The organism is Aeromonas sp. s12, from assembly GCF_040907925.1.
GTDB classification, from domain to species: Bacteria; Pseudomonadota; Gammaproteobacteria; order Enterobacterales; family Aeromonadaceae; genus Aeromonas; species Aeromonas veronii.
The window spans coordinates 229,455-271,611 of sequence record NZ_JBFOCT010000028.1 but is presented as its reverse complement, the minus strand read 5'-3'; the positions used below and the strand labels follow the sequence as shown (position 1 = coordinate 271,611).

36 protein-coding genes, 1 tRNA gene and 1 pseudogene (1 of these 38 running past the window's edge) are annotated in these 42,157 nt (G+C 58.6%); 29 read left to right on the top strand and 9 right to left on the bottom strand.

Going from position 1 to position 42,157, the window contains the following annotated elements; genetic code table 11:
- Positions 1-39 precede the first annotated feature (39 nt).
- The gene (cysK, locus tag AB5Y67_RS15020) at positions 40-1,008 is read right to left on the bottom strand and encodes a cysteine synthase A (RefSeq protein WP_047440293.1); all 969 of its coding nucleotides are present in this window, start codon (positions 1,006-1,008) and stop codon (positions 40-42) included.
- Between the two features lie 159 nt (positions 1,009-1,167).
- On the opposite strand from cysK, the gene AB5Y67_RS15015 reads away from it, so the two are divergent.
- The 18 genes and pseudogenes from AB5Y67_RS15015 (at position 1,168) to exeN (ending at position 20,107) form a co-directional block, all read left to right on the top strand.
- Entirely contained in the window at positions 1,168-2,010 is an 843-nt protein-coding gene (locus AB5Y67_RS15015) for a MoxR family ATPase (RefSeq protein ID WP_199416002.1), read from the top strand.
- A 3-nt stretch (positions 2,011-2,013) separates the two neighbouring features.
- A complete protein-coding gene (locus tag AB5Y67_RS15010; protein ID WP_199416003.1) occupies positions 2,014-3,177 on the top strand; it encodes a VWA domain-containing protein in 1,164 nt (387 codons plus the stop codon).
- Between the two features lie 54 nt (positions 3,178-3,231).
- On the top strand, positions 3,232-4,353 hold the full coding sequence (locus AB5Y67_RS15005; RefSeq protein WP_199416004.1) for a beta-ketoacyl-ACP synthase III: 1,122 nt from the start codon (positions 3,232-3,234) through the stop codon (positions 4,351-4,353).
- Positions 4,354-4,402: 49 nt separating this feature from the next.
- The gene (locus tag AB5Y67_RS15000) at positions 4,403-5,848 is read left to right on the top strand and encodes an HD domain-containing phosphohydrolase (protein ID WP_199416005.1); all 1,446 of its coding nucleotides are present in this window, start codon (positions 4,403-4,405) and stop codon (positions 5,846-5,848) included.
- Between the two features lie 327 nt (positions 5,849-6,175).
- Positions 6,176-7,744: an ExeA family protein gene (locus AB5Y67_RS14995; protein ID WP_040065846.1), complete on the top strand. Its 1,569-nt coding sequence runs from the start codon at positions 6,176-6,178 to the stop codon at positions 7,742-7,744.
- The gene (gene exeB, locus AB5Y67_RS14990) at positions 7,744-8,439 is read left to right on the top strand and encodes a GspB family T2SS assembly factor variant ExeB (protein ID WP_199416006.1); all 696 of its coding nucleotides are present in this window, start codon (positions 7,744-7,746) and stop codon (positions 8,437-8,439) included. Before AB5Y67_RS14995 ends, exeB begins: the two co-directional genes overlap by 1 nt.
- Positions 8,440-8,666: 227 nt before the next feature.
- On the top strand, positions 8,667-9,500 hold the full coding sequence (gene exeC, locus AB5Y67_RS14985) for a GspC family type II secretion system variant ExeC (protein WP_100647307.1): 834 nt from the start codon (positions 8,667-8,669) through the stop codon (positions 9,498-9,500).
- Positions 9,501-9,521: 21 nt separating this feature from the next.
- Positions 9,522-11,561, top strand: a complete 2,040-nt coding sequence (exeD, locus tag AB5Y67_RS14980; protein ID WP_005338294.1) for a GspD family T2SS secretin variant ExeD — start codon at positions 9,522-9,524, stop codon at positions 11,559-11,561.
- Positions 11,561-13,066, top strand: a complete 1,506-nt coding sequence (gene exeE / locus AB5Y67_RS14975; RefSeq protein WP_005338295.1) for a GspE family T2SS ATPase variant ExeE — start codon at positions 11,561-11,563, stop codon at positions 13,064-13,066. The genes exeD and exeE overlap by 1 nt, the downstream gene beginning before the upstream one ends.
- A gap of 1 nt (position 13,067) precedes the next feature.
- The gene (gene exeF / locus AB5Y67_RS14970; RefSeq protein WP_005338296.1) at positions 13,068-14,288 is read left to right on the top strand and encodes a GspF family T2SS innner membrane protein variant ExeF; all 1,221 of its coding nucleotides are present in this window, start codon (positions 13,068-13,070) and stop codon (positions 14,286-14,288) included.
- A 97-nt stretch (positions 14,289-14,385) separates the two neighbouring features.
- Positions 14,386-14,817 carry a GspG family T2SS major pseudopilin variant ExeG gene (gene exeG, locus AB5Y67_RS14965; RefSeq protein ID WP_005338297.1) on the top strand — a complete coding sequence of 144 codons (432 nt, stop codon included), beginning with the start codon at positions 14,386-14,388 and terminating at the stop codon, positions 14,815-14,817.
- A gap of 38 nt (positions 14,818-14,855) precedes the next feature.
- Positions 14,856-15,428: a GspH family T2SS minor pseudopilin variant ExeH gene (exeH, locus tag AB5Y67_RS14960; protein ID WP_199416007.1), complete on the top strand. Its 573-nt coding sequence runs from the start codon at positions 14,856-14,858 to the stop codon at positions 15,426-15,428.
- A complete protein-coding gene (gene exeI, locus AB5Y67_RS14955; protein ID WP_005338301.1) occupies positions 15,425-15,784 on the top strand; it encodes a GspI family T2SS minor pseudopilin variant ExeI in 360 nt (119 codons plus the stop codon). Before exeH ends, exeI begins: the two co-directional genes overlap by 4 nt.
- Positions 15,781-16,428 (top strand): annotated as a pseudogene (gene gspJ, locus AB5Y67_RS14950) (type II secretion system minor pseudopilin GspJ); the annotation flags it as partial. The gene exeI and the pseudogene gspJ, both read left to right, overlap by 4 nt.
- A gap of 118 nt (positions 16,429-16,546) precedes the next feature.
- Positions 16,547-17,548 (top strand): GspK family T2SS minor pseudopilin variant ExeK, encoded by a 1,002-nt coding sequence (gene exeK, locus AB5Y67_RS14945; protein ID WP_199416009.1) that lies wholly within the window; start codon positions 16,547-16,549, stop codon positions 17,546-17,548.
- Positions 17,549-17,670: 122 nt separating this feature from the next.
- A complete protein-coding gene (gene exeL / locus AB5Y67_RS14940) occupies positions 17,671-18,855 on the top strand; it encodes a GspL family type II secretion system protein ExeL (RefSeq protein WP_199416010.1) in 1,185 nt (394 codons plus the stop codon).
- Positions 18,852-19,343: a GspM family type II secretion system protein ExeM gene (gene exeM / locus AB5Y67_RS14935; RefSeq protein ID WP_005338305.1), complete on the top strand. Its 492-nt coding sequence runs from the start codon at positions 18,852-18,854 to the stop codon at positions 19,341-19,343. Before exeL ends, exeM begins: the two co-directional genes overlap by 4 nt.
- Positions 19,340-20,107, top strand: a complete 768-nt coding sequence (exeN, locus tag AB5Y67_RS14930) for a GspN family type II secretion system protein ExeN (RefSeq protein ID WP_199416011.1) — start codon at positions 19,340-19,342, stop codon at positions 20,105-20,107. The genes exeM and exeN overlap by 4 nt, the downstream gene beginning before the upstream one ends.
- Positions 20,108-20,170: 63 nt before the next feature.
- On the opposite strand, the gene AB5Y67_RS14925 is transcribed toward exeN, so the two are convergent.
- From AB5Y67_RS14925 to AB5Y67_RS14910, 4 genes are all read right to left on the bottom strand, one after another.
- The gene (locus AB5Y67_RS14925; protein ID WP_064338471.1) at positions 20,171-20,815 is read right to left on the bottom strand and encodes a 3-keto-L-gulonate-6-phosphate decarboxylase UlaD; all 645 of its coding nucleotides are present in this window, start codon (positions 20,813-20,815) and stop codon (positions 20,171-20,173) included.
- 125 nt (positions 20,816-20,940) lie between these two features.
- Complete coding sequence (locus AB5Y67_RS14920) at positions 20,941-21,633, bottom strand: L-ribulose-5-phosphate 4-epimerase (protein WP_199416012.1); 693 nt, start codon at positions 21,631-21,633, stop codon at positions 20,941-20,943.
- Between the two features lie 40 nt (positions 21,634-21,673).
- Positions 21,674-22,150 (bottom strand): PTS sugar transporter subunit IIA, encoded by a 477-nt coding sequence (locus tag AB5Y67_RS14915; protein ID WP_042083631.1) that lies wholly within the window; start codon positions 22,148-22,150, stop codon positions 21,674-21,676.
- Between the two features lie 44 nt (positions 22,151-22,194).
- Positions 22,195-23,946: a PTS ascorbate-specific subunit IIBC gene (locus tag AB5Y67_RS14910; protein WP_064338473.1), complete on the bottom strand. Its 1,752-nt coding sequence runs from the start codon at positions 23,944-23,946 to the stop codon at positions 22,195-22,197.
- A 512-nt stretch (positions 23,947-24,458) separates the two neighbouring features.
- On the opposite strand from AB5Y67_RS14910, the gene ulaG reads away from it, so the two are divergent.
- From ulaG to ulaR, 4 genes are all read left to right on the top strand, one after another.
- Complete coding sequence (gene ulaG / locus AB5Y67_RS14905) at positions 24,459-25,526, top strand: L-ascorbate 6-phosphate lactonase (RefSeq protein WP_064338474.1); 1,068 nt, start codon at positions 24,459-24,461, stop codon at positions 25,524-25,526.
- Positions 25,527-25,645: 119 nt separating this feature from the next.
- Positions 25,646-26,470: a Cof-type HAD-IIB family hydrolase gene (locus AB5Y67_RS14900; RefSeq protein ID WP_042083624.1), complete on the top strand. Its 825-nt coding sequence runs from the start codon at positions 25,646-25,648 to the stop codon at positions 26,468-26,470.
- Between the two features lie 14 nt (positions 26,471-26,484).
- Positions 26,485-27,357, top strand: a complete 873-nt coding sequence (locus tag AB5Y67_RS14895) for an L-ribulose-5-phosphate 3-epimerase (protein WP_064338475.1) — start codon at positions 26,485-26,487, stop codon at positions 27,355-27,357.
- 97 nt (positions 27,358-27,454) lie between these two features.
- Positions 27,455-28,213 carry an HTH-type transcriptional regulator UlaR gene (gene ulaR / locus AB5Y67_RS14890; protein WP_064340066.1) on the top strand — a complete coding sequence of 253 codons (759 nt, stop codon included), beginning with the start codon at positions 27,455-27,457 and terminating at the stop codon, positions 28,211-28,213.
- Positions 28,214-28,327: 114 nt separating this feature from the next.
- Here ulaR and AB5Y67_RS14885 read toward each other — a convergent pair.
- A tRNA-Ser gene (locus tag AB5Y67_RS14885) sits at positions 28,328-28,415 on the bottom strand.
- Between the two features lie 208 nt (positions 28,416-28,623).
- Here AB5Y67_RS14885 and AB5Y67_RS14880 point away from each other — a divergent pair.
- The 3 genes from AB5Y67_RS14880 to AB5Y67_RS14870 all read left to right on the top strand — a co-directional run bounded on the left by AB5Y67_RS14880 (position 28,624) and on the right by AB5Y67_RS14870 (position 32,070).
- Complete coding sequence (locus tag AB5Y67_RS14880) at positions 28,624-29,280, top strand: Bax inhibitor-1/YccA family protein (protein WP_005338308.1); 657 nt, start codon at positions 28,624-28,626, stop codon at positions 29,278-29,280.
- Between the two features lie 249 nt (positions 29,281-29,529).
- Positions 29,530-31,695 (top strand): YccS family putative transporter, encoded by a 2,166-nt coding sequence (yccS, locus tag AB5Y67_RS14875; protein ID WP_199428245.1) that lies wholly within the window; start codon positions 29,530-29,532, stop codon positions 31,693-31,695.
- Between the two features lie 24 nt (positions 31,696-31,719).
- Entirely contained in the window at positions 31,720-32,070 is a 351-nt protein-coding gene (locus tag AB5Y67_RS14870) for a TusE/DsrC/DsvC family sulfur relay protein (RefSeq protein WP_005347582.1), read from the top strand.
- 112 nt (positions 32,071-32,182) lie between these two features.
- On the opposite strand, the gene AB5Y67_RS14865 is transcribed toward AB5Y67_RS14870, so the two are convergent.
- Entirely contained in the window at positions 32,183-33,097 is a 915-nt protein-coding gene (locus AB5Y67_RS14865; protein WP_199428246.1) for a Gfo/Idh/MocA family protein, read from the bottom strand.
- Positions 33,098-33,225: 128 nt separating this feature from the next.
- Complete coding sequence (locus tag AB5Y67_RS14860) at positions 33,226-34,107, bottom strand: LysR family transcriptional regulator (protein WP_199428247.1); 882 nt, start codon at positions 34,105-34,107, stop codon at positions 33,226-33,228.
- Between the two features lie 105 nt (positions 34,108-34,212).
- On the opposite strand from AB5Y67_RS14860, the gene AB5Y67_RS14855 reads away from it, so the two are divergent.
- From AB5Y67_RS14855 to AB5Y67_RS14840, 4 genes are all read left to right on the top strand, one after another.
- On the top strand, positions 34,213-34,821 hold the full coding sequence (locus AB5Y67_RS14855; protein WP_199428248.1) for a short chain dehydrogenase: 609 nt from the start codon (positions 34,213-34,215) through the stop codon (positions 34,819-34,821).
- 421 nt (positions 34,822-35,242) lie between these two features.
- Positions 35,243-35,821, top strand: coding sequence for a hypothetical protein (locus AB5Y67_RS14850; RefSeq protein ID WP_234915189.1), 579 nt, complete (start codon positions 35,243-35,245; stop codon positions 35,819-35,821).
- Between the two features lie 290 nt (positions 35,822-36,111).
- A complete protein-coding gene (locus tag AB5Y67_RS14845; RefSeq protein ID WP_368207909.1) occupies positions 36,112-37,611 on the top strand; it encodes a histidine-type phosphatase in 1,500 nt (499 codons plus the stop codon).
- Positions 37,612-37,958: 347 nt separating this feature from the next.
- A complete protein-coding gene (locus tag AB5Y67_RS14840; RefSeq protein WP_368207907.1) occupies positions 37,959-39,914 on the top strand; it encodes an AAA family ATPase in 1,956 nt (651 codons plus the stop codon).
- Between the two features lie 118 nt (positions 39,915-40,032).
- Here the strand turns inward: AB5Y67_RS14840 and AB5Y67_RS14835 are convergent, their stop codons facing one another.
- A protein-coding gene (locus AB5Y67_RS14835) for a YgiQ family radical SAM protein (RefSeq protein WP_368207906.1) crosses the window boundary here: on the bottom strand, positions 40,033-42,157 show its 3' portion. The gene runs 224 nt beyond the window's last position; only the last 2,125 of its 2,349 coding nucleotides appear in the window; its start codon lies beyond the right edge, outside the window; it ends in the stop codon at positions 40,033-40,035.

Genomic DNA, 42,157 nt, shown 5'->3' with positions numbered 1-42,157 from the left:
GCTCCTGGGAGCGCCGCTGTTTTGAAAGATTCCGATCAGTTACTGCTGCAGCTCCTGCTCGCTGAACACCCCGGCAAACAGGGCGCTGGAGAGGTAACGCTCCGCCGCGCTCGGCAGGATGACCACTATGGTTTTGCCCGCAAATTCCGGCAGCTCGGCCAGACGGCTGGCAGCCACCACCGCAGCACCGGAGCTGATACCGGCCAGGATCCCCTCCTCCTCCATCAGGCGACGGGCCATCTCGATGGCTTCGTCACTGGTCACCTTCTCCACCCGATCGATGAGGGAGAGGTCCAGGTTACCCGGGATAAAGCCGGCGCCGATCCCCTGGATCTTGTGGGGGCCCGGTTTGATCTCTTCCCCGGCCAGCTTCTGGCTGATGACCGGCGACTCGGCCGGTTCGACCGCGACAGAGACCACCGCCTTGCCCTGGGTCTTCTTCAGGTAGCGGGAGACACCGGTAATGGTGCCGCCGGTACCGACCCCGGCCACGAACACATCCACTTCGCCGTCAGTGGCATCCCAAATCTCGGGGCCGGTGGTCTTTTCGTGGATCTCCGGGTTGGCCGGGTTTTCAAACTGTTGCAGCAACACATACTTACCCGGCTCGGACTCGAGGATCTCGTTGGCCTTGGCAATGGCCCCCTTCATGCCGAGCGGCCCTTCGGTCAGCACCAGATTGGCACCGAGCGCCTTGAGCAACTTGCGGCGCTCCAGGCTCATGGTGGCCGGCATGGTCAGAGTGATGGGATAGCCGCGAGCGGCCGCGACAAAGGCCAGAGCAATACCCGTGTTGCCGCTGGTGGGCTCGATGATCTCCTTACCCTTGGTCAGGATACCGCGCTTCTCGGCATCCCAGATCAGGTTGGCACCGATGCGGCACTTGACGCTGAAGCTGGGGTTGCGGCTCTCGATCTTGGCCAGCACGCGGCCTTTGGTAACACGGTTGAGACGAACCAGCGGGGTGTGACCGATAGTCTGGCTATTGTCCTCAAAAATTTTGCTCATGGTGCTATCCCTGTGTTTGTTACGACGATGAAACAAGATTACCCTGTGGTTTCTGAATGAGAAGTGACTATTCGTTATAACCATATGGTATTACAACATATAGAGCTTATTCTCTCTGGCCCCTGACTCCGGGAGCCAATCGTCAAAGGAACCGACGTTATGGGATTTTCAGGAAGCAGCCAGTATCTCGCCTCCGATGCATTGAAGATGGCGGTCAATGCCGCCATCACCCTCGAGAAACCGCTGCTGATCAAGGGGGAGCCGGGCACCGGCAAGACGGTGCTGGCGGAAGCGGTCGCCGACCATCTCGGCACCGACCTCATTGCTTGGCATATCAAGTCCACCACCAAGGCTCAACAGGGACTCTACGAATATGATGCGGTGGCCCGGCTGCGGGACTCCCAGCTCGGCGACCCCAGAGTGGCCGATATCAGCCACTACATTCGTAAAGGCAAGTTGTGGCAGGCCTTCAGCGCCGAGCAGCGGCCAGTGCTGCTGATCGACGAGATCGACAAAGCCGACATCGAATTCCCCAACGATCTGCTGCTGGAGCTGGATCGGATGGAGTTCGACGTTTATGAGACCGGTGAGCGAGTCAGGGCGCGCCAGCGGCCGGTGGTCATCATCACCTCCAACAACGAAAAAGAGCTGCCGGACGCCTTCCTGCGCCGCTGTTTCTTCCACTACATCCGCTTCCCCGACAAGGCCGAGATGCAGGCCATCGTCAAACTCCACTACCCCGACCTCAAGGAGAGCCTGCTTGGCGAGGCAATGGACCTCTTCTTCGAGCTGCGCGAGGTAGAGGGGCTGCGCAAGAAACCCTCCACCTCGGAGCTGCTGGACTGGATCCGCCTGCTCTTGGCCGACGATATCGCCCCCGAGGCGATGCGCGCCCGCGAGCCAGGCAAGCTGGTGCCCGCGTTATATGGCGCCCTGCTCAAGACCGAGCAGGATCTGCATCTCTTCGAGAAGCTCGCCTTTCTGGCCCGGCGCGGCAACTAATTTATGCTGATCGACTTTTTTACCCACCTGCGCCGCCACAAGCTCCCCTGCAGCCTGCGCGAGTTGCTGGACTTGCACGCCGCACTGGCCGCCCGGCTGGTCGCTGTCGATATGGACGAGTTCTACCAGCTCTCCCGCTGCCTGCTGGTAAAAGACGAGGCCCACTACGATCGCTTCGATCGCGCCTTCGCCGAATACTACGAGGGGCTGGAAGCCATCCCCCTGCTGCCGGAAAGCCTGCCCGAGGAGTGGCTGCGCAAGGAGTTCGAGCGACTGCTGAGCCCAGAGGAGAAGGCGTTGCTCAAATCCCTCGGCGGACTCGACAAGCTGCTGGAGACCCTCAACCAGCGGTTAAGCGAGCAGAAAGAGCGCCACGCCGGTGGCAACAAGTGGGTAGGGACTGGCGGCAGCAGCCCGTTTGGCCATGGCGGTTTTCACCCCGAGGGGGTGCGCATGGGTGGAGAGGGGCTGCACGGTAAGGCGGCCAAGGTGTGGGAGGCCCGTCATTATCGCAACTTCAGCGAGGACTCACCGCTCGGCCAGCGTGCCATTCAGCTCGCGCTGCGCAAGCTCAGACGCTGGGTGCGCAAAGGCAATCCCGACGAGCTGGATCTCGACGACACCATAAAAAGTTCTGCCCGCCAGGGCTGGCTCGATGTGAAGCTGCGGCCCGAGCGCCACAACGGGGTCAAGCTGTTGGTTTTTTTCGATGTGGGGGGCTCCATGGATGCCCACGTGGCCGAGGTGCAGCGCCTCTTCTCCGCCCTGCGCCACGAGTTCAAGCATCTGGAGTACTTCTATTTTCACAACTGTCTCTACGACTTCGTCTGGAAGGATAACGCCCGCCGCTTTGAGGAGCGGTTCGATACCCTGCGGCTGCTGCGCACCTACGGCAGCGACTACCGGGTGATCCTAGTGGGGGATGCCACCATGGGCCCCTACGAGATCACCTGGCCGGGCGGCAGTGTCGAGCAGTGGAACGAGGAGTCGGGTCAGGTGTGGCTTACCCGCTTGCAGCAGCACTTTCCCAAACTGGTGTGGATCAATCCCACCCCGCGGCGGGAGTGGCTCTGGCACCCCTCCATCAAACTGATGAATGACGTGGTTGGCGGACGGATGCATCCGCTGACCCTGGCGGGTCTCGCTGCGGCGATCGACCAGCTGTAACCCTCTCTACCCTATAAACCGACAAGCCGGGAACGCACCCGGCGAGGAGCAAAGATGACCTCTATCGTGATCAGTGGCTCAGGCCTCTATACCCCACCCTTTGCCGTCAGCAATGAAGAGCTGGTGGCCGCCTTCAACCAGTATGTGGATCTCTACAACGAGGAGAACGCCTCCGCCATCGATGCCGGCCAGATCCCCGCCAAGCAGCACTCCAGCTGCGAGTTCATCGAGAAGGCATCCGGCATCAAGAGCCGTTATCTGGTGAGCCGCGAGGGAGTACTCAATCCCGATATCATGCAACCGCTGCTGGCGGAGCGACCCGATGAGATGCCCTCCATCATGGTGGAGATGGCGGTGGCCGCCGCCGAGCAGGCACTGATCGCCGCCGGCCGCGAGCCCGGCGAGATCGATCTGGTGATCGTCGCCGCCTCCAACATGCCGCGCCCCTATCCGGCACTGGCCATCGAGCTGCAGCATTATCTGGGGGCGAGCGGCATGGCCTTTGACATGAACGTGGCCTGCTCGTCTGCCACCTTCGGCATCAAGACAGCCGCCGATATGCTGGCGGCAGGCACCGCCAAACTGGCGCTGGTAGTCAATCCGGAGATCTGCTCGGGACACCTCAATTTCCGGGACAGAGACAGTCACTTTATCTTCGGCGATGCCTGCACCGCGGTGCTGCTGGAGCGGGAGGCCGATTGCAAGGTGGCCAATCCGTGGCAGCTGGTAGCCAGCAAGCTGGTGACCCAGTACTCCAACAACATCCGCAACAACTTCGGCTTTCTGAACCGGCTGAGCCCGCGTACCCGCTACAGTGACGACAAGCTGTTTCGCCAGCAGGGGCGCAAGGTGTTCAAGGAGGTGTTACCGCTGGTGTGCGACCAGATTGCCAACCAGCTCGATGAGCAGGGCTGGCCCGCCGAGAGCCTGAACCGGCTCTGGCTCCATCAGGCCAACCTCACCATGAACCAGTTCATCGGTCGCAAGCTGCTGGGCCACGATGCCAGCCAGCAGGAGGCGCCGGTCATTCTTGATAGCTATGGTAATACCAGCTCGGCGGGTTCCATCATCGCGTTTCATCTGTACAATCGCGACCTTCCTGCGGGGGCTCGCGGCGTACTGTGCTCCTTTGGCGCTGGCTACTCCATCGGTAGCCTGCTGCTGCGGCGCCTGTAATGGCGGGCCTCCCGCCGACATAACAATAACCAGCAACATGGGTGGGAATATGCAGAGGATCACGGGGCGCTGCGCCCTGCACTACGGGGTAACCCTGTCACTATTTTGTCTCTATGGCTGGCAGGTTTGCCCGTTTCTCGAGAGTCTCACCCTGCCCCAGTTGCTGGGGCCGACCCTGGTGACGTTCGCCATCATGTTCGCCGTGCGCAATTGGCTGCTTTCAAGGCGGCCCTTGGCGCGCAACGGGCTGGACGGGTTTGGACTGGAGGTGGGTTTCTACCTGCTGGGAGCACTGCTGCTCTCGGGCTACAACGCCCTGACCCACGACTTCCCGCTGGAGAGTCACCTCAAGGTGCTGCTGGGGATGACCACCCTCGGCTTTCTGGTGGCGGCCGATCTGACCCTGGAGCGGGATTGGAATCGGGCCAGAACACGGCAAGCCGAGCAGAGCCTGGCACTGAGCCACCCGCTGGCCATGCCGATGCCACGCAAGTTCACCCTCTTTACCCTGGCGACCCTCACCCTGCTGGGGGGTGTCTTCTTCTTGCTGTTCAACAAGGATCTGGAGTGGCTGGTGACGGTGGAGCGCAGCCTGCCGAGGGTCGATGCCCAGCACTACATCCTGTGGGAGATCGCCTTCGTAATGACGGTGACCTTCTGTTATCTCGCCCTCATTATTCACGGTTATGGTCGCAATCTCGGCCTATCCCTGCGCCAGCAGACCAGCACAATGGCCAGAGTACAGTGTGGTGACTTCGACGCCCGGGTGCCGGTCACCCGGGATGACGAGTTCGGCCTTATCGCCGCCAGCACCAATCAGATGATCGGTGAGCTGAAATCCCGCAGCGACGAGCTCAACCTGACCCGCGACGTGGCCATCCTCGGCCTCGCCTCGCTGGCAGAGACCCGTGACAACGAGACCGGCGCCCATATCATCCGCACCCAGCACTATGTGAAGGCGCTGGCGCAATACCTCAGTCGCAGCGATTGGGATCGCTATCCGCTCGATGACGCCACCATCGACCTGCTGTTCAAGTCGGCCCCGCTGCACGATGTGGGCAAGGTGGGCATTCCCGATGCCATCCTGCTCAAACCGGGCAAGCTGACCGACGAGGAGTTCGCCATCATGAAGCGCCACCCGCAGATCGGCGCCGATGCGCTGGCGAGTGCCGAGGCGCAGCTGGGCTCCAACTCCTTCTTGCGGCTGGCCCGGGAGATCTCCCTCACCCACCACGAAAAGTGGGATGGCAGCGGCTATCCGGCTGGGCTGGCGGGTGAGGACATTCCCCTCTCCGGGCGTTTGATGGCGGTAGCGGATGTCTACGATGCCCTCATCTCGAAACGGGTCTACAAACCTGCTTTCAGCCATGAGGACGCGAAGGAGATCATCGTGAAGGGGAGCGGCAGCCATTTTGATCCCGGCATTGTCGCGGCGTTTCTCGCCTGTGAAGCGCAGTTCAGAGATATTGCCGCGCAGTTTCAGGATCACCACTGAGCAAGTACATTCCGACCAGCTTGCCCTGATGGCTGACAGAGCAACAGGCGTCATAAATTGTACACAAACAGGTCTGGTTATCGCCGATTCAGCGCCATGCTGACGGCCTTTGCCACGCCGCGCCCATATTGATATTTCCCTTTATTTACAGCTATTTTTTGTCATTTTGTGATCCGGACTTGTGCCAATGACGCAACCGGGATCACAAGATGGCAGGAAAAGACCGCAATTTGCCCTCCGGCGCCAATGATGGCTTCCAATGAAAGCGAGGTTTGCTATCATCCGGAGACATTTTTCATCTGTCGCCGGCTACAAAAGAATACCCTCATGTACACACAGTTCTTCGGCCTCTCGGAACACCCGTTTTCCATCTCGCCCAATCCCAAGTACCTCTATATGAGCGAGCGCCACGGCGAAGCCCTTGCTCATCTCAACTATGGATTGCAGGATGGCGGCGGCTTTGTGCTGCTGACCGGCGAAGTGGGCACCGGCAAAACCACCGTCTCCCGCTGCCTGCTGCAACAGCTGCCCGCCGAGACCGAGATCGCCTATATCCTCAACCCCTCGCTGACCGAACGGGATCTGCTGGCCGCCATCTGCGACGAGTTTCAACTCCCCTATCCCGAGGATGCCGGGATCAAGCGGCTGTTCGACCTTATTCGCGATCACCTGCTGGCCAACCTGGCGGCAGGCAAGCGCAGCGTGGTACTGGTGGATGAGGCGCAGCACCTGCTGCCCGGCGTACTGGAGCAGCTGCGTCTGCTCACCAACCTCGAAACCGACGAACGAAAACTGCTGCAGGTGGTGCTGATCGGTCAGCCCGAGCTGCAACAGATGCTGCGCCAACCCCTGCTGCGTCAGCTGGCCCAGCGCATTACCGCCCGCTATCACCTGCTGCCGCTCTCACATAGCGATGTGGATGCCTACGTCCGCTTCCGGCTACAAGTTGCAGGCTGCGTACAACCCATCTTCACCCCGCGCGCCATCAAGACGCTTCATCGCCTGAGTGGCGGCATCCCCCGTTTCATCAACCTCATCTGCGACCGCGCCCTGATCGCCGCTTTCGCCCGTGGCAGCTACAAGATTGTCCACAGCGATATCAGCCAGGCCGCCTTCGAGGTCAATGGTGTTCGGGACGAAGGAAGCTGGGCCTCCGGTCTGATGGTGACGCTGGCGGGCGCCCTGCTGGTGGCAGCAGGCTGGTGGGGCTGGCAATTTTTCGGCGTGTTCCCCACCCGTCCGGTAGTCAAGGTCGAGGTGCCGGTCACCATCGACGAGACCGCCGAGCAGCAGGAGCAGCTGACCGAGGCAATCAATCAGGCCATCGACCCCGACAGCGCCATGCAGAATCTCTATCGGGTCTGGGGTTATGAACCGGAACCGTTCGAAGCAACCTGCGATAACGCCCCCCGTGCCGGTCTGCGCTGTCAGGAGGGAGAGGCAAGCCTCGACGAGCTGCGCGCCCTGCAGTATCCCGCCATGATCACGCTCACTGACCAGACTGGCGGCCTCTACTACGCGACCCTGGTCAATCTGGGGCCGAACAAGGCCAGCCTGATGATAGGTGACCAGAGCTGGCAGGTGGATCGCCAGTGGCTCAGCGACAACTGGGGCGGCAGCTACACCCTGCTCTGGCGTATGCCGAAAGGGGGCGTCAGCCTGATCGCCAGCAATGCCGGTCAGACCCAGATCCAGTGGCTCGACAATGCCCTCAGCCGTGCGTTGCAACAACCCGAACGCAAGGTGCGCCGCTTCGATGGCGAGCTCAAAAACAAGCTGCAGCAGTTCCAGCGGGATCAGGGGCTCACCCCTGATGGCATCGCGGGCAGCAACACCCTGCTGCGTCTCAACGCCCTCTCCGGTGAACCCATGCCCAGACTGGAGGAGGCCTCCTGATGTCTACCCTGCTCAAGGCGCTGCGCCGTGCGCAGCAACCGCAACTCTCCGCCCATATTCCGGCCATGGGCTTGCCCATGCCCCGGGAAGAGGAGCGCAGCCCACGCCGCATCGGCTGGCTGCTGGCTCCCTTGGCCCTGTTGCTGGGGGCAGGTGCCAACTATGGCTGGCATCTGATCCACCTGCGCCCCATCGAGGAGAAGGTGGAGGTGAAAGAGGTGATCACTCCGCCCTTCGTGCGGGTCGAACCCAAGGCGATGGTGACCCGTCCGCTACCCCCGCCCCTGCCGGAGCCGGTGGTACAACCCAGAGCAGTGGCCAAAAACGAGGGGGTAAGTCAGGGGAATACCCCCACGCTGAGTCTGGCCGAGCAGCTGATGAAAGCCCTCAATGAAACCCCATTGCAGGAGGCGCCACACGCCACCGGCCAGAACAACGTGCAACCGGCCCAGTTGATGGCGCTGGGCTCGGCACCCCAATCGGTGCGCCAGCAGGTGCCGCAGCTGCGCTACGGCTCTCATGTGTTCTCCTCCAACCCCGCCAAGCGGGCCGTGGTGCTCAATGGCCGGGAATACCGGGAAGGGAGCGAAATCGCCCCGGGGGTCGTGCTCGCTACCATCGACCAGCAATACATAGTGCTGCAGGTCGCCGGACAGAGCGTGACCCTCAAGGCGCTGCAGGATTGGCGAGGATGAGTACGCACCGTACCCTGATGTTCGCTGGCAAGCAGGATGCACCTCACCTGAGTGCCACTTTTGTGAGCATTCAAAGGTTTACGATGTGATGAAATATCCATTTTTACGGTTTGGCGCGCCCGGACCCGTTGTGTCACAGCACTCCGCCGTACACAATACGCAGCCGCCCCAGAGCCTGGAATTTGTTGATTAATATGACGCTACGATTCAGGGATGACATCTTGACCATGCTGCTGGCCCAGTGCCGGCGGCTTCCCATGACCAGAGTCACCCAGGTGGCCTTTCTGGCGCTGTTGATCATGCTGGCCCAGCAGAGCGCCGCCCTCACCTGGCGTCTGCTCACCCTGGCAAGTCCGCAAACCAGCCAACCGTGGCAACCCTCCGCCGTGGCGGTCAGCGGCCAGAGCAACCCGCGCCTTGAACTGGGTGAGGTGAGCCGACTGGCGCTGTTTGGCAAGGCGATCCCCAAGGCGCAGGCCAAAGCCGCCGTGGCCGCCAATGCGCCGCGTACCCAGCTCAATGCCCAGCTCAACGGAGTGCTGGCCAGCTCGGATCCCGCCAAATCCATCGCCATCATCGCCATGTCCGGCATCCAGAACTCCTACGGGGTCGGTGACATGATTGACGGCACCCAGGCGCGGATCCGGCAGGTCTATCCGGATCGGGTGATCATCGAGCGGGATGGCCGCGACGAGACCCTGATGCTGGATGGCGAGGAGTATGGCAAGCCGCTGCCGCAGACCAACGCCGCCCCCCTTGGCTCCCTGCGCAGCGAGCTGATGGCCGATCCGGGCAAGATCACCGATTACCTCAATATTTCACCGGTTCAGGTGGATGGCCGCATGACCGGCTATCGCCTCAACCCGGGCAGCAATCCTGAGTTTTTCAACCAGAGCGGGCTGCAGGCCAATGACCTGGCCATCAGCATCAACGGGCTGGATTTACGGGACAACATGCAAGCCATGCAGGCGATGCAGCAGATGGCTGGCGCAACGGAAATGACAGTGACCGTCGAGCGACAGGGCGAACAGTTCGACATCTATGTGCGCTTGTCAGAATAATGATTTGGAGTCGTACCAATAATGACCACTAAAGGGAAAAGCTGGCGTCTGGCCACTATCGCAGCGGCACTGATGATGGCGGGCTCAGCCTGGGCCACCGAATACTCTGCCAGTTTCAAGAACGCCGACATTGAAGAGTTCATCAATACGGTGGGCAAGAACCTCAATAAAACCATCATCATAGAGCCCTCGGTGCGCGGCAAGATCAACGTGCGCAGCTACGACCTGCTCAATGAGGAGCAGTACTACCAGTTCTTCCTGAGCGTGCTCGACGTCTACGGCTTTGCCGTGGTGCCGATGGACAACGGAGTGCTCAAGGTGCTGCGCTCGCGGGATGCCAAGACCTCCGCCATTCCGGTGGTGGATGGCAGCAACCCGGGCATGGGCGACGAGATGGTGACTAGAGTAGTGCCGGTGCGCAACGTCTCGGTCCGTGAACTGGCGCCACTGCTGCGCCAGCTCAACGACAACGCCGGCGGTGGCAACGTGGTGCACTACGAGCCCTCCAATGTGCTGCTGATCACCGGCCGCGCCGCCGTGGTCAACCGTCTGGTGGAGGTGGTGAACCGGGTCGACCGCGCAGGCGATCAGGATGTGGACATCATCAAGCTCAAGTTTGCCTCGGCGGGTGAAATGGTGCGGCTGGTAACCAACCTCAACAAGGATGGCAACCCCCAGGGCGGCACCGCTTCCCTGCTGCTCTCCCCCAAGGTGGTGGCCGACGAGCGCACCAACTCTGTGGTGGTGAGTGGTGAGCCGAAAGCGCGCGCCCGCATCATCCAGATGGTGCGCCAGCTCGACCGCGACCTGCAGAGCCAGGGCAACACCCGGGTCTTCTACCTCAAATATGGCAAGGCCAAAGACATGGTCGAGGTGCTCAAGGGCGTCAGCTCCAGCATCGAGGCCGACAAGAAGGGCGGCGGCGCAACCACAGGTGGCGCCAGCATCGGCGGTGGCAAGCTGGCCATCTCCGCTGACGAGACCACCAATGCGCTGGTCATCACCGCCCAGCCGGACGTGATGTCCGAACTGGAGCAGGTGGTGGCCAAGCTCGATATCCGCCGCGCCCAGGTGCTGGTGGAGGCGATCATCGTCGAGATGCAGGATGGCGATGGCCTCACCCTTGGCGTCCAGTGGGGCAATGCCAACGGCGGTGGCACCCAGTTCACCAACTCAGGTCTGCCTCTCGGCAGCGCCATTGCGGCGGGCAAGGATTACCAGAATGGCAAGACCGACACCGCTGCCGGTCTGCTGAAAGAGTTCAACGGCATGGCCGCCGGTTTCTATCACGGCGACTGGGCCATGCTGGCCACGGCGCTGGCCTCCAATACCAAGAACGATATTCTCTCCACCCCGAGTATCGTCACCATGGACAACAAGGAGGCCTCTTTCAACGTCGGTCAGGAGGTCCCGGTCCAGAGCGGTTCGCAAAGCTCCACCACCAGCGATCAGGTGTTCAACACCATCGAGCGCAAGACGGTGGGCACCAAGCTGGTGGTGACCCCGCAGATCAACGAGGGGGACTCGGTGCTGCTCAATATCGAGCAGGAGGTCTCCAGCGTCGCCCAGACCCAGGCGACCGGTACTGCCAACCTTGGCCCCACTTTCGATACCCGTACCGTCAAGAACGCGGTGCTGGTCAAAAGCGGCGAAACCGTGGTGCTGGGCGGTTTGATGGACGAACAGACCAAGGAGCAGGTCTCCAAGGTGCCCTTGCTGGGCGATATTCCGGTGCTGGGCTATCTGTTCCGCTCCACCTCCAACACCACCTCCAAGCGCAACCTGATGGTCTTTATCCGGCCAACCATCTTGCGTGATGCGGACGTCTATACCGGAGTCTCCAGCAACAAGTACTCCCTGTTCCGCGCCGAGCAGCTCAATGCCGCCTCGCAGGAGGGGTATCTCACCTCCCCCGCCCGTCAGGTATTGCCTGCCTATGGCCAGGATGTGATGGTGTCGCCCGAGCTGCAAAAAGAGATCCAGAAGCAGATCAACGAGATGCGGAGCAGACAGCAGAACACTGTCGAGACCACCACCCCGTTTGTGCAGAGTAAGCCCTGATGAGTGCCTACCATCTGGATGGAAGCGTCGGGCCTGCGCCACTGCCCGAGCTCCCCTTTGTCTTTGCCCGCAATTTCGGGGTGATCCTGATTGAGCGGGACGGCGCCCCCGTGCTGCAGTGCCGCCCTGGCGTCACCCCGCAGGCCCTGCTGGAAGTGCGGCGGGTCGCGGGTTGCAGCTTCGCGGTGGAGCAGCTCGACAACGAGGCCTTCGAAGAGCTGCTGATGGCCCACTACCAGCGCGACTCCTCCGAGGCACGCCAGCTGATGGAAGATCTCGGCAACGAGATGGACTTCTTTGCCCTGGCCGAAGAGCTGCCCCAGAGCGAAGACCTGCTGGATGCCGATGACGACGCCCCCATCATTCGCCTCATCAACGCCATGTTGAGCGAGGCGATCAAGGAGGAGGCCTCCGATATCCATATCGAGACCTTCGAGCGGGCACTGGTGATCCGTTTTCGTATCGATGGGGTACTGCGGGAGATCCTGCGCCCCCATCGCAAGCTGGCATCACTGCTGGTCTCGCGGATCAAGGTGATGTCGCGAATGGATATCGCCGAGAAGCGGGTACCGCAGGATGGCCGTATCTCGTTGCGTATCGGCGGTCGCGCCGTCGACGTGCGGGTCTCCACCATGCCGTCCAGCTACGGCGAGCGGGTGGTATTGCGTCTGCTCGACAAGAACAACGTGCGCCTCGAGCTCAAGCAGTTGGGGATGACCGCGGCCAACCGCACCATCATCAGCGAGCTTATTCGCAAGCCCCACGGCATTATTCTGGTCACCGGCCCGACCGGTTCCGGTAAATCCACCACCCTCTATGCGGCACTGTCAGAAATCAACTCGCGGGATCGCAACATCCTGACGGTGGAAGACCCTATCGAATACGACCTCGAAGGGGTGGGCCAGACCCAGGTCAACACCAAGGTGGACATGACCTTCGCCCGCGGCCTGCGCGCCATTCTGCGCCAGGATCCGGATGTGGTGATGGTGGGGGAAATTCGTGACCTCGAGACCGCCCAGATTGCGGTGCAGGCGTCGCTGACCGGTCACCTGGTGATGTCGACCCTGCACACCAACACCGCCATCGGCGCCATCACCCGGATGCGGGACATGGGTATCGAGCCCTTCCTGCTCTCCTCCTCCTTGCTGGCGGTACTGGCCCAGCGGCTGGTGCGCACCCTCTGCCCCGATTGCCGTGCCCCGCGCCCCATCACCGAGCAGGAGCGCCTCGCCATGGGCATCGAGCTGGCCCCCGATCAGCAGGTGTGGCGTCCGGTCGGGTGCGAGCTGTGCAACCACACCGGCTACCGTGGCCGGACCGGCATTCACGAGCTGGTGGTGATCGACGAAGCAGTGCGTGAAGCCATTCACAGTGCCAGCGGCGAGCTCGCCATCGAGCGACTGATCCGCGGCCACACCCCCAGCATCCGCCGTGATGGCATCGACAAGGTGCTCAAGGGGCAGACCAGCCTCGAAGAGGTGCTGCGCGTGACCCGGGAAGATTGAGATGGCGGCATTCGAATACAAGGCCCTCGACAACAAGGGGCGCAGCAAGAGCGGCGTGATGGAGGGCGACTCGGCCCGTCAGGTACGCCAGCTGCTGCGCGAACAGGGGCTCACCCCCCTCGAGGTGAACGAGACCACCGAGAAGGCGAAACGGGAAGCAACCCGCTTCGCCCTGTTTCGGCGCGGTGCCAGCACTGCCGAGCTGGCTCTGATCACTCGCCAGCTGGCCACCTTGGTGGGGGCCGGTCTCACCATCGAAGAGGCGCTCAAAGCGGTAGCCGAGCAGTGCGAAAAGGCCCACTTGCGCTCTCTGGTGGCCACTGTGCGCAGCAAGGTGGTGGAAGGCTATTCGCTGGCCGACTCGCTGGGGGCTTTTCCCCATGTGTTCGACCAGCTGTTTCGCTCCATGGTGGCGGCCGGTGAAAAATCGGGCCATCTGGAGAAGGTGCTCAACCGCCTCGCCGACTACACCGAGCAGCGCCAGCATATGCGCACCAAGCTGCTGCAGGCGATGATCTACCCCATCGTGCTCACCTGTGTCGCTATCGGGGTTATCTCGATCCTGCTCACCGCCGTGGTGCCCAAGGTGGTGGCCCAGTTTGAACACATGGGTCAGCAACTGCCGGGCACCACCCGTTTTCTCATCGGCACCAGCGAACTGATGCAGGCCTACGGCCTCTGGTTCCTGCTGCTGATCTTCCTTGGCAGCTTTGTCTGGCGCTGGTGGCTCACCGATGAAAAGCGCCGAAGACGCTGGCATCAGGTGCTGCTCGGCCTGCCGGTGATTGGCCGGGTCAGTCGCGGTCTCAACACCGCCCGCTTCGCCCGCACGTTAAGCATCCTCAACGCCAGTGCGGTGCCGCTGCTGGAGGGGATGAAGATCTCCGGCGAAGTGCTCTCCAACGACTTTGCCAGAATGCGCATTCTTGAGGCCGCCGAACGGGTGCGCGAGGGGACCAGTCTGCGCAAGTCGCTGACCGAGACCAAGATTTTCCCGCCCATGATGCTGCACATGATCGCCTCCGGCGAGCAGAGCGGCGAGCTCGACAGCATGCTGGAGCGGGCGGCAGACAACCAGGATCGGGAGTTTGAATCCCAGGTCAATATCGCCCTCGGGGTGTTCGAACCCATGCTGGTGGTCTCCATGGCCGGGGTGGTGCTGTTTATCGTGATGTCGATCCTGCAGCCGATCCTCGAGCTCAACAATATGGTGAATATGTAAGTTTCCGGCGTTCGGTGGCGCCGCTGGCGGCCCGTCGAACCCACCCAGTGATCACTCTCTGATGGGCCATCCCATCTCATTCGTTACGGAGCAACTCATGAACAAACGTCGTCAATCCGGTTTTACCCTGCTGGAAGTCATGGTGGTCATCGTGATCCTCGGCATTCTGGCCAGTCTGGTGGTGCCCAACCTGATGGGCAACAAGGAGAAGGCTGACCAGCAGAAAGCGGTCTCCGATATCGTGGCGCTGGAAAACGCCCTCGACATGTACAAGCTGGACAACAACCGCTACCCGACCACCGAACAGGGTCTGGACGCGCTGGTGACCAAGCCCTCCATCGATCCGGCGCCGCGCAGCTACCGCGATGGCGGCTACATCAAGCGCCTGCCGCAAGATCCCTGGGGCAACCCTTACCAGCTGCTGAGCCCGGGCCAGTTCGGCAAGATCGACATCTTCTCCATGGGTCTGGATGGTGAAGCCGGTACCGATGACGACATCGGCAACTGGAACCTGAAGGATTTCCAATAAGTGATATGTCGCCACCGCACTCCTTGTGAGCTGACTGCATGAAACGATCTCTCTCCTTTCATCGCCAATCCGGCTTTACTCTGCTGGAAGTGTTGCTGGTCGTCATGCTGATGGGGCTGGTAGCCACCGCCGTCACTCTCAGCATGGGAGGCGCCAGAGGAGATCGGGAGCTGGACAAGCAGGCGCGTCGCCTGATGGCGACGCTGCAGCTGGCGCAGGAGTATGCGGTGATGGATGGTCGGCTGGTAGGCATTCGCATCGAGGATAACGGCTGGCAGTTTATGCAGCGTCAGGCCAAAGATCGCAAGTGGCTGGCCCTGACTGGCGACAAGCAGCTGGGGCCGGTGCAACTGGCCGAGAACATGACGCTGGCGCTGGAGCTGGAAGGCTTTGGCTGGCAGCCGGACTCCGACGAGAAAACTGAACAGAAGCGCGACGAGAAGGAGCGCACGCCGCAGCTACTGATCTTCCCGGGCGGCGAGCTGAGCCCGTTCGTGCTCACCTTCACCCAGCAGGATGACGATGCCCGCTACACCCGCATCGTCAAAGGGGACGAGTTCGGCCGCCTCACCCTGCTCACCGGCGATGAAGATGAAGAGGTGAGCGAATGAACGCCCGCGGGATGACACTACTCGAAGTCATGGTGGCGCTGGCAGTCTTTGCCATCGCGGGTCTCGCGGTAATGAAAACCGCCAGCGAACACCTCTCTGCCCTCAACTATCTGGAGCAGAAGACACTCGCCACCTGGGTGGTAGAGAACCAGCTGGTGCAACAGAAGCTCGAGAACAAGTGGCCCGGCGACAGCTGGGTGGAAGGGGATGAGCAGATGGCGGGCAGCACCTGGTACTGGCGCTATCGCGGCGTTGCCACCGCCGACAACAACTTCCGGGCGCTCGATATGGAAGTGCGTACCGAGGCCAAGGCCGAGAACCCGGTCGCCATGATGCGGACCTATATCAGCCGATGACCCAGCTATCCGCCCGCACGCCTCGCCCCGTCCGCCATGCCGGTTTTACCCTGCTCGAAATGCTGGTGGCGATCGCCATCTTCGCTACTCTCAGCATGGGCGCCTATCAGGTGCTGCAGGGGGTGCTCACCAGCGACGAGGTAGCCAAGCGCAAGGAGGCCCGCCTCAACGAATTGCAGCTCGCCTTCACCCTGCTGGAGCGAGACATCACCCAGATGGTGCCGCGCAGCGGTCGCATCGAGGGGGAGAACAACAAGGTGCTACTGGCGGCTTCCCGGTTCGGCCAGCAGAGCGATGACTGGGGCATGGCCTTTATGCGCAGTGGCTGGCTCAACCCGGACGGCATGCTGCCCCGCTCCCATCTGCAACGGGTCGGTTGGCGCCTCAAGGATCAGAAGCTGGAGCGCCTGAGCTACCTCTATCCGGATCCGGTGATCGGCACCGAGCCACGCATCCAGCCGGTGCTGGCGGGAGTCACGGCGTTTCGCCTCTACTTCTTCGACAAGGGCAACTGGAAAGAGGAGTGGACCCAGCGCAGCGTGCTGCCCCACGGGCTGGCAGTGGAGCTGGATCTGGAAGATTACGGCACCATTCGCCGCCAGTTCCTGATTGGTGCCGGTGGCCAGCGCGCCGAAGAGAACAGCCAGAGCAGCAACCCCGACCAAGGTGGCAACAACAACAACAACGGGAACAACGGCGGCAACGGCGGCAACGGCAATACCAATGGCGGTAATGGTGACAGCCAGAACGGAGGGGGCGCCAATGCGGGCTAATCTCGCCGCTCCCGGTCGCCAGCGCGGCATGGCGCTGCTGGTGGTGCTGCTGATCCTCTCGGTGATGGTGATCATTGCCAGCAATATGAGCGGCCGCCTGCAGCTTGAGCTGCGCCGCACCGCCAACATCACCACAGGCAAACAGGCGTGGTGGTATGCCCTCTCGGCGGAAGCGCTGGTGAGCAAGGTGCTGACGCAGGATTTCAAGGACAATCCCGAGGTGGTCAACCTCAGCCAGAACTGGGCCCGCAAGAACACTGTGTTTCCGGTGGACGATGGCCAGCTCAAGGGCGAGGTGACCGACCTGCAATCCTGCTTCAACCTCAACAGCCTGAGCGTGGCCGCCAAGGCGGGAAGCGGCGAGGAGCTGGCGCAGCAGCCCTATCCGGTGCAGGTGTTTCGCGAACTGCTCAAGCAGCTGGCGATGGATGATTACGAGGCGGCCCAGCTCACCGATGCCATCCGTGACTGGACTGACAAGGATACTGTGCTGGTCTCCAGCCTTGGCGCAGAGGACGCCTATTACGAGGGGCTCAAGCCACCCTACCTGACCGCCAATCAGTGGATGCTGGGCAAGGATGAGCTGCGGGCGGTGCGCGGAGTGACGGCCAGGGTCTATGCCAAACTGGCTCCCTATGTCTGCACCCTGCCCAACGACAAGTTGAAGATCAATATCAATACCCTTGCCCCCCAGCGCCCCGAGCTGCTGGTTGCCCTCTATCTGGGCACTATCGGGCTGGATGACGCCAAGCGAGTACTGAACGAGCGGCCACAGAAGGGGTGGAAAGAGAGCACGCTGATGACAGACATGCTCGCTCCGGTCGATGCGGTGAAAGGGCTGAAAGAGGCGCTGGTGGTCAAGAGCGACTTCTTCGAAGCCCGAGTCGTGGCCGAGGTCGGCGACAACCGGGCCTGGCTCGAAACCCTGTTCCAGCGGGGCAAGGACAATAAACTGGTGATGCTGCGCCGCCTCAGTAGCGGCGCCGAATAAACAGCGCACCTGCAGGCCATCGCCTGCGGGTACGAGAGATGTTGGATGCAGCCTGCGGGCTGCGCACCGATTGCCAGGGCGCACAACGCCCTTTGCAAACCGGTATCGCAGGAGAGAGATGCGTGAGCGAAAGTCTGGTCATCCGACTGGGGACCAATAAACAACAACCCGTGGCCTGGCTGGTCTGGTCCGGTCAGGAGCAGGAGATCATCGCCTCCGGCACCCTGCCTTCGGCCGATGCCCTGGGCGAGCTGCAGGAGCGGGCCGGTGGCCGCCCCGTAGTCACCCTGGTGCCGGGCAGCGATCTGATCTTCCGGCGCGTCACCCTGCCGGGTCGCTACAACCGCCAGTCGGCAGCGGCCCTCCCCTACCTGCTGGAGGAGCAGATCGCCTCCGACGTGGACGAGCTCCATCTGGTGGTGCTGGCTCATGAAGGTCAACAGGTCGACCTGATGGCTGTGGATCGGCAGAAGATGGCCGAGTGGCTCGGCTGGCTTGATGCCGCAGGCCTCAAGAGCCTGCAACTGCTGCCCGATGTGCTGGCGCTGCCACAGGCCGCGGATGGCTGGTCTGCGCTGCAACTCGGCAATGAGTGGCTGGTACGCCAGGGCCCCTGTCAGGGGATCGTCGCCGACGAACCGCTGCTGGCCATCTTGCTGGCAACCGAAGCCGAGCCGGTCACCATTCACAGCCACACCCCGGTGCCCGCCATTGCCGCCGCCAACTGGCAGGTGGCGGAGCCCGAGCTGCCCATGCTGCTGCTGGCCAAGGGGGCCCTCACCTGCCGGGCCAACCTGCTGACCGGCCCCTACCGGCCACAGACCGAATATGCCCGCTACTGGTTGCAGTGGCGCAAGGTAGCCATCACCGCCGGCCTGTTGCTGCTGGTGGCCCTCGGCCAGCGCGGCGTGCAACTCTATCAGCTCACCGAGCAGGACAAGGCGCTGAAAGCGGAGATCCGCGCCGTCTATACCCGCATCTTCCCGGGTGAGAGCCGCATCGTGAACGTGCGCAGCCAGATGAACCAGCATCTGCAACAGATGGGACAAGCCCCGCAAAACGGCGTGCTGCTGATGCTCACCGAGCTGGCCCCCACCTTTGCCGAAGTCCCCGGCCTCAAGCCGCAGGTGATGCGCTTTGATGCCAGTCGCCGCGAGCTGAGGCTGCAGGTGACCGCTCCCGGCTTTGCCGAGATCGAGCGGTTCCGTGAGCTGGCTGGCAAGCAATTCGAGGTACAGCAAGGCGAGGTGCGCAGCACCGAGGGCAAGGTAGAGGGCGCACTGGTGCTCAAGGGTAAATCATCATGATGGAAAAATTGCAGAGCTGGTGGCACGGCATCACCGCACGGGAACAGCGGCTGGTGGTCGCAGGCGGCGTTCTGCTGCTGGTCGGTCTCTTCTACTGGAGCGTCTGGCAGCCCATCGCCAACCGCATCGCGGAGCGGGAGCGGCAGGTGCAGAACCAGCAGCAGACCCTCGCCTGGCTCAAGGAGAAGGGTGAAGAGGTGCTGGCCATGCAGGGTGGATCGGGTCGCCAGATCGATACCAGCGGCACCCTTGAAGGGGTGGTCAACCGCACCGCCTTCAACCACAAGATCAAGATTGCCCGGCTGCAACCCCAGGCGCAGGAGCTGCAAGTGTGGATCGACACGGTCCAGTTCGATGACTTGCTGCTCTGGCTCTCCACTCTGGTGGAGCAGCACGGCATTCAGGTTCAAATCATCGAGATCGCCCGCGAGGATCTGGCCCCGGGTCTGGTCAAGGTCAGACGTTTGCAGTTGAGTCGTCCACAATGAAAAAAAACATCCTGATTGCCAGCCTGTTTCTGGCAGCCTATCTGCTCTTCCTGCTGGCCACCCTGCCCGCGGCACTGGTGGCTCGCCATCTGCCGCTGCCTGCCAACGTTGCCAACCTGCTGAAACTGGAAGGGGTGAGCGGCACCCTCTGGAGTGGCCAGATTGCCCGACTGCAATATGCCAGCGAATCGGTGAACCAGCTGCGCTGGGATCTCAACGGCTGGTCGCTGCTGCGCTTCGCCCCCGAAGTGGCCATACGCTTTGGCGATCGCAACGGGCTCAATGGTCAGGGCGTTGTCGGCTGGAATGGTGCCGCCTTCGGCCGGGATCTGACCCTCAACGCCCCCGCCCCCTGGTTGATGAGCCGGGTGCCGATGCGCCTGCCGATCCCGTTCACCGTCAGCGGCCAGCTGCAGCTCAAAGTGGAGCAGTTTGCCCAGGGCAACCCCTGGTGTGACAACCTCTACGGCAACCTCGACTGGTACAACGCCAGTGCCGATACCCCGGCGGGCAAGCTGGATCTGGCCGATCCTGAACTGAAGCTCACTTGCCTCGACTCCAAACTGGTGGCCGAACTCAAGCAGGGCTCCGATGCGGTGCAGACCATGGGGCGCCTCGAGCTGCAACCCAATGGCCAATACCTGTTCCAGGGCAGACTGAAACCGGGCCCGGCCCTGCCAGAGCAGATGCAGCAAGGGCTCCCCTTCCTCGGCCAGCCCGACAGTCAGGGCCGCTTCCCCCTGCGCTATCAGGGGCGGATCTGACCCCTGCTGCGACAAGGCCCCGAAGTATTTCCGGGGCCTTTATCCGCTAATAACCTGCTCCTGTTACCAATATTTGCTTATCTCTCGGCGCAACGCTTCGGCGGTTGCCTGACCGCTTTCCGATGCCAGTGCCCGTCCGGCGATAAAGGTCTTGGCCCTAATCCCTTCAAACAGGTGGATATCTTCCGGCACTATACCGCCGGTGATCGACAGCTCCAGCCCCAGCTCGGAGAGTGCCCGCATCTTGCTCAAATCAGCCTGCGTCCAGCTGACCCCGGCCAACTCGGCATCCCGCGAGCGGTGATAGATAGCCTGGGTGATCCCCATATCGGCCCACTGTTTGGCATCATCCAGCGTCCAGTTGCCATAGATCTCTATCTGGATCTCCCCACCAAACTCGTCCGCGACTTTCTTGCATGCAGCAATGGTAGCGACATGTGCGGCGGCCGATACCGTGATCCAGTCAGCTCCGGCCGAGAAGGCCATGCGAGCCAGAATGGCACCACCATCTGTGGTCTTCATATCACACACGATAATGTGATCAGGATGACGCTCGCGCATGGTGCGTACCGCAGACATGCCTTCCGCAAAGGCCAGAATAGTGCCGACCTCGATCACCTCGACATAACCGGCAACGCGATCGGCAATATCCACGGCGGTAGCAAGATCGGTAGAATCCAGAGCAATCTGTAACATTGGTTTGGTCATACTATATTTCCTCAATTTAAAACCTTGGCTTAATTGATTGGCCCATTGATTTAAAGTCGATAAAGGGCCGTAACCTGATGTCACTAATATAGATAGATGGGTAATTTAAATAATGGGCCAACTAATTAACGCTGGCCGTAATAGGCATTCTCACCATGCTTTCTGAAGTAGTGTTTATCAGACAACTCCTGCGTAATATGGATGGCCGGGTTCAACGCTCTGGTTGCCAGCGCCATGGTAGCGACCTCCTCCAGCACCAGCGCATTGTGCACCGCATCCACCGCATTCTTGCCCCAGCAGAAGGGGGCATGACCGGTGATGACCACGCCAGGCAAGGCCTGCGGATCCAGATCCCGTCGCTGAAATTCTTCGACAATGACCTTGCCGGTATTTTTTTCATAATCAATGCGGATTTCATCTTCAGTCAGCGGACGGGTGCAGGGAATATCGCCATAGAAATAATCGGCATGAGTGGTACCCAAGGCGGGAATATCCATTCCTGCTTGCGCCCAAATAGTGCCATGACGGGAATGGGTGTGCACAATACCGGAAATACCTTTAAACGCTTTATATAAAACCAGATGGGTTGCGGTATCACTGGACGGGGATAAATGCCCATCGACGATCTGGCCTTCCAAATTAACGACCACGATATCGTCAACAGTCATATTGTCGTAAGAGACCCCCGATGGCTTGATGGCCACCACGCCCAGGCTGCGATCAATCTGGGATACATTGCCCCAAGTCAGGGTAACCAGACCGTATCGGGGCAACAGCAGGTTGGCCTCCAATACCGCCTCTTTCAATGAGTTGTACATTTCGTTCTCCTGGGCCCCTTACGGGGCCGCGTTGGGTGCCTCAGACCACTTGCGCCAGCGCCTGATCAATGACGTTGAATACATCTGCTGTGCTCTGGCACGCTCGCAGCTTGTCGAGGTTGATCCCGCTCTCGCTGCATTCATCCTCCAGCACCTGAGTCACCTCCATCAGTCCCTCCATGTGTTCATCCGAGGTACTGCCCGCCAGCGTTACCAGCACGTCCACCGGCTCCTCTTCCCCTTCAAATTTCACCGGCGTAGTCAGGGTGACCAGTGCAAACGCCGTGCGATTGACTCCATCCTCCGGCCTTGCATGGGGCATCGCGAACTGGGGGGCAATCACGATATAGGGCCCCATCTTTTCAATGCTGCCGATGATCGCATCGTGGTAACGCGGCTCCACGGCGCCGGAGCGGATCAGCATGTCAGTACCCAGCTTGATGGCGCTGCGCCAGTCGCTGGCGGCCGAGTTGAGCAATACAGAGTTGTTTTCCATCAGCGATTGTTTGAATTTCATCTTGTTCTCCTTGCCCGCTGCCGAGTGCAGCGAGGATCATCGGCTTAATTTGCAAAGTTGTTCTTGATGATGCCCAGCAGTTCATCACCAAACGAATTGGGGTTGAGCATGTTCTGCACGCCCAGCACGAATTTGCCCTCACCGGGGCTCATCTCGCCGGCCAGATGCTTGGAAGAGACGATGATGTCGGTGGTCTGCAGCTTGGTTTTGTAATCAGCAACGGCGCAGGAGTCCATGACATGGGGCACGCCACGCTGTTCGAGAAACTTGCCGATCTTCATCTTCATCATCATGGAGGAACCCTGACCGTTGCCGCATACCGCCAGGATCCGCACTGCATGCCCCCCTTTGGCACTCTCGACTGGCGAGGCTGGCAGATCGGCCGCGTCTTCTGCCACGGCAGCACTCGGGACAGCCATATCCTCTTCCATCCGCAGGGTGCGGGAAGCGAAGTACATATAAAGCCCGGCACCGGCCAGCAATACCACGAAGAACAGGGAAGAGAAGGAGAGTCCCTGCATGATCACCGGGAACACCAGCGCCCAGTCAGCCATCCCCATCCAGCCATTGAAGCTGGCGCCATTGACCGCGAACAGGTGGATTGCCCAGGCAGAGCCCAGCACCTCGATGATCCCCATCACCAAGCAGATCTTCATCACTGCGCGCCAGCCGCCAAAGTGGTTGGCGAACACCCCTATGGTGGCGTTGGAGAAGAACATGGGAATGAAGCCCGGGATAATCATGATGGGCGCCTGGAATGCCAGCAGGGCAAGCACAGCAAGGAACTGACCGATAGCCCCCCACATGAAGCCAAAGACCATGGCATTCGGCGAGTAGGCGTAGATAGCGGCGCAATCGATTGCCAGGACGGCGTTGGGAATGACCCGTTCGGAGATCCCCTTGAAGGCCTCGGAGAGTTCGGCAACGAACATCCGCACCCCCACCACGATGACCTGAATGGCGACCGCAAACTTGAGACCGGTTTCGAGAATGTAGATGGACCAGTGAGTCTGACCCGCCATCTGTTGCAGATTATCAAGGCCAAACGAGAGCAGGATGATACCGAAGAAGATGGTCATCACGATGGCGGTCGCCGTGATGCTGTCGTGGAAGATGTGCAGCCACTTTGGCAGCTTCAGGTGATCGACGCTCTCTTCTTTATTGCCCAGTTTCGGAGCCACCTTGGTGGCAATCCAGGAAGCAACCTGTTGCTGGTGGCCGATGGAGAACCCCGCCCCACCTGTCACTTCCTGAGTCGGCTTGAACATGATGTTGGAGGAGATCCCCCAATAGAGCGCCATGATGACGGAGGAATAGAGGATGGTTTCCCACATCGAGGCCCCCATCACCATATAGAAGACCGCGATCAGACCTACCTGCTGAAACATGATGTGGCCGGTCAGCATGATGGTGCGGATCCCGGTATAACGCCGCAGCAACACCAGCAGAATATTGAGGGCGAGGGCCAGCAATACCGCATATCCGACCCAGGAGTAGTTCTCTCCCATGGTTTCCATGGTCGCCATCATGGTGGTGTAGGGATCAATCACTGAACCGGTGAGGTGATGATATTCCGCAATCTTGTCCACCACCGGCTTGAAACCGGCCACCAGCGTACTGGCGCCCACCTGCACCAGCATGAAACCGACGATGGTCTTCACGGTGCCCTTGACGACCGTCGTGCCATCCTGCTTGAGCAACAGGTAGCCAATACAGGTCACCAGCCCCAACAGCAGGGGTGCCTTGGTCATCACCTGACTGTAAAAGATGTAAAAAGCGTTGTAGAGGGTTTCCATATTTATGCTCCGTCCAGATGAGGACAACTCATTGCTATTGGATTGGTGCAGACATCTCACCATTCATATGGGCATTGCTTTACCTGACGCCCCGCGAGCAGATTCAACTGCCACCACTCACTATCAAATTCAAAATAATCATACATAATCACATCGTGATTTATTGTGATGAAGATCGAGGTCGGGAGAATCTCTTTTTTCCACCATCTGGATGTAAAACTTCGGTTAAAAGGGCACTCAAAGCTGCATAAAAGGATTCAAAGAATCCCTACAAATAGACAAAAAACAAGTAAACCCAATAAATACAATCACTTAAAAATGTACTCATCTCTTGATTGTGATATGCCGCAATTAATCTCACAAAACAATCACCACAATCATTGATAATCACAAATGCGAGTAATATAGTCATAACCAATCAAAGCAAATCACTGACTCGCAACCATGCAAGTCATGTCATCACCCGATGAATCACCACTGTGTGAACCATCCAAATCAGAAAGGTATGTGAGATGAGCAAGATTGAAGAAATCACCCGTGAATCGTGGATCCTCAGCACCTTCCCCGAGTGGGGCACCTGGCTGAATGAAGAGATTGAGCAGGAAGAGGTCAAACCGAATACCTTCGCCATGTGGTGGCTGGGTTGCACCGGTATCTGGCTGAAGTCTGCCGGCAATACCAACATCTCCATCGACTTCTGGTGCGGCACGGGCAAGCGAACCCATGGTAATCCCTACATGAACAAGCAGCACCAGATGATGCGGATGGGGGGCGTGCGCAAGCTGCAACCCAACCTGAGAACCTCACCTTTCGTGCTCGATCCTTTCGGGATTAAAGATATCGATGCAGTGCTCGCTACCCACGATCATGCCGACCATATCGACGTCAATGTGGCGGCTGCCGTGCTGCAAAACTGTGGTGAGCATGTGAAGTTCATCGGCCCGAAAGCCTGTGTCGACCTCTGGTTGCGCTGGGGGGTGCCTGCCGAGCGTTGCGTAGTGGCCCGCGTAGGTGACGAGATCCTGGTGGGCGATATCGTGATCCAGGTACTCGATGCCTTTGACCGTACCGCGCTGGTCACCCTGCCGGCGGGGGTCTCCTCCACCGACAAGAGCATTCTGGATGGCATGGATGATCGGGCAGTGAACTATCTGGTCAAGACATCCGGGGGCAACCTCTACCACTCGGGTGATTCTCACTACTCCAACTACTACGCCAAGCATGGCAATGACTACCAGATCGATGTGGCGCTGCTCTCTTATGGCGAGAACCCCCGTGGCGTGACCGACAAGATGACCTCATCAGACATCTTGCGGGCCGGGGAGTCCCTCAACACCAAGGTGGTGATCCCGTTCCACCACGATATCTGGGCCAACTTCCAAAGCGATCCCCGCGAGATCGAAGTGCTCTGGAACATGAAAAAGGATCGCCTCGGCTATCGCTTCAGCCCCTTCTTCTGGCAAGTCGGTGGCAAGTACACCTTCCCGACCGACCAGAGCAAGCTGCACTACCAGCACCCGCGCGGGTTCGATGACATCTTCATCGATGAGCCGGAGCTGCCTTACAAATCTTTCCTGTAAGCACGCCCTGTCAGACGTCGGGTAATACGAGGGAGGGTGATGGAGATGGGCCAGCAAGGCGTCATCTCAATCACCCCCTCTATTGCCCCCACCTCACCGGATAACAAGAAGATCAGACGATGCGCTATCACGCCCTGGCCCTCGATCTCGATGGCACCACCCTGACCAGTGCTCACACCATCATGCCGGCCGTCAAAGAGGCCATCATGAGGATCAAGGAGCAGGCCACCGTCATGCTGGTCACCGGCAGACACCACACAGCCGCCCACCCCTATCACCACGAACTGGGGCTGACCACTCCCATCATCTGCTGCAACGGCACCTACGTTTACGACTACGACCGGCGCGCCGTGCTGGCAGAGAACGCCATTCCCCATGAACTGGCACAACGCTTTATCGCGCTGGCAAGGGAGCACCGACTCAACCTCGTCATGTATGTCACTGACCGCATGGTCTACTCCGCTCATCAGCCGGTGCGCTACGTGGCGGCCCTGCAGCAGTGGGCCAGCGGCTTTGCGCCGCCGATCCAGCCGCAGGTAGCCAGTGTTGACTCGTTTGAAGATGAGCTGGCCAACAGCAGCCATGTCTGGAAGTTCGTGGCCGAGGGAGAGATCACCGCCATTCAGGCCTTCTCACATCACCCCTGGGTACGCGAACACTTCAGTGGCGAGCAGTCATGGGCCAATCGGGTTGATTTTGCCCGCCGCGGCAACAGCAAGGGAGCGCGACTGCAGGATTATCTGGACCAGCAAGGGATCAGCCCGGCGCGACTGGTCGCCATCGGCGACAACCACAACGACGCCTCCATGCTCTGCCTCGCAGGGATGGGCATCGCCATGGCCAATGCCGAGCCGGAGATTAAGCAGATGGCCAACCGGGTCACCTGCGAGAGCAACGACGAGGGCGGGATCCTCGAGGTATTGAACCGCTATTTCCCTATCTGAATGCAGGAGCTTGTATGCACCACTTTGACCATGCCTTACGCCTCGGCCTTTATGAAAAAGCCATGCCCTCTGCACTGGAGTGGCAAGAGAAAATTTTGTCGGCCAAGGAGCTTGGCTTTGATTTCATCGAGATATCCATTGATGAATCAGATGAAAAACTGCAACGGCTCGACTGGTCAGATAGCGAAATCTATCGGCTCAGACGCCTGTGCGAGCAGCACAGCTTGCCGTTGCACTCCATGTGCCTGAGCGCCCATCGCCGCTTTCCGTTTGGTTCGCGCAATCCGGCCATCCGCACACAGGCGGCCATCATCATGGAAAAAGCGATCAATCTGGCGTACAAGCTAGGCATTCGCTGCATCCAGCTGGCGGGCTACGACGTCTATTACGAACCGCAAAGCGACGAAACCCACCGCCACTTCATCGAAGGAATGCTGGCAGCCGCCAAGATGGCGGAACGGGCAGGCATCATGCTGGGTGTGGAGATCATGGATACCCCCTATCTCAACTCCCTCAGCAAATTCGAGGTGCTGAAAAAGCAGATCCCCTCCCCCTACTTCATGGCCTATCCGGATGTCGGCAATATCACCGGCTGGAACTACGACACCTGCACCGAGCTGCAATTGAGTGCTGACCATATCGTGCAGATCCACCTCAAAGATACCCGCAAGGTAACGGCCAGTTGCAGCGGGCAGTTCCGTGATCTGGTCATTGGCGAAGGAGAGGTCGACTTTGCCGCCATTTTCCACACTCTGGCAAAAATCGGTTACAACGGCCCCCTGGTGCTGGAGATGTGGGCTAAGGATGAAGAGTGGGCAAGCAACCTGAAAACGGCCAAGGGGCGACTGGTCGAACACGCTCGGCAAGCCGGTCTGGCGATCGCCTGAACGCCCATTATCAGAAGAGTTAACAAGGTTGCTGTCATCGACACCTATGCGCGATATAATCACCACCCAATCAGATTCAATCATCATCAGGCATGATATGACAGAAGCACATCGCCATAACGCCATTTTGGAACTGCTCAATCAGAAACGTCATCTGTCGGTCAACAGCATAATGCAAGCCTTTGATATCTCTCCGGCCACCGCGCGCCGCGATATCAACAAGCTCAATGACTCCGGCAAGCTGCGCAAGGTGCGCAACGGGGCCGAAGCCCTGATGCAGGCCAGAAAGGCCCACTGGTCTCCGCTCGACAGCAATGAAAGCCTCAATCACAGCGAAAAGGTGCGCATCGCCCAGGTGGCAGCAGCCCTGATCAAACCGGGGGAAAGCGCGGTCATCAACTGTGGCTCCACCGCCTTCGTGCTGGGTCAGGAGATCTGCGGGCAGGATGTTCAGGTCATCACCAACTACTTCCCGCTCGCCAACTACCTGATCGAGAATGACCATGACGGCGTGGTGATCATCGGCGGTCAATACAACAAGTCGCAATCCATCACCCTGGCACCGCAGGACGAGATCTCCTCCCTCTATGCCGGGCACTGGATGTTTACCAGCGGCAAGGGTGTCACCGCAGATGGTCTCTACAAGATGGATATGCTGACCGCCATGGCGGAGCAGAAGATGCTCAACCACGTCGGCCGGCTGGTGGTACTGGCTGACAGCAGCAAAGTGGGACAGCGGGCAGGCATGCTGTTTTGCGCCGCCAGCAAGATCGACATTCTGATCACCGGCAAGGATGCGGATAAAGAGGTTATCGAGCAGATCAAAGCCAGAGATGTGCAGGTCATTCTGGTCTAGGACATAAAGTGCCGGGGCGCTTTGTCGGCGCCTTCTTTCAAGACCATTTTCGGCCAGAAACCGTAGATACGAAAAAGCCCAAGCGGGTGACCGCTTGGGCTTTCTCTTTGAATATGGCGGAGGAGGTGGGATTTGAACCCACGGATGGTCGCCCATCGCCGGTTTTCAAGACCGGTGCATTCAGCCGCTCTGCCACCCCTCCGAACGGCGTGCATACTACGCTAAGCCCTTGTTCATATGCAATACATATTTCCTGTGGGATAGTGTGCGGGAGCAAAATGGCAGGTGGCTTGAAATTGTTCCTCGTCATCCCTATTTGTTCTACATACAATGCGTAAACATGCAGTAACAAACAGCGATCACGAGGCGGCTGCTCGCCGTCTCACCCGGACATCAAGAGGACACCCAAGATGGATACCCGTTCTATCTACACTGGCACCCAAAGTGCCGTACGCGATACCAACAAGGTGCTGCGTAACACCTATATGCTGCTCTCCCTCACTCTGGGCTTCTCTGCCGTGGTGGCGGGGGTCGCTACCGTGATGAACATGCCGCCGCTGCACTGGGCCGTGTTCCTGATCGGTGTCTACGGTCTGATGTTCCTGACCGAGAAGAATCGCAACAACGGCATGGGGCTGGTCTTCACCTTCGCCCTGACCGGTCTGCTGGGCTATAGCCTGGGCCCCATCATCAACATGTACATGAACAATGGTGGTGGCGAGATCGTGATGACCGCCCTTGGCGGCACCGCGCTCACCTTCTTCGGTCTGTCGGCCTATGCCCTGACCACCAAGCGTGACCTCTCTTTCATCGGCGGCATGCTGTTCGTCGGTTTCTGGGTACTGCTGGTGGCCATGATTGCCAACATCTTCCTGCAGATGAGCGCCCTGAGCCTGGCTCTGTCCGCCATGTTCATGCTCTTCTCCTCCGGTGCCATCCTGCTGACTACCCAGCAGATCGTGCGCGGCGGCGAGACCAACTACATCTCCGCCACCGTCACCCTGTATGTCTCCATCTACAACATTTTCCTGAGCTTGCTGAGCCTGCTTGGCGGCAACCGCAACTAATCAGAAACCCCGCTTCGGCGGGGTTTTTATTGGCTCCTGTTTCTGTCAGGATAAGTTGTAAATCAAGGATATAAAGCGAAGTGGCCCTGATTTGGATCAGGGCCATTTCGCGCTTGGCGGGTTACTATCTCGCTCTCGTTTCGATCAAGGGTTTCACCTGTCTCATGCCGATGGATCTCTCTGGCCTGCTGCGCCGACTGCTGATTGATAGTCACATCGATTTTGCTTCGCTCAAGGGTGGTGCCTAGCATGCCCATGGAATTCTCCGGTTTGTTACGCCGACTGCTGACCGATAGTCACATCTACTTCGCTCTCAAGGTGCTGCTGGCCATTCTCGGTCTGCTCGCCTTCACCCTGGCCACCGGCAATATCCAGCTCACCGTGCTGCTCTCCCTCGGGGTAGTGGCGGGTGCAATCGCCGAAACCGACGACAGCCTGTGGGGACGACTCAAAAACCTCGCCATGACGCTCATCTGCTTCATGTTTGCGTCCCTGTGCGTGCAGTATCTCTACCCCACCCCCTGGCTGTTTGCCATCGGGCTGGCCAGCTCCACCTTTATCTTCGTGATGGTGGGGGCGCTCGGTGCCCGCTACGCCACCATCAGCTTCGGCTCGCTGCTGATCGCCATCTACACCATGCTGGGGGCCGCCAAGGCACCGGATCTTTTCTACCAGCCGCTGGCCCTCGGCGCTGGCGCCCTCTGGTACGGGCTGGTCTCGTTTATCTGGCTCTGGCTGCTGCCCTACAAGACCCTGCACGAGCAACTGGCCCAGAGCTACTTCGCCCTTGGCCGCTACTTGCTGGAAAAGTCCCGCTTCTTCCCGGCGGACGAGCACGGCGCTCAGGCCATTCGCCACAATCTGGCCCAGCTAAATATCAATCTGGTGAGCGCGCTGACCCTCACCAAGTCGGCCCTCAACGCCCGCCTGAGCCGCCGCCATCCGGCCAGCCCCGAGCTGGCCAGCCTGCTGCGCCTCTACCTGCTGGCGCTGGAGATTCACGAGCGAGCCACCTCCAGCCACTACCCCTACAGCCGGCTGGAAGCGGAGCTCAAGCAGGGCATCGTACTGGAAGGATTTCAGGAGGTGTTCCTGCAACTCTCCGAGGCGTGCCAGCGGCTCGGTTACGCCATTCTGGTGCACAAACCCTACGCCCATAACAAGCGCATCCACTGGACGCTTGAGGCCCTCGGCGATCAGCTGGAGTTCACCAATCTCAAGCAGCACTACCCGAAAACCCTGCTGACGCCGATGAAGTTCCTGCGCCGTAATCTGGCCAGTATCAACCAGCTGCTCGGCAGCGCCGAAGTGCTGCAAAACCCCGAGCAACCAGAGCAGGAGCTGCCCGCGCTGGCGCGGCCGCCCCGCCTGCCGCTGCTGGCCCAGCTCAAGCAGCACCTCACCTTGCACTCCATGGTGTTTCGCCATGCGCTGCGTTTGTCACTCGGGCTGGTGATCGGCTACGGCATACTGCAAGCCTTTGATCTGGAAAAGGGCTACTGGATTTTGCTGACCGTGCTGTTTGTCTGCCAGCCCAGCTACAGCGCCACCCGCCGCCGACTGGTGCAGCGGATGCTCGGCACCTTCGCCGGTATTCTGGTGGGCATTCCGGTACTCTGGCTCTTCCCCGAGCTGCACGTTCAGCTGGTGGTGATGGGGCTGGCGGCCTTCCTGTTTTTCACCCAGGTGCGCAACAACTACAGCGCTGCGGTCTGCTTTATCACCCTCTACGTGCTGATGGCGTTCAACCTGCTCGATGGCATCGGCTTTGCCATTCTCGGGCCGCGGCTGCTCGATACCCTGCTCGGCTGCCTCATCTCCTACGGGCTGGTGGCCTGGCTCTGGCCGGACTGGCAATACAAGCGGCTGCCGACGCTTATCGCCAATTCGCTCTCGGCCAACGCCCGCTACCTCTCGGCGGTGCTGGCGAGCCTCAAGCAGCAGCGGGACGAGTCCATCGACTATCGGGTGGCGCGCAAGAGCGCCCATCTGGCGGACAGCGAACTGGCCACCGCCTGGCAGAGCATGCTGGTGGAGCCGCAAAAGCGCCGCCGCTTCCTCGATCTCTGCTTTACCCTCACCTGGCGCAACCACGCCCTGCTCTCCTACATCTCGGCGCTGGGGGCTCATCGCGACAAACTGGAGGCCATCAGCGGGCTGGATGAGGTGCGCCACCACATCTGCCACACCCTGGAGCAGGCCGCCGGTCATCTGGCGGGCAACCCCTCCAGTTCCATCGGTGGTCAGAGCCCCCTTCTTTGCACGGACAGCAGCCCGGACAGCAGCGAGGAGCAGCTGATGCTGACCCAGCAGCTCAACCTGATCAGCGAGCTGGCGGATCAGCTGCTGCATCTGGCCAACGAGAGCCGGTTGCTCACCGGGGATCAAGGCGCTACCATGCCCGCCCAATCCTGATAGCCCCATTAGCGAGGAGCCCCCATGTCTGCGTCCGAAAAACATCAGCTGGAATTCAACGGCCAACTCATCGAGACCGATGCCAAGGGCTACCTGCTCAACAGCAACGACTGGAGCGAGGAGCTGGCGCTGGTGCTGGCTGCGCAGGAGGGGATCGAGCTGGAGGAGCCGCACTGGGAAGTGGTGCGCTTTGTGCGCGCCTTCTATCTGGAGTTCAACACCTCCCCCGCCATCCGCGCACTGGTCAAGGCGATGGAGAAGCAGTACGGCCCCGAGAAGGGCAACAGCCGCTACCTCTACAAGCTGTTCCCAGAAGGGCCCGCCAAGCAGGCGACCAAGATTGGCGGCCTGCCCAAGCCGGTGAAGTGCATCTGATCCCATGCATCTCATCCCATAACAACGGGGGGCCGCAACTGCGGCCCCCTTTGTTTTTGGTGCGCAACCTTCGCGCACCTCGTATTCATATATCTCAGGCTTCCAGCCAGCCTTAACTCCGCTTGTCAGCCTGCGCCACCAGCTGCTCTGCCAGCCGGTGACCGTGCAGGTAGGAGGCGATCAGCTCGCTATCTGCCTTGCCCAATTCAATCTGCTGATACCAGTGCGCCAGCATGGCGGCAAAGCCGCGCTGGGCCAGCACCGGCTGCCAGTCGTTGGGGGCCAGCATCTGCGCTGCCTTGTCGCGGGCGATGATGCCGCGGGTGCAGTTCTCAAGGTGCAGGGAGAGATTGTCGCCGTAGGCATCGATGCGCTCCTCGGTGATCCCGGCGCTGCGGTTCATGCTGCCGCTGATGGCACGATCGCCACTTTGCCAGCTGACGCTTACCCCTGCCAGCAAACTCTTGTCCTTCGTATCCGGTCGCAATACCGCATGAAAGTTGCCATCCGGCACGCCGCCATAGAAGCAGAGGCTGTCGAGCACATGGATAAAGTCGTCGAACATAAAATCCCGCGCCTTGCCCGGCAGGGCGAAGCGGTGTTTCTGCCAGTTAAGCTCGGTGAGCGGCTGGGCCCGTGCCTCGGCCATGGCGGGCAGATAGCGGCGGTTGAAACCGGTAAAGAGGGCACAATCTTGCGCGATGGCGAGGTTGGCCAGCGCCTCGGCCTCGGCCAGGTTGTCGCACAGGGGCTTGTCGACAAAGGTGGGGATCCCTGCCCGCAGGCACTGCTCGGCCAGCTCGCGGTGAACGGCGGTAGCGGCGTGGATCATCACGGCATCGGGGCGACTGGCCAGCAGGGCCGCCACATCGGTAAAGCACTCGGCGACCCGATACTGGCGGGCCAGCGTCTCCAGCACTGCCGGATTGCGGGTGCAGAGCAGCGGGGTAACCCGCTCATCGCTCGCCAGCAGCGGCAGATAGGCTTTTTGGGCGATATCCCCCAGACCAATCATGGCAATGCGCATCTCAACTCCTTTTCACTCGATAACGGGACAAGCGGATAACTGCCCGCACCATCGCAGGATTTGTCCCGCAGATCCAGCCTGCCGTTAGCGCGCTGGCTGGCGTGTGCAGATCTGTGCAAACGGCGACGTTATCCGGGCATGGCTGGAGCGCAGACCGACTTGATCACCTCGGCCAGCCACTCGATGGCGAGATTGCCCTGACTTTTGCGGTGTCTGCCGACCACCACCTCGAACTGCTGCGGCGCCCCGGCCAGCTCCACGGTGCGAAAATCCCCGAGGGCGGCGATGGCCGACGGAATGCAAGCCGCCACGTCATTGACCGACATAAAGGCTTGCAGCGAGGTGTAACAGGGGAGCGTCGCCACCGCCGCGCTGGCAACCTGCTGCGGGCTCATCTGCCCTTCGAAATTGCCGACGCTGTTGGCAAACTGCACAAAGGGGATGGCAGCCAGATCCTGCGGGGCCTTGTCCGGCAGATATCGGGAGTCGCGGCGCAGCACGCAGCAGTAGTGATCCCGGCGTAGGGTGGCACGCAGCAACCCCGGGGCGAGATAGGCATCAAAGCCAATCACCAGATCGACCTCGCCACTGGCCAGCGCGTCCAGATGATTTTCGGTCTGAAAGTCCACCACATCGAGCCGGATGGAGGGCGCCTGACTGCGCAGAACGCTCGCCAACCTTGGGATAATGGCGAGCTGGGCATACTCATTGGCCATCACCCTGAAAGTGCGCTGGATGCTGGCGGGATCAAAGGGGGCTGCTACAAAGACCCCGTCGATATCGGCCAGGATCTGCTCGAACCTGGCGGCCAGCTCGCAGGCGTAATCGGTCGGCTGCAATCCGGCGCTCTGGCGGATAAACAGCTCGGCGGGAAAGAGATCGCGCAGCTTTTTCAGATGGCTGCTCACCCCCTGTTGGGAGATCTCCAGCAGCTCGGCCACCCGCGACACACTCTTGTATCTCACCAGCAGCACCAGCACCCGCATCTGCCTGATATCGATCTTCTCCACCCTTACCTCACCAATTAAAGTTGTATCACATGCAAACCACCCATGATTTACATTGTATCAGTGGCTCTCTAACCTTGCAGCTCTTCCAGCAAAGCGAGGTTAACGATGAAAACAGTCATTCTGATTGGTGCTCAGGGGAAAATGGGGCAAGCCGCCCTCAGTGGTCTGGGCAAGCACAAGGTCATTACCGCCAGCCGCTCCGGCGAGGGATGTGATTTTCAGGTGGATATCACCAGCAGAGAGTCCATCGAGCGGCTCTACCAAAACGTGGGATCCTTCGATGCGGTGGTCAATACCGCCGGCTATTGCGAATACGCCCCCTTTGGCGAGATGAGCGACGAGCAGTGGCAAACCACCATCCAGAGCAAGCTGATGGGGCAGATAAATCTGGTCAATATCGGCCTCAACTACATCAACCAGGGTGGCTCCTTCACCCTGATCTCCGGCATTCTCAATATCAAGCCGATCCCGCTGGCCATTGCCGATGCCACCACCAGCGGCGCCATCGATACCTTTGTCCAGAGCGTGGCCCACGAGCTGCCCCGCGGCATTCGCATCAATGTGGTCAACCCGACCGTACTGGAAGAGGCGTGGGACGTATATGGCGAGATGATGCCGGGCTTCCAGCCGGTGCCGGGCGCTTTGGTCGGCAAGGCGTTTGAGCGCTCCGTCGATGGCTTTATTAGCGGTCAGGTGCTCTATGTCGATGCCTGATCCGGTTCAGGTGTGACCCCAATGCCTTTGTAATTCCTTGTCGATGTTTTTCCTCTTCCCCGAAAGCTCTGCTCTCGGGGCTTTTTGCATAGAGGAACCGGAGTAGCGACAAAATATGATTTCATTTCGACGGCGGCACACAGATTTATGTCATCCGGGTCACTGTCAGAGCGGCCTCGTTTGGCTTACTATGGCGCTCTTGTCCCTGTTGCCGAGCAAAGGGACTATTTCAGGCCATATGCCGGAATGGATTACCGCTGACCAACGCCCTGTTTGGCCGCAGCTTATTGGCGCGGCCACTATTGCCTGTGCGCTATCGGCACTTATAAAACGCGTTATTTATGGATGTATAACGATGAAATCATCAATTGCACTCAAAGCCTTGTCGCCCTATATATTCGCAATATTGTCAGTTGGACTGATGTCCAGCGGATATCATGCGCTGCCGATCTATTGCGGCCTGGCCATTGTCGTCTATCCGGTGCTGGTTGCCATGCTGGCGGACGAGTGGGAAAAGCAGGGATTGGTCTATCGCGAATCAACCCAGGTCGAGGTTGATGTCAATGTGCGCGGGATCCTTATCAAAGAGCAGAGACGACATCTGGAGAACCTCTACTTTGTCTCGCCGGACGTGATGCAGACCAAACTCACCAGCCTCGCCCGCCTCAAACTGCTGCTCTGCGGCGCCATGTTTGCCGTGTCACTCTATGAACTCGCGCAGCAAGCCGAGGCACAATTTGCCCTGTACGCCGTCAATCTGATGGATATCAATCTGCTGGATATATCCGGCCTGTTGATCGGCCTTGGCGCAGTGCTGTTTCTCGGCCACTGTGCGAGAAAAAGCCTTTCTCTCTATGGAACCTGTCGCCATAAAAACTATCTGGTGCAGAGTCATAACGAACCCGGCGTCCAGCTCTATAGCGCAGCCATTTCTACCAAGGCGGCAAACCTGCAAGTGACCCATACCCGCATGTTCGATGCCTTATTGGCGTGGTATTGAGCAACCCTTAATTGGCAATCTTCAATTGACCTCTCCCTTTGGATCAAGATGACGGGACAGGAGGTAAGACAATAAGCCCCTATCCCAACAGTGCTCACTGACCACTCAGCCGTGACCGGCGCAGTGGTTGGTTGAGCCTCTATTGCCCTCCCTATAGCCATCCTCTCTCCCCTCCCCTTGCTTACTGCTTTATCAGAAGTCATCAGCCTGTCATCTGGCTGACATCCCGCGGTCATTTTCAAGCCATAGAGTTTTTCACTTATTTTTCATATGGATAGATAAGGAACATCATGACTTTCCCGCGCTCTTCTTATGTGGCTTTGGCCGTCTCGCTGGTCTTGCTTGGCGGTTGCCAGTCAGAGAACGAATCGTCTGCCGACAGCCAGGGCAAAACCGCCTATCAATACAGCACCAAAGCGGTCTACAGCCCGCAGCAGCAGGCGGAGAGCTACGAGCCAGCGCCCCAGGGGTTCAGCCCGGTCTTTACCGAGATGGTGGCGCGCCACGGCTCGCGCTCCCTCTCCAGCCCGAAATATGACGTGCTGACCAAGCTGGTATGGGAAGAGGCGCAGCGTCAGGGGGCGCTCACCACCCTCGGGCAGGGGTTGGGAGGCAAGGTCGATCTGGTGACGGCCGCCAACCAGAAACTGGGTTATGGCCTGCTCTCGGCGCTGGGCAAGGAGGAGCACGCCAACCTCGCCACCCGGCTGGCGGCGCGGCTGCCGACCCTGCTCAACAGCAGCGAGCCCCACTGCATCAAGGTGGTCACCTCGGGCAAGGACAGGGCCAACGAAAGCGCCTTCTACTTTATGGAGAGTCTCAAGCGCAACGTGAGCTATGTCAGCGACTCGGCGCAGTGCTACATCACGCAGGATGACCCCTCGAAGATCGACAAAAAGCTGGTCAACAAGTTCGAGCTCTACTTCCACAAGACCACGCCCGAGGGGGATTACGCCCGCTACCTGCCCGCCTATGAGAGCTACCAGCGCTTTATCGGCGACGAAGATGCCGGAATCGCCCCGGCCCCCGAGCTGGCCAGGGCGCTGGATCAGCTTAAAAACCTGAGCAAGACCAAAGAGATGGCTCGCAGCATGCTGGAGCGTATCTACAGCAAGGGGTTTGTCGACTATCTGGCGGGTGGCGTCGAGTTTGTCGCCGTCAACCCGGAAGATGGCGGCATGACCTATGTGCGCGACGAGGTGGATGCCGCCCTGATGCTCTACAACCTCTTTATCATCGGCCCCGGCATGATCCGCGAAGCGCAGGCACAGGGCAGCGAGCCCTGGGCGCTGGAGCAGTTCCTCACCCCGGAAGAGTCTGCCTGGTTCTCCTACCTTTCCGATGCGGAAGATTTCTACGAGAAGGGGCCGAGCTTTGCCAACCAGAGTGCCCCCTACGCCATTGCCCAGCCGCTGCTCGACGGCCTGTTTGGCGAGGTGCAGCGTCAGGTAGTGGAGGGCGAGCAGAGCCGACGGGCCACCCTGCGCTTTGCCCACGCCGAAGCCATTATCCCCCTCGCCGCCCTGATGAAGCTGGAAGGGAGCCGTCAGGGGGCCAGCCCGGATCAGCTGTTCAGCCAGCAGAACAACGAGTGGCGCGGCGGCTGGGTCTCCCCCTATACCGCCAATATTCAGTGGGATATCTACCAGAACGTGCAGCGGCAGGTGCTGGTCAAGATGCTCTACAACGAAAAGGAGATCGCCTTTAAAACAGGCTGCCAGCCCTACCAAAGCGGCAGCCACTACTACGACTTCGAGGAGCTCAAGCGCTGCTACGGCTATAACGGCTAACCCCTAGCGCGCCAAATATGGCAATCACAAGGGGCGGCCAGCAGGTCGCCTCAATTCACTCCCCTTTCCTGTTTGCCCAAGCAGGATATGGCTATCAAGCTGCCTTCCAGTTCCATTTGCTGATCCAGTTCAAAAAACGATATTTTTCTGATGGTTATGTCACTTTAAGGCTCGCCTACACAGTTTCATTTGACTTACCATAGCCATCCAAAACCTGTTGAACTGCGATAGATTACTACCTCCACAGGTCAGAAATGTATCTCGGAAACTGTATGGCATTACAGATTGGCACTAATTTTGTCGAAAATTCGCTTTAAAAATGACTTTAACCCATAAGAAAATAAAAAATGATAATAGAATCAGTTTATATTGAAAATATAAAGAAATTTGGTAGGGATGGCTTTTTGTTGAATTTGAAAAGTGATTCAAATCACAAAATAGCAACCGTTAGTGGTGTTAATGGTTCTGGAAAAACTGCAGCATTCAAAGCAATCCAGTTATTTCAAAAACTTTTCTTTCATGAACAATTGGATGATGATAGTCAAGCACAACTTCATGGGAAAATTATATCATCCGTTGAGCAATTAATTGTTGCAGAAGAGGCAACCATTGATATTCACTTTAATTTAAATGGTGAAACATATGGCATTTCACTTTCAATATCATACAGTGAAAATGAACTAGATTACGTATTTACATCAAAGAATGCCACACCAAATGCAAAGGAAGTAATATCTACTATTTGGGATATAAATTCCCCTCGCTCTCTTGTCGTATTTATTGATGCAGGAAAATCATTTTCTGACTTTGGAGTAAACTTCGATCATATATCACTGAAGTCCAGAGCTAAACATGATGAAGACTTTTTCTTTGATTGTATTTTCTACCCAGAAGAAACTTTGCAGGCTATCTATAGACGGACAGTATTAGATCACATTCAATATAGATTAGATCCCAGCAGAACGTATCCATACTTTCAAGCTGCGAATGAAGCGATAAAGAAAATAAGTGGAAACATTGAAGTAAAGAATGTAAGTGCGACGAAGAAAGATGGACAGCTAATTGTTCAAGGAAAAACATCTGATAATGCACTCCTCTATGATGTCAAAGACTTCAGTTCTGGAGAGCGCGCAATTTATCTTACAACTTTGTTTTTATTTTTCTTTCCCTCTGTTGGAACATTGATTATTGATGAACCAGAAAACCATTTTCATGAATCACTTCTGTCTAACTTTTATTTGTTCTTGAGAGAGGTTACTGAATGTGGAGGAATAGGAAAATGGGCTTCCAAAAATATCACCGTAGAAAAATTTAAAAACATACAAAATCAAAGTTCAGATACTTTGAACCGAGTCTTCTTGATAACACACTCCAAGCCATTGATTTATCAAAACATTAACTTTGGCGATTGTTTTATGCTTACCAAAGAGGGTCTAAATAAAGTCTACAATTATAGTTTGGAGTCTGAACTTAGAAATGCAGGGATCAGTAGTGTATTCTCCAGAACATTATTTGTTGAGGGTGAAAGTGACAAAGATATATTCCTTCCAATATTAAGTCTGCATAGAATAAACGTTGTATCCGTTTCTGACTGTAAAGAAGTTATTGAGCAATTCAAGAAAATAGCAAAAATAAAGAGCCTGATACATGGTGCATCGTTCTGCTTTGCCATGGATAGGGATAATAAGTCAGAACAAGATATTCTTGATATTAAAAGTGCATCGCCTGAATTTTTTGATGAAAGCTTCATTGTATTAGAGCGTCATGAAATTGAAAACTATATGATAGATATCGAACTGATAATGGATGTTCTTAATCCATTATTAGAGCTTTTACATGAACAAAAGATCAATTATAACGATGTAGAAAACATATTTAAACAAGAAGCTGAGTATTTAAAGGAACAGTCTTACTTAAAATTCGCGTCATTTCACCTCAAACAATACATAAAAGAAAACATAGGTGATAAAATCGGAAACATTAAAAACATTAAGGATAATATAGCCAAAACAATTAATGAGACATTACACAGCAAGATATCAAGCCAAGTCACTGAGCACAATGAAAAAATTAGAAAGAATTTTGATTCAGAATGGAATGAAAACTGGAAAAGTTTAATTGATGGCAAGGCATTTATCTCAAGAGCAATGAATGGCTTATCGAAAAGATGTGCAGGCATTAAACCTGATGTAATAAAAAAGAACATGCTTATACGACTGCAAGAAGACCCACAAAAATATGTTTTAGGGCGACTCATAGATGAAATAATTGGAAAATTTAAACACCAAGATAATATACAGTGATATATATCGAAATATAAAGTAAACTTATCTATATTTAAGTGATTATAAAAAAGTATCTTTCAAAAAGGCGACCATCTGGTCGCCTTTTTGTTTTCTATCGCTTTCCAATCAGAGAATATTACCGTGCCGGTCGCTTGGCTCCATTTCCTTTAGCCGCAGGCTTGCCGCCTTGAGTGGCAGGTTTGGTGCCCGGCTTGGCAGAGCCAGCGCGGGTCGGCGCTTTGCCCTTATGGGCAGGTTTTCCGGCAGGTTTGCTCTTACCCGCATTCTGGCCAGCACTCTTGCCTTCGCCCTGTGCGGCCGGTTTGCCGTTAGCCGCGCCTTTGTGCAACTGGGAGCCCACCGGCTTGTTGCCTGTGCCATTGCCACGCTGGTGACTGATGTTGCTGTGACGGGTCAGGGCCGGTTTCAGCCCCTTGCCGCTGGCGGCGCGCTCGTTGCGCCCTTCCGCAGGCACCAGACAGCCGGGGCCGTTGCCAATCAGGTGGCCCTTGCCCATGGCGAGCAGAGCTTCGCGGATCATCGGCCAGCCAGCGGGGTCGTGGTAGCGCAGCAGCGCCTTGTGCAGGCGGCGACGGCGCTCGCCCTTGGCGACAAACACATCGCCACCGGTGCGGCTCACCTTGTTTAACGGGTTTTTCTCCGTGTAATACATGGTGGTGGCGTTGGCGAGCGGCGACGGATAGAAGTTCTGCACCTGATCGAGCTTGAAGCGGTTCTCTTTGACCCAGAGCGCCAGATTGACCATGTCTTCATCCGTGGTGCCCGGGTGGGCAGAGATAAAGTAGGGGATCAGGTACTGCTGCTTGCCCGCCTCTTTGGAGTATTTGTCGAACAGCTCCTTGAACTGGTAGTAGCTGCCCATGCCCGGCTTCATCATCTTGGAGAGTGGCCCCTCCTCGGTGTGTTCCGGCGCAATCTTGAGGTAGCCGCCGACGTGGTACTTGGCCAGCTCCTTGATATAGCGGGGATCTTCCACCGCGATGTCATAACGCACGCCGGAGGCGATAAGGATCTTCTTGATCCCCTTGAGGTCGCGCGCCTTGCGATAGAGGTTGATGGTCGGGCTGTGGTCGGTGTCCATGTGCGGGCAGATGGTGGGCCAGACACAGGAGGCGCGACGGCAGGTCTGCTCGGCCTTGGGGCTCTTGCAGCGCAGTTGGTACATGTTGGCGGTGGGGCCGCCGAGATCCGAGATGACCCCGGTAAAGCCCGGCACCTTGTCGCGGATATCTTCGATTTCTTTGAGGATCGACTCTTCCGAGCGGCTCTGGATGATGCGCCCTTCATGCTCGGTGATGGAGCAGAAGGAGCAACCGCCAAAGCAACCGCGCATGATGTTGACCGAGGTCTTGATCATCTCGAAGGCGGGGATCTTCTCGTTGCCATAGGCCGGGTGCGGCACCCGCTGGTAGGGCAGGCCGAAGACGCCGTCCATCTCCTCGGTTTCCAGCGGGAAGGCGGGCGGATTGACCCAGACGATGCGATCGCCGTGGGCCTGCGACAGGGCGCGGGCGCAGCCGGGGTTGGTCTCGTGGTGCAGAATGCGCGAAGCGTGGGCGTAGAGCACCTTGTCCTCTTTCACCCGCTCGAACGCCGGCAGCTTCACATAGGTTTTTTCCCACGGCTTGGGCTTGGCCGGCTGCACCAGCACGGGTTTCGCCTCTTGCGCGGCAGGGGCCGCGTCGGTGGCATCATCCGAGCACGGAGCCCCTTCCATATAGGGGTTCATGATGGGATCGATGCGGCCAATCTGGTCGAGCTTGCTCGAATCCACCCCTTTCCAGCCCGGCAGCGGCTCCTTGCGGATGACGGCGGTGCCGCGAATATCCTGCATGGTGTCGATGGTCTCCCCCGCTGCGATGCGGTGGGCCACTTCCACCAGCGGCCGCTCGGCGTTGCCGTAGATGAGGATATCGGCCTTGGCATCGAGCAGGATGGAGCGGCGGATGGTCTCGGACCAGTAGTCGTAGTGGGCGATACGGCGTAAAGAAGCCTCGATACCGCCGATGACCACCGGCACCTCTTTGAAGGCTTCTTTACAGCGCTGGGTATAGACCAGGGTGGCGCGATCCGGCCGCTTGCCGCCCACATCCCCCGGGGTGTAGGCGTCGTCGTGGCGCAGCTTTTTGTCGGAGGTGTAGCGGTTGATCATGGAGTCCATGTTGCCCGCGGTGACCCCGAAGAAGAGGTTCGGTTTGCCCAGACGCATAAAGTCATCCTTCGATGACCAGTCCGGCTGG

Excerpts from the sequence above, each read along its gene's own strand:
- exeF (WP_005338296.1), top strand. The coding sequence starts at position 13,068 with ATGGCGGCATTCGAATACAAGGCCCTCGACAACAAGGGGCGCAGCAAG.
- AB5Y67_RS15010 (WP_199416003.1), top strand. The coding sequence starts at position 2,014 with ATGCTGATCGACTTTTTTACCCACCTGCGCCGCCACAAGCTCCCCTGC.
- AB5Y67_RS14925 (WP_064338471.1), bottom strand. The coding sequence starts at position 20,815 with ATGACCAAACCAATGTTACAGATTGCTCTGGATTCTACCGATCTTGCT.
- yccS (WP_199428245.1), top strand. The coding sequence starts at position 29,530 with ATGCCCATGGAATTCTCCGGTTTGTTACGCCGACTGCTGACCGATAGT.
- AB5Y67_RS14880 (WP_005338308.1), top strand. The coding sequence starts at position 28,624 with ATGGATACCCGTTCTATCTACACTGGCACCCAAAGTGCCGTACGCGAT.
- exeB (WP_199416006.1), top strand. The coding sequence starts at position 7,744 with ATGTCTACCCTGCTCAAGGCGCTGCGCCGTGCGCAGCAACCGCAACTC.
- exeI (WP_005338301.1), top strand. The coding sequence starts at position 15,425 with ATGAACGCCCGCGGGATGACACTACTCGAAGTCATGGTGGCGCTGGCA.
- exeH (WP_199416007.1), top strand. The coding sequence starts at position 14,856 with ATGAAACGATCTCTCTCCTTTCATCGCCAATCCGGCTTTACTCTGCTG.
- ulaG (WP_064338474.1), top strand. The coding sequence starts at position 24,459 with ATGAGCAAGATTGAAGAAATCACCCGTGAATCGTGGATCCTCAGCACC.
- AB5Y67_RS14870 (WP_005347582.1), top strand. The coding sequence starts at position 31,720 with ATGTCTGCGTCCGAAAAACATCAGCTGGAATTCAACGGCCAACTCATC.
- AB5Y67_RS14840 (WP_368207907.1), top strand. The coding sequence starts at position 37,959 with ATGATAATAGAATCAGTTTATATTGAAAATATAAAGAAATTTGGTAGG.
- exeC (WP_100647307.1), top strand. The coding sequence starts at position 8,667 with ATGCTGCTGGCCCAGTGCCGGCGGCTTCCCATGACCAGAGTCACCCAG.
- AB5Y67_RS14895 (WP_064338475.1), top strand. The coding sequence starts at position 26,485 with ATGCACCACTTTGACCATGCCTTACGCCTCGGCCTTTATGAAAAAGCC.
- AB5Y67_RS15005 (WP_199416004.1), top strand. The coding sequence starts at position 3,232 with ATGACCTCTATCGTGATCAGTGGCTCAGGCCTCTATACCCCACCCTTT.
- exeN (WP_199416011.1), top strand. The coding sequence starts at position 19,340 with ATGAAAAAAAACATCCTGATTGCCAGCCTGTTTCTGGCAGCCTATCTG.
- AB5Y67_RS14855 (WP_199428248.1), top strand. The coding sequence starts at position 34,213 with ATGAAAACAGTCATTCTGATTGGTGCTCAGGGGAAAATGGGGCAAGCC.
- AB5Y67_RS14900 (WP_042083624.1), top strand. The coding sequence starts at position 25,646 with ATGCGCTATCACGCCCTGGCCCTCGATCTCGATGGCACCACCCTGACC.
- AB5Y67_RS14865 (WP_199428246.1), bottom strand. The coding sequence starts at position 33,097 with ATGCGCATTGCCATGATTGGTCTGGGGGATATCGCCCAAAAAGCCTAT.
- AB5Y67_RS14915 (WP_042083631.1), bottom strand. The coding sequence starts at position 22,150 with ATGAAATTCAAACAATCGCTGATGGAAAACAACTCTGTATTGCTCAAC.
- ulaR (WP_064340066.1), top strand. The coding sequence starts at position 27,455 with ATGACAGAAGCACATCGCCATAACGCCATTTTGGAACTGCTCAATCAG.
- exeG (WP_005338297.1), top strand. The coding sequence starts at position 14,386 with ATGAACAAACGTCGTCAATCCGGTTTTACCCTGCTGGAAGTCATGGTG.
- exeM (WP_005338305.1), top strand. The coding sequence starts at position 18,852 with ATGATGGAAAAATTGCAGAGCTGGTGGCACGGCATCACCGCACGGGAA.
- exeK (WP_199416009.1), top strand. The coding sequence starts at position 16,547 with ATGCGGGCTAATCTCGCCGCTCCCGGTCGCCAGCGCGGCATGGCGCTG.
- AB5Y67_RS15000 (WP_199416005.1), top strand. The coding sequence starts at position 4,403 with ATGCAGAGGATCACGGGGCGCTGCGCCCTGCACTACGGGGTAACCCTG.
- AB5Y67_RS14850 (WP_234915189.1), top strand. The coding sequence starts at position 35,243 with ATGTCCAGCGGATATCATGCGCTGCCGATCTATTGCGGCCTGGCCATT.
- AB5Y67_RS14920 (WP_199416012.1), bottom strand. The coding sequence starts at position 21,633 with ATGTACAACTCATTGAAAGAGGCGGTATTGGAGGCCAACCTGCTGTTG.
- AB5Y67_RS14845 (WP_368207909.1), top strand. The coding sequence starts at position 36,112 with ATGACTTTCCCGCGCTCTTCTTATGTGGCTTTGGCCGTCTCGCTGGTC.
- AB5Y67_RS15015 (WP_199416002.1), top strand. The coding sequence starts at position 1,168 with ATGGGATTTTCAGGAAGCAGCCAGTATCTCGCCTCCGATGCATTGAAG.
- AB5Y67_RS14995 (WP_040065846.1), top strand. The coding sequence starts at position 6,176 with ATGTACACACAGTTCTTCGGCCTCTCGGAACACCCGTTTTCCATCTCG.
- exeD (WP_005338294.1), top strand. The coding sequence starts at position 9,522 with ATGACCACTAAAGGGAAAAGCTGGCGTCTGGCCACTATCGCAGCGGCA.
- exeE (WP_005338295.1), top strand. The coding sequence starts at position 11,561 with ATGAGTGCCTACCATCTGGATGGAAGCGTCGGGCCTGCGCCACTGCCC.
- cysK (WP_047440293.1), bottom strand. The coding sequence starts at position 1,008 with ATGAGCAAAATTTTTGAGGACAATAGCCAGACTATCGGTCACACCCCG.
- AB5Y67_RS14910 (WP_064338473.1), bottom strand. The coding sequence starts at position 23,946 with ATGGAAACCCTCTACAACGCTTTTTACATCTTTTACAGTCAGGTGATG.